Origin of the sequence: Chryseobacterium tongliaonense (genome assembly GCF_041224435.1) — a bacterium.
In the GTDB taxonomy this organism is placed as follows: domain Bacteria; phylum Bacteroidota; class Bacteroidia; order Flavobacteriales; family Weeksellaceae; genus Chryseobacterium; species Chryseobacterium tongliaoense.
In genome coordinates this window covers 461,370-508,825 of the sequence record NZ_JBGFFD010000003.1, presented here as the reverse complement: position 1 = coordinate 508,825, position 47,456 = coordinate 461,370, and the positions used below count along the sequence as shown (strand labels likewise).

General features: G+C 36.6%; 45 protein-coding genes and 1 tRNA gene. 19 read left to right on the top strand and 27 right to left on the bottom strand.

All coding sequences use genetic code 11. The features are described 5' to 3' along the window. Positions 1–126 precede the first annotated feature (126 nt). The 5 genes from AB8P06_RS09905 to folK all read right to left on the bottom strand — a co-directional run bounded on the left by AB8P06_RS09905 (position 127) and on the right by folK (position 6,929). Positions 127–2,043 (bottom strand): RecQ family ATP-dependent DNA helicase, encoded by a 1,917-nt coding sequence (locus tag AB8P06_RS09905; protein ID WP_369840959.1) that lies wholly within the window; start codon positions 2,041–2,043, stop codon positions 127–129. A gap of 77 nt (positions 2,044–2,120) precedes the next feature. Continuing rightward, the gene (locus AB8P06_RS09900; protein WP_369840957.1) at positions 2,121–3,569 is read right to left on the bottom strand and encodes an OmpA family protein; all 1,449 of its coding nucleotides are present in this window, start codon (positions 3,567–3,569) and stop codon (positions 2,121–2,123) included. Positions 3,570–3,758: 189 nt separating this feature from the next. Next, positions 3,759–5,303, bottom strand: coding sequence for an OmpA family protein (locus tag AB8P06_RS09895; protein ID WP_369840955.1), 1,545 nt, complete (start codon positions 5,301–5,303; stop codon positions 3,759–3,761). 83 nt (positions 5,304–5,386) lie between these two features. Beyond that, positions 5,387–6,493 carry an OmpA family protein gene (locus tag AB8P06_RS09890; protein ID WP_369840953.1) on the bottom strand — a complete coding sequence of 369 codons (1,107 nt, stop codon included), beginning with the start codon at positions 6,491–6,493 and terminating at the stop codon, positions 5,387–5,389. Positions 6,494–6,503: 10 nt separating this feature from the next. Continuing rightward, positions 6,504–6,929, bottom strand: coding sequence for a 2-amino-4-hydroxy-6-hydroxymethyldihydropteridine diphosphokinase (folK, locus tag AB8P06_RS09885; protein WP_369840951.1), 426 nt, complete (start codon positions 6,927–6,929; stop codon positions 6,504–6,506). 20 nt (positions 6,930–6,949) lie between these two features. Here folK and sppA point away from each other — a divergent pair, with 20 nt between their 5' ends. Continuing rightward, positions 6,950–8,704 carry a signal peptide peptidase SppA gene (sppA, locus tag AB8P06_RS09880; protein WP_369840949.1) on the top strand — a complete coding sequence of 585 codons (1,755 nt, stop codon included), beginning with the start codon at positions 6,950–6,952 and terminating at the stop codon, positions 8,702–8,704. A 72-nt stretch (positions 8,705–8,776) separates the two neighbouring features. Here sppA and AB8P06_RS09875 read toward each other — a convergent pair whose 3' ends face one another. The 7 genes from AB8P06_RS09875 to lnt all read right to left on the bottom strand — a co-directional run bounded on the left by AB8P06_RS09875 (position 8,777) and on the right by lnt (position 13,274). Next, positions 8,777–9,031, bottom strand: coding sequence for a GlsB/YeaQ/YmgE family stress response membrane protein (locus tag AB8P06_RS09875; RefSeq protein WP_369840947.1), 255 nt, complete (start codon positions 9,029–9,031; stop codon positions 8,777–8,779). A gap of 69 nt (positions 9,032–9,100) precedes the next feature. Further along, positions 9,101–10,054 carry a signal recognition particle-docking protein FtsY gene (gene ftsY, locus AB8P06_RS09870; RefSeq protein ID WP_369840945.1) on the bottom strand — a complete coding sequence of 318 codons (954 nt, stop codon included), beginning with the start codon at positions 10,052–10,054 and terminating at the stop codon, positions 9,101–9,103. Positions 10,055–10,069: 15 nt separating this feature from the next. Continuing rightward, positions 10,070–10,537 (bottom strand): RidA family protein, encoded by a 468-nt coding sequence (locus AB8P06_RS09865; protein WP_369840943.1) that lies wholly within the window; start codon positions 10,535–10,537, stop codon positions 10,070–10,072. Positions 10,538–10,626: 89 nt separating this feature from the next. Beyond that, on the bottom strand, positions 10,627–10,779 hold the full coding sequence (locus AB8P06_RS09860) for a DUF4295 domain-containing protein (RefSeq protein WP_002976755.1): 153 nt from the start codon (positions 10,777–10,779) through the stop codon (positions 10,627–10,629). A 20-nt stretch (positions 10,780–10,799) separates the two neighbouring features. After that, complete coding sequence (gene rpmG, locus AB8P06_RS09855) at positions 10,800–10,982, bottom strand: 50S ribosomal protein L33 (protein WP_007841812.1); 183 nt, start codon at positions 10,980–10,982, stop codon at positions 10,800–10,802. A gap of 7 nt (positions 10,983–10,989) precedes the next feature. Next, a complete protein-coding gene (rpmB, locus tag AB8P06_RS09850; RefSeq protein ID WP_007841810.1) occupies positions 10,990–11,229 on the bottom strand; it encodes a 50S ribosomal protein L28 in 240 nt (79 codons plus the stop codon). A gap of 404 nt (positions 11,230–11,633) precedes the next feature. After that, a complete protein-coding gene (gene lnt, locus AB8P06_RS09845; protein ID WP_369840938.1) occupies positions 11,634–13,274 on the bottom strand; it encodes an apolipoprotein N-acyltransferase in 1,641 nt (546 codons plus the stop codon). Between the two features lie 55 nt (positions 13,275–13,329). On the opposite strand from lnt, the gene AB8P06_RS09840 reads away from it, so the two are divergent. Next, positions 13,330–13,533 carry a VanZ family protein gene (locus AB8P06_RS09840; RefSeq protein WP_369840936.1) on the top strand — a complete coding sequence of 68 codons (204 nt, stop codon included), beginning with the start codon at positions 13,330–13,332 and terminating at the stop codon, positions 13,531–13,533. A gap of 56 nt (positions 13,534–13,589) precedes the next feature. Continuing rightward, complete coding sequence (locus AB8P06_RS09835; RefSeq protein ID WP_369840934.1) at positions 13,590–13,697, top strand: VanZ family protein; 108 nt, start codon at positions 13,590–13,592, stop codon at positions 13,695–13,697. Here AB8P06_RS09835 and proC read toward each other — a convergent pair. The 5 genes from proC to AB8P06_RS09810 all read right to left on the bottom strand — a co-directional run bounded on the left by proC (position 13,678) and on the right by AB8P06_RS09810 (position 17,961). Beyond that, positions 13,678–14,481 carry a pyrroline-5-carboxylate reductase gene (gene proC / locus AB8P06_RS09830; RefSeq protein ID WP_369840932.1) on the bottom strand — a complete coding sequence of 268 codons (804 nt, stop codon included), beginning with the start codon at positions 14,479–14,481 and terminating at the stop codon, positions 13,678–13,680. The two genes, AB8P06_RS09835 and proC, sit on opposite strands and share 20 nt — an antisense overlap. Positions 14,482–14,503: 22 nt before the next feature. After that, positions 14,504–15,070: a hypothetical protein gene (locus AB8P06_RS09825; RefSeq protein ID WP_369840930.1), complete on the bottom strand. Its 567-nt coding sequence runs from the start codon at positions 15,068–15,070 to the stop codon at positions 14,504–14,506. Positions 15,071–15,244: 174 nt separating this feature from the next. Continuing rightward, positions 15,245–16,258 carry a UDP-N-acetylmuramate dehydrogenase gene (gene murB / locus AB8P06_RS09820; RefSeq protein WP_369840928.1) on the bottom strand — a complete coding sequence of 338 codons (1,014 nt, stop codon included), beginning with the start codon at positions 16,256–16,258 and terminating at the stop codon, positions 15,245–15,247. A gap of 5 nt (positions 16,259–16,263) precedes the next feature. Further along, positions 16,264–16,746, bottom strand: a complete 483-nt coding sequence (locus AB8P06_RS09815; protein ID WP_369840926.1) for a hypothetical protein — start codon at positions 16,744–16,746, stop codon at positions 16,264–16,266. A 9-nt stretch (positions 16,747–16,755) separates the two neighbouring features. After that, the gene (locus AB8P06_RS09810) at positions 16,756–17,961 is read right to left on the bottom strand and encodes a pyridoxal phosphate-dependent aminotransferase (RefSeq protein ID WP_369840924.1); all 1,206 of its coding nucleotides are present in this window, start codon (positions 17,959–17,961) and stop codon (positions 16,756–16,758) included. Positions 17,962–18,242: 281 nt separating this feature from the next. Between AB8P06_RS09810 and AB8P06_RS09805 the strand changes: the two genes are divergently transcribed. The 6 genes from AB8P06_RS09805 to AB8P06_RS09780 all read left to right on the top strand — a co-directional run bounded on the left by AB8P06_RS09805 (position 18,243) and on the right by AB8P06_RS09780 (position 25,138). Next, positions 18,243–20,741: a fibronectin type III domain-containing protein gene (locus AB8P06_RS09805; protein WP_369840922.1), complete on the top strand. Its 2,499-nt coding sequence runs from the start codon at positions 18,243–18,245 to the stop codon at positions 20,739–20,741. Positions 20,742–20,863: 122 nt separating this feature from the next. After that, entirely contained in the window at positions 20,864–21,319 is a 456-nt protein-coding gene (locus AB8P06_RS09800; RefSeq protein ID WP_369840920.1) for a DUF1801 domain-containing protein, read from the top strand. After that, on the top strand, positions 21,279–21,950 hold the full coding sequence (locus AB8P06_RS09795; protein ID WP_369840918.1) for a YiiX/YebB-like N1pC/P60 family cysteine hydrolase: 672 nt from the start codon (positions 21,279–21,281) through the stop codon (positions 21,948–21,950). The genes AB8P06_RS09800 and AB8P06_RS09795 overlap by 41 nt, the downstream gene beginning before the upstream one ends. Before the next feature lie 274 nt (positions 21,951–22,224). After that, positions 22,225–22,536 (top strand): NIL domain-containing protein, encoded by a 312-nt coding sequence (locus tag AB8P06_RS09790; protein ID WP_369840916.1) that lies wholly within the window; start codon positions 22,225–22,227, stop codon positions 22,534–22,536. Positions 22,537–22,651: 115 nt separating this feature from the next. Next, positions 22,652–23,206, top strand: a complete 555-nt coding sequence (locus AB8P06_RS09785; RefSeq protein ID WP_369840914.1) for a LemA family protein — start codon at positions 22,652–22,654, stop codon at positions 23,204–23,206. Positions 23,207–23,209: 3 nt separating this feature from the next. Further along, the gene (locus AB8P06_RS09780; RefSeq protein WP_369840912.1) at positions 23,210–25,138 is read left to right on the top strand and encodes a DUF2207 domain-containing protein; all 1,929 of its coding nucleotides are present in this window, start codon (positions 23,210–23,212) and stop codon (positions 25,136–25,138) included. 65 nt (positions 25,139–25,203) lie between these two features. Here the strand turns inward: AB8P06_RS09780 and murA are convergent, their stop codons facing one another. Then, a complete protein-coding gene (murA, locus tag AB8P06_RS09775) occupies positions 25,204–26,511 on the bottom strand; it encodes a UDP-N-acetylglucosamine 1-carboxyvinyltransferase (RefSeq protein ID WP_369840910.1) in 1,308 nt (435 codons plus the stop codon). Then, positions 26,511–27,173, bottom strand: a complete 663-nt coding sequence (locus AB8P06_RS09770) for a DUF4290 domain-containing protein (RefSeq protein WP_369840908.1) — start codon at positions 27,171–27,173, stop codon at positions 26,511–26,513. Before AB8P06_RS09770 ends, murA begins: the two co-directional genes overlap by 1 nt. Positions 27,174–27,362: 189 nt before the next feature. Here AB8P06_RS09770 and AB8P06_RS09765 point away from each other — a divergent pair, with 189 nt between their 5' ends. Then, positions 27,363–28,796: an alpha-amylase gene (locus AB8P06_RS09765; protein WP_369840906.1), complete on the top strand. Its 1,434-nt coding sequence runs from the start codon at positions 27,363–27,365 to the stop codon at positions 28,794–28,796. A gap of 48 nt (positions 28,797–28,844) precedes the next feature. Here AB8P06_RS09765 and AB8P06_RS09760 read toward each other — a convergent pair whose 3' ends face one another. Together AB8P06_RS09760 and AB8P06_RS09755 are read right to left on the bottom strand one after the other, a co-directional pair. After that, positions 28,845–29,261, bottom strand: a complete 417-nt coding sequence (locus tag AB8P06_RS09760) for a thiol-disulfide oxidoreductase DCC family protein (protein ID WP_369840904.1) — start codon at positions 29,259–29,261, stop codon at positions 28,845–28,847. An 8-nt stretch (positions 29,262–29,269) separates the two neighbouring features. Then, positions 29,270–29,731 (bottom strand): heme-binding domain-containing protein, encoded by a 462-nt coding sequence (locus AB8P06_RS09755; protein ID WP_369840902.1) that lies wholly within the window; start codon positions 29,729–29,731, stop codon positions 29,270–29,272. A gap of 284 nt (positions 29,732–30,015) precedes the next feature. Between AB8P06_RS09755 and katG the strand changes: the two genes are divergently transcribed. From katG to AB8P06_RS09735, 4 genes are all read left to right on the top strand, one after another. After that, the gene (gene katG, locus AB8P06_RS09750) at positions 30,016–32,292 is read left to right on the top strand and encodes a catalase/peroxidase HPI (RefSeq protein WP_369840900.1); all 2,277 of its coding nucleotides are present in this window, start codon (positions 30,016–30,018) and stop codon (positions 32,290–32,292) included. A 464-nt stretch (positions 32,293–32,756) separates the two neighbouring features. Further along, positions 32,757–33,041 (top strand): hypothetical protein, encoded by a 285-nt coding sequence (locus AB8P06_RS09745; RefSeq protein WP_369840898.1) that lies wholly within the window; start codon positions 32,757–32,759, stop codon positions 33,039–33,041. Between the two features lie 584 nt (positions 33,042–33,625). Continuing rightward, on the top strand, positions 33,626–35,230 hold the full coding sequence (locus tag AB8P06_RS09740; RefSeq protein ID WP_369840896.1) for a hypothetical protein: 1,605 nt from the start codon (positions 33,626–33,628) through the stop codon (positions 35,228–35,230). A gap of 568 nt (positions 35,231–35,798) precedes the next feature. Then, the gene (locus AB8P06_RS09735) at positions 35,799–36,374 is read left to right on the top strand and encodes a hypothetical protein (protein ID WP_369840894.1); all 576 of its coding nucleotides are present in this window, start codon (positions 35,799–35,801) and stop codon (positions 36,372–36,374) included. A 142-nt stretch (positions 36,375–36,516) separates the two neighbouring features. Here the strand turns inward: AB8P06_RS09735 and AB8P06_RS09730 are convergent. After that, positions 36,517–36,587 (bottom strand) — tRNA-Gln (locus tag AB8P06_RS09730). Positions 36,588–36,839: 252 nt separating this feature from the next. Here AB8P06_RS09730 and der point away from each other — a divergent pair. Together der and upp are read left to right on the top strand one after the other, a co-directional pair. After that, positions 36,840–38,150, top strand: coding sequence for a ribosome biogenesis GTPase Der (der, locus tag AB8P06_RS09725; RefSeq protein WP_369840892.1), 1,311 nt, complete (start codon positions 36,840–36,842; stop codon positions 38,148–38,150). Positions 38,151–38,253: 103 nt separating this feature from the next. Beyond that, complete coding sequence (gene upp / locus AB8P06_RS09720) at positions 38,254–38,904, top strand: uracil phosphoribosyltransferase (RefSeq protein WP_369840890.1); 651 nt, start codon at positions 38,254–38,256, stop codon at positions 38,902–38,904. Between the two features lie 3 nt (positions 38,905–38,907). On the opposite strand, the gene AB8P06_RS09715 is transcribed toward upp, so the two are convergent. The 3 genes from AB8P06_RS09715 to AB8P06_RS09705 form a co-directional block, all read right to left on the bottom strand. Beyond that, on the bottom strand, positions 38,908–39,597 hold the full coding sequence (locus AB8P06_RS09715) for an alpha/beta fold hydrolase (RefSeq protein ID WP_369840888.1): 690 nt from the start codon (positions 39,595–39,597) through the stop codon (positions 38,908–38,910). A gap of 97 nt (positions 39,598–39,694) precedes the next feature. Then, complete coding sequence (locus tag AB8P06_RS09710; protein WP_369840886.1) at positions 39,695–40,348, bottom strand: ComF family protein; 654 nt, start codon at positions 40,346–40,348, stop codon at positions 39,695–39,697. Positions 40,349–40,491: 143 nt separating this feature from the next. Next, on the bottom strand, positions 40,492–41,970 hold the full coding sequence (locus tag AB8P06_RS09705; RefSeq protein WP_369840884.1) for a helix-turn-helix domain-containing protein: 1,479 nt from the start codon (positions 41,968–41,970) through the stop codon (positions 40,492–40,494). Positions 41,971–42,095: 125 nt separating this feature from the next. Between AB8P06_RS09705 and aceB the strand changes: the two genes are divergently transcribed. The 3 genes from aceB (at position 42,096) to AB8P06_RS09690 (ending at position 45,536) form a co-directional block, all read left to right on the top strand. Then, positions 42,096–43,670, top strand: coding sequence for a malate synthase A (gene aceB / locus AB8P06_RS09700; RefSeq protein ID WP_369840882.1), 1,575 nt, complete (start codon positions 42,096–42,098; stop codon positions 43,668–43,670). 94 nt (positions 43,671–43,764) lie between these two features. Continuing rightward, positions 43,765–45,045 (top strand): isocitrate lyase, encoded by a 1,281-nt coding sequence (aceA, locus tag AB8P06_RS09695; RefSeq protein ID WP_369840880.1) that lies wholly within the window; start codon positions 43,765–43,767, stop codon positions 45,043–45,045. A gap of 101 nt (positions 45,046–45,146) precedes the next feature. After that, on the top strand, positions 45,147–45,536 hold the full coding sequence (locus AB8P06_RS09690) for an acyl-CoA thioesterase (protein ID WP_369840878.1): 390 nt from the start codon (positions 45,147–45,149) through the stop codon (positions 45,534–45,536). 474 nt (positions 45,537–46,010) lie between these two features. Here the strand turns inward: AB8P06_RS09690 and AB8P06_RS09685 are convergent, their stop codons facing one another. Next, complete coding sequence (locus tag AB8P06_RS09685; RefSeq protein WP_369840876.1) at positions 46,011–46,382, bottom strand: helix-turn-helix domain-containing protein; 372 nt, start codon at positions 46,380–46,382, stop codon at positions 46,011–46,013. Positions 46,383–46,705: 323 nt separating this feature from the next. Continuing rightward, positions 46,706–47,314 carry a DUF4142 domain-containing protein gene (locus AB8P06_RS09680; protein ID WP_369840874.1) on the bottom strand — a complete coding sequence of 203 codons (609 nt, stop codon included), beginning with the start codon at positions 47,312–47,314 and terminating at the stop codon, positions 46,706–46,708. Between the last annotated feature and the right edge of the window lie 142 nt (positions 47,315–47,456).

Here is a 47,456-nt window from a genome sequence, read left to right as displayed (position 1 = left end):
AGATTAAAAGATTAAAAGATTAAAAGATTAAAAGATTAAAAGATTAAAAGATTAAAAGATTAAAAGATTAAAAGATTTTCCCTAAACACCATTATCACTCCTCACTAATAATTCATAACTTATAACTTACAACTCATTCTCATCATTCAACGCGTAAGTCCTGAAATTCAGCATTTTTATTTTTCCCGAATCCAAAAGGAAAATAAGGTTTTCTAAAATGCTTTCTTTTGATTGATAGCTTAGCTGGATGGAAAGCTCTTCAATAGTAGCAGGCTTTTTCGTTAATAATTTAATGATCTGCCCTGAAACATTTTTCCCGAAGATTGATCGTTTATTTTTTTCACAGACAGAGCACTGACTACAGTTTTTTGAATTTTTTTCTCCAAAATAGGAGAGGATAAGTTTCATTTTACAGTAGTCATTATTTTCTACATAAAATTTCATTTCTTCCCATTTCTGAATTTTGGTTCTTTGAATATGCTCGAAAAGCTTCCAGTAAGAACTATTGATGATTCTTTCATCTCTGGGTTTTAAAAACTTCACGCTGGCTAAAGCACCGTCAACATATTCTACATAGTTTTTCTGCTGTAGTTCTTTAAGACGCTCTTTGATTAAATGAACACTTACTCCGATTTTATTACTGACGTTTTGTTCACTGAACATCACTTTATGAGTCGTAATACCTGAAACCGTACGGAGAAGAAGCTCTATAAAATAGCTGTCTTTATGAGGGAGCTGATCAATTTCATCAGCCTGCATCAATAATTGTAGAGATGATAAACTTTTATTATCATTATAATAGATGATTTCCTGATTGTGAAGAAAATTCAGGACATTTTTAATTTTTGCCTTTGAGAGTTTGGTGAAATTCTGAATTCCTGTCGTATTCAACTGAAAAACTTTTTCAGGCAGCTCGTTCTCTGCAACTTGGAAAATAGAGTAGAGGTAGGTGACAATTTTCAGAAATTCCGCTTTATTGGGAATCTGATTTTTTAAAATCTGGTCAAAGTTTAAAATTTCCTGTTGATTCCAGAGCAGGAACGCAAAACTTTTTTTTCCGTCTCTTCCCGCTCTTCCTATTTCTTGGTAATAATTTTCCAGGGAAGGAGAAGGGGAATAATGGATGACAAAACGTACATTGTCTTTATCGATTCCCATACCGAAAGCATTCGTTGAAATCAAAACATTGCTGTTGCTGTTATTCCAGATCTGCTGTTTGTTATTTTTTTCCTTTGTTGTCAATCCGGCGTGGAAAAAGTCAACATGTTTCAGTTGATTGTTCTGAAGAAATTCTGTAAGCAGTTCCGCTTCTTTTCTGGAACGTACATAGACAATTCCGGAATCCCGGGTATATTTTAAAATAGTATACACACGCTGGAATTTATCGGAAACTTCTTCTGTATAAATTTTAATGTTTTCCCTTTTAAAACTTTTCTGAAAAACTTCAGGTTTCCTGAGTTCGAGCTTAGATTTAATCTCTTCCAGAACTTTCGGTGTAGCGGTTGCCGTTAAAGCCAGACAGTGAATTTCAGGATTATTTCTTCTGAATTCTTTTATGTTCTGATAGCTCGGGCGGAAATCCTGTCCCCATTCGGAGATACAGTGTGCTTCGTCTACTGCTATAAAAGACATCTGAATTTCCTCAATATTTTGCAGGAACTGAGTATTGGTAAGCCTTTCCGGTGAAATGTAAAGCAATTTTGTTAAGCCATCCTTGCATCTGCTGTAAATCACTTCAGCATCAAACTCATCGAGCTCTGACGACAAATATTCTGCCTCAATGCCCCGGAATTTAAGCTGGTTTACCTGGTCTTTCATCAGGGCCAGTAATGGAGAAATGACAACACAAACTCCTTCTTTTAATAAGGCCGGAAGCTGATAGCATAAAGATTTTCCTGCACCTGTAGGGAGAAGAACGAGAGTATCTTTTTCGCTGAGCACGGAATTGATAATTTCTTCCTGTGAATCTCTGAACTGATCATAGCCCCAAAAATGTTTAAGGGTTCTGTATTTTAGCTGGTGAAAGTCTTGTGAGGAAATCATGGAGTAAAAATAAGGAAAGAAATATAACAAAAAAAGTCACGCATTGCGTGACTTTATATAAATAAATAATGAGTTTATTATTTTGCTTCAAAGTAAACTCTTCTGTTTGCTCTGTTTTTCCATTCAGGACATTTTGTAGCTGGCTCACACTCAGGATATTTAAGGTCTTTTTCACCTTTACCGATAGCGTTAAGTTTACCTGTCTGAACTCCGTTTTTGATCAAATAATCTTTAACGTTATTTGCTCTTCTTTCAGACAGCTTTTGGTTGTAAGCATCAGTTCCTCTTGTATCGGTAGCTCCTACTACATTGTAAGAACCTTCTGAAGAATTGATATAACCAACAGCGTTGTTAAGGATAGGTGTGTTTGAAGGTAAGATTCTGTCAGAATTTAAATCAAATTCAATTCCTTCCAATGTTCTTTCCGTTTCTTTTACAGGTCCTGTAGTCGTTGTAGGACAACCGTTATTTTCAACAGGTCCAGGAACCGTAACACACTTGTCGTAAAGGTCGATTACTCCATCAAGGTCAGTATCAAGAGCTACACCGGCACCATCCACTCTTGCTCCTGCAGGAGTATCAAGTTGTCTGTCCCAATCATCACAAACTCCGTCATTATCAGCATCTCCTTTTTTACAAACTTCGATGTCCTGGTTTTTGTTGGCTAAAACATCTAATTTGTAATAGATTTCCTGTAACGGGTCATGCCACATTAAGTGAGACTCGTGTTTTCCTAACTTTAATGAAACCCCTAAAGTTGCGTTGAAGAAGTTGTCTGAAGTGTTTTCTTCACGTTGGTTGATGGCACTGTATTGTGCTCCGCCACCATCGAATTCATCATCACCGGTGATTACATACATTACTCTTCCTTCAATGTCAATTCTGTTATTAACTTTGAATTTAAGACCTGTACCTACCTGACCGAATAATGAATTAAATTTGAAAGGCTTAACTTCAGTCATCAATGATTGACTATTGTTAACTCTCTTTTGGTAAGCTCTGTAAGCTAAGGTACCGATACCCGCATACCCATGAAGCGCCCATCTGTAAGGAGAGTGGTTATCTACTCTTCTTAAAAGGTTAGAGAAGTTAATATCCCCTAATAATGAGATCGCATCATATTGAGTTCTGGCAGCTACTTCATTAGCCGGAGTCCCTGAAGGTGCAGAATCTTTAGTGCTGAACCAACCTTGTCTTGTTTCTCCTCTGTCGTATTGTAATTTAAGGCCAAAAGCATGGGTAATGGCTTTATCAATACTTACATAAGCGGAATACCCGAAAAGGTTTTTTCCGTTACCGTTCTTTATAGATGTTAAATCGGCAGACTGCATAAGCGGTACACCGGCACCTATTGAAATTGCCCAATCATTAAATCTTTTGGATTGTTGGGTAAAAGGAGAAACATTGGCAGAACCCGAAGAAAAAGTGTTCGGATATTCTCCATTTGAAACTGCCGTTGAGTCTTGTGCAAAAGAAGCTGTTGGAACAGCTAATGCTAGTGCTACAATTGCTAAACTTAATTTCATAGTGTATTTTTTATTTAGTTAATTAAATGATTTATTTTGCAAAAATAAGTTTTCTATTCTTAAATACCAATAAAATACCTAACCTTCGTTCAGAAAATCATATAAATTTAGGAAAAAAAAATCATTCCTGAAAGATAAAAAATAAATAAGCCGGAAAGAATTTTTTCCGGCCCTTTAATTTATGAGAATTTATTTTCTTTTCTTTTTACCTGAAGCTTTTTTTATTGGCTTTTTTACGGGAGCTTCTTCATAATCTTTTTTCTTGATTGCTTCCCATTCTGAAGCGTTTTCAATAAAACGTACGGTAACTTTTCTGTCTGTTAATCTTTCTGCATCACTGGCCGTTGCCGGAAATTGAGCTTCTGCAGAACCAACTCCTCTGGATTTAAGTGAGTTTGAAGAAACTCCTCTGCTTTCCAAAGCGGCTACTACTGCTGCTGCTCTTTCCTGAGAAAGTTTTAAATTATAAGCAGCGCTTCCTTTAATATCTGTATGACCTGTCAGTAAATAATTACCGTCATTTTCTTTGATAATTTTTGCAGCCTGGTCCAGTTTATCATTAGATTCAGGTCTGATGGTTGCTTTATTGAAGTTAAAATAAACATCCTTAAGTTCCTGCTCTACTGCTGTTGCCACTTGATGATTGTCTTTTTTTACTACGATTGGACAGCCATTGTTTTCAACAGGCCCTGGAACCGTAACACACTTATCGTAAAGATCGATTACACCATCTAAATCTGCATCAAGAGCTACACCGGAGCCATCCACTCTTGCTCCTGCAGGAGTATCAAGTTGTCTGTCCCAATCATCACAAATGGCATCTTGGTCAAGATCTCCTCTTTTACATAAATCAACGTCCTGCTTTTTGTTAGCTAAAACATCTAATTTGTAATAGATTTCCTGTAATGGATCATTCCACATTAAGTGAGATTCATGTTTTCCTAATTTCAACGAAACCCCTAAAGTTGCGTTGAAGAAGTTGTCTGAAGTGTTTTCTTCACGTTCGTTGATCGCACTGTATTGAGCTCCGCCACCATCGAATTCATCATCACCGGTGATCACATACATTACTCTTCCTTCAAGATCAATTCTGTTATTGACTTTGAATTTAAGACCTGTACCTACCTGCCCGAATAATGAATTGAATTTGAAAGGTTTGACCTCAGTCATCAATGCCTGCTTGTTGTTAGCTCCTTTTTGGTAAGCCCTGTAAGCTAAGGTACCGATACCTGCATATCCATGAAGCGCCCATCTGTAAGGAGAGTGGTTATCTACTCTTCTTAAAAGATTAGAGAAGTTAATGTCTCCCAATAATGAGATTGCATCATATTGGGTCCTTGCAGCTACCTCCTGATAAGGCATTCCTGAAGGTGCAGAATCTTTAGTATTGAACCAACCTTGTCTTGTTTCTCCTCTGTCATATTGTAGTTTAATACCAAAAGCATGAGTAATGGCTTTATCAATACTTACATAGGCAGAATATCCGAAAAGATTTTTCCCATTTCCGTTCTTTATAGATGTTAAATCTGCAGACTGTAAAAGAGGCACACCTGCACCTATTGAAACAGACCAGTCATTAAATCTCTTAGATTGTTGGGTAAAAGGGGAAACTTCGGCAGATCCTGATGAGAATGTATTGGGATATTCGCCATTAGAGACAGCAAGGGAATCCTGGGCATGAAAAGCTGTTGGGACAGCTAATGCTAATGCCACAATTGCAAAATTTAATTTCATAATGTTGTGTTTGAATAGAAGCTATAGGGTCAGTTATTTAACCAACCCGATAGCTTAATTTTGTATAATATGTGATTGTTTTATTATTTAGGACAGCCGTTGTTATCTGCTGGTCCGGGAACTGTAACGCATTTGTCGTATAGGTCGATAACCCCGTCAAGGTCCATATCCAATGCAACACCGGCACCATCTACTCTTGCACCTGCAGGAGTATTTAGTTCTCTATCCCAGTCATCACATACCCCATCATTATCGTTATCTCCTTTTTCGCAAACAACGAAGTCTGTTGTTGCATTTTCAAGTACACTTGTTCTGTAGTAAGCTTCCTGTAAAGGATCATGCCAAGCCAAGTGAGAAAGGTGTTTTCCAAGTTTGAATGATACCCCTAAGTTCACAGTCCACATATTATCAGATCTGTGCTTATTGATCATGTTGTATTTGGAAACTTTTGATGCAGGATCGTAATCTGCTGGTCCGGCCCATCCGCCACCATCAAACTCGTCATCACCGCTCAGGATATACATTGTTCTTGCTTCAACATCAATAAGTTTTGAAACTTTATACTTCAAACCAACACCAAATTGGTAGAAGATTGAGTTAATGTCAAGATCCTGCTTAATGAAAAGTGGTACTCTGTTTGGAGTAGTGCTCCATCTGAATTCATTGTTGTCATGTAAGGAGGTATTATACCCCTGAACTCCGATACCCGCATACCCATGCAATGCCCATCTGTAAGGAGAGTGATTATCAACTCTTCTTAAAAGGTTTGAGAAATTCACATCTCCCATCAAAGCAATCTGGTTATACTTTGTCTTTGCAACACCTACCCCTGCAGCTTGTCCTGCTGCACCGTCAAGCTGAGCTTTTTGTTCTGTCTCGCCTCTCTGATAGATAAGGCTTAATCCGAAGGTATGAGAGATTTGTTTGTCTATGCTGACGTAAGCATTATATCCCAAATTCACTTTACCATCATAAAAAGAGGTAAGATCAGAATGAGTCATGAATGCTGCGCCACCTCCGACTGAAATAGACCAGTCGTTAAATCTTCTCGCCTTGTTATCAAAAGGCTGAACATTAGCTGAACCCGAAGAGAATGTATTAGGGTATTTGCCCGAAGAATCTACTGAAATACTATCCTGTGCATAAGTAGCAATAGGAAGTGCGGCCAATAATAATAAACCTAATTTCATACAATATGTTTTATGTTTTATAGATAAAATCTTTTAATAATACTCTGGAAAATTCCCTTTCAAAAAGATGTTTTTTATGAGGGATTTCCAACCTTTCTGATACAAAATTTACATTGTCATAACTAACGATATCAATATCTATGATCCTGTCACTATAACTTCCGGATACTTTAGAATCGTTAATTCTTCCCATCTCACTTTCAATACTTTTAACAAAATCAAGCAGTTGAATAGGTGAAAGATGTGTGCGTATTATTGATGCAATATTACAAAAAATATTGGAACTGACAAATTCTACAGGTTCGGATGTTAAAAATTCACTAATTTTTAATATCTCATTATCCTTTGATTTAAGTTTTTCCAAAGCCTGTTCTAAATTTTTTTTTCTGTCTCCGAGATTACTTCCGAGTAACAAAACCACCACATGTTGCGACATATTCGAAAATGATTGATTTTATGAAAAGTTTTTTAAAAAATGTTTTAGCAAATATAGTGGCAATTGTCATACTATGTGTTGTATTTTTCTTCTTTTTTATTATGATGCTGGTGTTTAGTTCTATGAGTAGTGATAAATCTGTAACTGTGAAAAAGAACTCAGTTTTAACGATTAATTTAAAAACAATGATCATTGACAGTCCTACTGAAGAGCAAAAAGGACTGTTCGAAATAAACAATCATAATAAAAGTATCCTGTTGTATGAAGCATTGGAAGCTATCAATAAGGCGAAAACGGATGATAATATCAAAGGGATCAGTATTGAGGCAGATGATCTGAATGCAGGGCTTACCCAGGTTGATGATTTAAGAAATGCCATTGAAGATTTCAAAAAAAGTGGAAAATTTGTGTATGCCTACGGGAATGCCGCTTCACAGATGTCTTATTATTTAGGGTCTGTGGCGGACAAATATTTTTTAAACCCGTCCGGTATGATTGAACTGAAAGGTTTAGCCACTGAAGTTGCATTCTTTAAAGATTTTGCAGAGAAATACGGAATCGGGATCGAAGTGATCCGTCATGGAAAATTCAAATCTGCAGTAGAGCCCTTCTTAAGAAATGATATTTCTCCGGAAAATAAAGAGCAGTTAAGTACTCTTTTAAATGACTTATGGAAAAATACATCGACAAGAATTGCAGCTTCAAGAAAAATTGATAGTGCTCAATTTAAGACAATTGTTGACAGCTTATACGGAATGATACCGGAACAGAGCCTGAAATACAAACTTGCCGATCAATTGATCCAGAAAACGGAATATGACAATCTTATCAAATCCAAATTGAATCTTAAAGATGAAGATAAATTAAATAAAGTTTCATTAGGAAAGTATATTAATTCTTATTCTGACGATGCCAAATCAGGAGATAAAGTTGCTGTATTATACGCGTCAGGTTCTATCAATAACGGGGATGAGTATAATGAGATTTATTCTGAAAAATATATTAAATACATTAAAGATCTTCAGGAAGATGATAAGGTAAAAGCTGTGGTATTCAGAATTAATTCTCCCGGAGGAAGTGCCAATGCTTCTGACGAAATTTTGTTTGAGCTTCAGCAGTTGAAAAAGAAAAAACCGCTTATTGTTTCTTTTGGTGACTATGCAGCATCAGGAGGATATTATATTGCGATGGCAGCAGATAAGATTTATTCCGAACCGAATACGCTTACCGGATCTATCGGAGTTTTCGGGGTGATTCCTTATTTTAAAGATCTGGCCAATAAAAACGGAATACGCTCAGATATTGTGGCTACCAATGCAAATTCACAATACTATTCTTCTTTAAACGGTGTAAGCCCTTATGGAGTAACGATGATTACAAGAAGTGTGGAGGGTACTTATAAGAGATTTGTACATTTCGTTACCCAAAACAGAAAACAGACTTTTGAGCAGATCGATAATATAGGCGGAGGCAGAGTATGGAGTGGTACCAGAGCTAAACAGATAGGTTTGGTAGATGATCTTGGAACTTTAAATGATGCGGTGAAGTACGCTGCCCAGAAAGCAGGTTTGAAATCTTATCATGTGGCTTCTTATCCTAAGCAGATGTCTGCTTTTGAACAAATCTTTAAAGATTTCAATGAAGATGATATTTCAGCAAGAGTGATTAAAAATAAAATAGGGAAGGCCAATTATGAAATCCTGCAGCAGATTACCAGCGAAAAGCTGAATTCTGAAATAAAAATGGAAATGCCTTATCAGATAAAAACTAACTAAATTTTATATTGTATTTTACAAAAACGCCGGATCTGAATTTCAGATCCGGCGTTTGTTTTTTTTAATATTTTATCAGCTTCTCTTCGAGGCCATTCCGAATATCCAGAGTACAACCAACGCACCTCCAACGGCGAGTAGCATACTTCTGAAATCAAAGCTGTCAACGGTTCCCCATCCTAAAAGGCTTCCAACAAATCCGCCTACAAAAGCTCCGACGATTCCTAAAATAATGGTCATCAGCCATCCGCCTCCCTGAGTGCCCGGCATAATCATTTTTGCAATTGCTCCTGCGATAAGACCAAATATGATCCAAGTTAAAATTCCCATAGTCGTAAATTTTTTAATTGTTAATATTAATAAAAAGTGTTTTACTTATTTGGGAAAACATGATAAAAATCATCTTTTCTTGAAGAATGAGTCAACAAATTCCGTACCATTAAACAATTGCAAATCCTGCATTTTCTCGCCAACGCCTATATATTTTACCGGAATCTGGAACTGATCGGAGATGCCGATTACGACTCCGCCTTTAGCTGTACCGTCTAATTTTGTAACGGCAAGAGCGTTCACTTCAGTTGCGGCTGTAAACTGCTTAGCCTGTTCAAAAGCATTCTGTCCCGTAGAGCCGTCAAGAACCAGTAGAATCTCATGGGGAGCATCAGGAATAACCTTTTGCATCACTCTTTTGATTTTTGAGAGCTCATTCATCAAATTGATTTTATTATGAAGCCTTCCTGCCGTATCAATAATAACTACGTCTGCGCCCTGGGCAACGGCACTTTGTACCGTATCAAATGCAACAGAAGCCGGGTCGGAACCCATATCCTGCTTTACGATCGGAACACCCACTCTCTGACTCCAGATGGTTAATTGATCAACAGCAGCAGCTCTGAACGTATCGGCAGCTCCAAGAACTACTTTCTTGCCTTCAGATTTAAACTGATGCGCCAGTTTTCCGATAGTCGTGGTTTTACCCACGCCGTTTACGCCTACAACCATAATGACATAAGGCTTTTTGGAGCTGTCTATATTTCCTGTGCCTGCGTGTGGATTTTCCAGCAGTAGTCCTGAAATTTCTTCACGGAGGATTTTATCAAGTTCATTTACATTAACGTACTTATCTCTGGAAACACGCTCTTCAATTCTTTCTATGATTTTAATGGTAGTGGATGCCCCTACGTCGGATGCAATAAGTACTTCTTCCAGGTCATCAAGTACTTCATCATCTACTGTGCTTTTGCCGACTACGGCTTTTGTTATTTTTTCAAAGAATCCCTGACTGGATTTTTCCAATCCTTTGTCTAAAGTTTCTTTCTCTTCTTTTTTGAAAATATTTTTAAACCAACTCATAGTTTTAGTTTATTCTTATTTGTTTTTAATAACTGCAGTGGCTTCTACTTCTATAAGCACATCTTTTCTGAAAAGGCTGCTCACTTCCACAAGGCTGCTTACGGGCGGATTCTGAAGATTGATATATAAATCCCTTACTTTTCTGAAGTCCGGTGTCCGGTTGATATCTGTAATAAATATTCCCAGTTTTATAATATCTTTTCCTGTACCGCCATATTCTTTCAGAATGTTTTCGATATTTTTGAAAACCTGAAGAGTCTGTTCTTCTACATTATTTCCCACAAGGTTACCATCCGGGTCCAGAGGAACCTGCCCAGATAATAAAATCATTTTAGAACTCCCACAGTCAATGCTTACTGATTGTGATAATCCTTTAATATTGAAAACTTTTGGAGAACTTTTATATTCTACAGGGTTCATTGTTTTCTGACTGAATGAAAATAGAAAAATTACTGTGCAGACCAGAACAAGAATCTTTTTCATATTTTACGGATTAATAATCTGGTGAACAAAGATAACAAAAAAACTACCCAAAATATGAGTAGTTTTTTATATTGTAAATAAAGTACAGATTATTTTTTTAAATAACCGTCAACTTCGTCTGCATTCATTACTTTTTCTTCGAAAACGTAAGCACCTGATTTAGATGACTTAACCATTTTCACAACTTTAGTCATTTTTTTTGACTGTCCGCTTTGTAGGGTTGCTACTACTTTCTTTGCCATGGTAAATTATATTTTATAAATTACTTGATTTCTTTGTGAACTGTAACTTTCTTAAGAACCGGATTGTACTTTTTAAGCTCTAATCTCTCTGTAGTGTTCTTTTTATTTTTAGTAGAAATGTATCTGGACATTCCCGCCATACCGCTTTCTTTGTGCTCTGTACATTCAAGGATTACTTGAACTCTGTTTCCTTTTTTTGCCATGATTTAATTACTTTTTAATCAATCCGTTTCTTACAGCTCTTTCAAGAGCCTCTTCGATTCCAATCTTGTTAATCACTCTCAATCCATGAGCTGATACTTTCAGCGTAACGTGCTTATCTTGCTCCGGAAGGTAAAACTTCTTCTCCAATAAGTTAATTTCAAAACGACGCTTCGTTTTGTTATTAGCGTGAGAAACGTTGTTACCAACCATTGCACGCTTTCCTGTTATTTGGCAAATTCTTGACATATCTCGATGTTCTTATTTGTATAATATTTGAGAGTGCAAAATAACGAAGAATTTTTTAGATAGACAAATCTTTTGCAAAATATTTGCAAATAACCTGTTGATTAATAATATTGAAAGTTGGGCAATCTCAGGTCATAGAAGAATACAGCGTTGATGCCGATTAATTTCATATAAATTTTAAAGAGCAAGGAAATTAACCGTCATAAAAACTCATCATTAAGTAATTCAACATTCAACTAATAAACAAAACCGATCGAAAGACCGGTTTTGTTTTTATTTTCAGACGAATTTATATTAAACATTAAACGTATTTAAGCCGTTAAGTTGAGTTAAGAAAATTATTCTGCTTTTAAATCAATAATCTTAATGCTCTTCATTACTTAATCAAAGCTTAATAGTTCATTTTAAGCTTTCTTGTTCTGGAATTTATTTTGAAACCTTTTAATTAAAAAATAGAAAAGCAGGAATCCTAACGCAAAAATTGAAATTCTTGTCAGCAGGTCTCCGGTTCTTGTATAAAATGTCTGTTGGTCGTAAAGATTTATTTTTGCAAATAAAGCCGTCTGGTCGCCATAAAAAGTATCGGCAACTACGTCACCTTTCGCATCAATATGGGCAGAGATGCCGCTGTTGGCTGCACGGGCAATTTCCCTTCTGGTTTCTATCGCTCTTAATTTGGCGTAAGATAACAGCTGTTTATGGCCCTCAGTCACACCCCACCACGAGTCGTTGGTCATGATCGCTAAGAAATTGGCACCCTTCTTTACATAATCGGTTACAAATTCACCATAAATGCTTTCATAGCAAATGATCGGAGCAATTTTTCCCTTGTTGTAAGGATTGGAGAAAGCAACTCTGTCTTTATCCGTTCCCAATGAAGCCACAGTTCCGCCCAGATTAAGCATGGCATCTCCTAAGATAGGTTTTAAAACATTCATATAAGGGAAGATTTCCACTCCGGGAACAAGCTTTCCTTTGTGATACACTTCAACTTTCTGGTTGGGAACAATTTGTACAGCCGAATTATAGCTTTCCACCCAAAGTCCAGGATTGATCTGGTAAGCTTCTTTAGGTAAATTTTCAGTCTTTGTATAAAAACGGTGCGAAGAAATTCCTGTTGAGAATACAGAACCCGGATGTTTTGAGAGGAACCCTTTGATATTGTTTAATAATATACTTTTTTCAAATGCAGTCTCGGAGATGGAGCCTCTTCCCGGGATTGCCGTTTCGGGAGCGATATAATAATCTATTCTTCCTTTTGAATTTTTTTCGGCAAGGTTTAATAAATCATTTTCTATGGTCAGGCTGTCTTTAGAATATTTTTCTGCATAAGGGTCAAGATCCGGCTGAAGAAGCAAAATATTGACCTGTCCAATTGGTTTTTCGTCAAAATTATTGTACCTGACTAATGAAATAATCATCGGGAGAAAAATGACAAGAACAAGGATAGAAACATTTCTGATCAGGTCTTTTCTTTTTCTTCCGGCTTCCCAGGTTCTCAGGGTATAAAAAATGAAAACATTAATCAATAAAATCCAGAAACTTCCGCCGGTAGCTCCCAGCGTATCATACCATTGAACCAATTTAGGGTATTCTGAAAATACATTTCCAAGGTTGAGCCATGGCCATGTTAATTCCCATGACATGTGGAATTTTTCAAAACTCATCCAGATGGCTACTAAAAAAGCCAGTCCCCAATAGGTTCCCTGGGCATTTTTATACCAGTGATAAAACTGGAAAACCAATGAATATAAAAAGGAATTAACTAAAACCGGAAATACAACAGCCATCAGAGAATGACTTCCATCCGGGTTTTTTGAGCCGTACAGCCAGCCTGTGGTCACGATATTCCAGATTACAAAGCACAGATAGGACAATCCGAAAACCATCCAGCTTTTTCTTTTATAATCTGAAAATTTGGAAATTCCGTGTTCCATCATCAAAAGAGGAACAAGGGCAAAAAATATGAAGAAAGGAATTCCGTAAGTGGGCCAGGATATTGATAACAACATCGCTGAAATGAGCGTAAGAAGTACGTATTTCATTATATTTAATTAACATACAAATTTAATGTTTTTGAAATGAATAAATTTGCAATCGATGTTAAAGAAATTTTACAAACTCATTATTTTTCCCTATACAAACCTCTTAAGGATAGAACCTGCTTTATCAACTCTGGAATTTATCAGAAATACGATCCGGTGGTGGGATATCATCAGGATTGTGATCGGAAATATTGTTATGTTTATCCCTTTCGGGTTTCTTGGTTGGGCCTTCCCAAAACTAATGGATCTTAAAACCTGATACTGGCCTTTGTTTCAGCAATCGTAATTGCCGAAGGGCTGCAGTATTTTTCGAGAATGGGTATTTTTGAAACAGATGATATTATCCTTAATACACTGGGCGTTTATCTGGGCTGGCTGATATGCCGGCTGATGGAAAATAAAATTAGCCGTTTAATTCTTTAGCCCGTTTTTCAGCATTTAAAATTCCCTTTTTCAAAATTTCTTTAAAGCTGTTATCTTCAAAAGTTTTTAAAGCAGCTTCTGTAGTTCCGCCTTTGGATGCAACATCACTTATTAATTCTTCAAGGTTTCTGTCAGAATTGTTAATCAGATGATAAGCGCCAAGCATCGTTTGCTTCACAAAAAGCTTAGAAAGGTTTTCTTCAATCCCCATTTCGATTCCGGCTTTGATCATGGCATCTATGATATAATAAAAATAGGCAGGTCCGCTACCGGAAAGTGCTGTAACGCCATCCAGCAAATTTTCATCTTCCAGATAAACCGATCTTCCGGTACTGTTTAGTAATCTTTCAATATTAATGATCTGGCTGAAGGAGATTCCGTCTGCAGATGTATAGCCGGTAATTCCCATTCCCAAAAGAGTAGGAGAGTTGGGCATTGCTCTTACAACAAGCGGGTGATTTAACAGTTTCTGGATTTTCTGAATTTTAATTCCGGCCATGATCGATAAAACCATCTGATTTTCCTTTAATGGAAATGAGATATTTTCTGCAACATTCTGAAAATCCTGAGGTTTTACGGCAATGATGATCAGGTCTGCATCCAACTCTTTGACTTCCTCAAAAGTTGAAATTTTTGATCCCGGGAATTCTTCAGATAATTTAGAAATTTTAGACGGGTTTCTGATGATAAGATGCAGGTCCTGACGTTTGATCAGCTCATATTTCAAAAATGATTTCGAAAACGATAATCCCATGTTTCCGGCTCCCAGAATAGCTATTTTCATAAATGTGTCTTGTTATTTAAACTTAATCTTTTAAGTATTTTTTGAAGGTGACAGAGTAATTGTCATTAAAAGTAATAAATTCTAAATTTTTAAAAGAAATTTTATGCGGTTTTTTATATAATTTACCGGTTGCATCATAATTTTTAATGGTAACCGATTGCTCATTGATATCTGAGATTTCACCGATTGAAAACAGGTCTTTTTTCTTTTTCCAGCTTTCGACAATACAATGAAAATTCTGTTTCTTTATAGATTTAAAAAGGGATTCCGGGTTCTTTAAAGAAGTATTGTCGATAATTCTTTGATTGAATTTGATCAGTCCTTCTTCATAGAAAATCTCTTTCGTTTTTTTATCAAACCTGTTGTTCCGGATGCTTGCAATTCTTTTGTAAGGAATGATTTTAAAGCCTGACAGGTTGAATTCATGGGTTTCCTGGATCATCAGAAAATCATCAGACATTTTAAGGATAAATCCGAAAGTATATCCGTCCGGACTTTTTTCCGAAAAATAAATTTTCACGTAATTATTCTTATCAATATGCTTTTGGATAAGCTTTCTGAATTCTTTTTCCGTTAATTCTTTTTCCATGATTGTTGTATTAAAAATGGTTTTAAATAATTGAAGGGTTGAAATTTAATGAAAGTAAATGTTTTATAAATATTAAATTTTATTCAACAGGATTTCATGCTAAAAAAAACAACTGCAATTGCAGTTGTTTGGAAGATTATTTTTTAGAAGCTTAGTCTCTTTATAAAGCTCAGATTAAATAATATTCACCTCTCTTTCAAGTTCAATTCCGAATTTTTCCTTTACCGAATCAATGATCATTGTTGAAAAATCAAAAATTTCTTTACCGGTTGCCTTGCCTGTAGCATTCACGATAACCAGGGATTGTAATTGATGTGAAGCTACATTTCCGATTTGTTTTCCCTTCCAGCCGCATTGCTCGATCAGCCATCCGGCAGGCACCTTCACCTGATCTCCGTTCGGGTAACCCTGGATGTTTTCAAATTTCTGCTTTAATGCTTCAAACTGATCCAGAGGAATGGTCGGGTTCTTGAAAAAGCTTCCTGCATTTCCAATGATTTTCGGATCCGGTAATTTGCTTTGTCTGATATTAATCACCGCTTTAGAAATATCCTGTATCGTAGGGTTTTGAATACCCAGTTTTTCCAGTTCAGATTGAATCGCTCCGTATTCGGTTTTAATAATGTGGTCTTTTTTTGTCAGTTTAAACGTAACTTCAAGAATCACATATTTTCCTTTCCCTTCCTGTTTGAAAATAGAATCCCGGTATCCGAACCTGCACTTTTCCAGATCGAAGCTCTCAACTTCGAGAGTTTCCAGGTTCAGTACTTGACAGTTAACAAAAACATCTTTTATTTCTGTGCCGTAAGCACCAATATTCTGCATGGGGGAAGTCCCTACATTTCCCGGAATTAGGGAAAGGTTTTCCAGTCCGCCATAATTGTTTTTCAAACAATACATTACGAAGTCATGCCAGTTTTCTCCGGCTTTGGCTGTAATCAGAACTTCATTTTCTGTCAGGTTTTCCTCGGTTATTCCTTTTAAATTAAGCTTAACCGCAAGGCCGTCAAAATCCTGGGTCAGTAAAATATTGCTTCCCCCCCCAAGAAATAAAAGCGGGAGGGTTTGAGCGCCTGAGAAATTCAGTGCATTCTTCAATTCTTCAGTATTGCTGACTTCTGTGAAGTATTTTGCTTTGGCTTCTACACTGAAAGTATTGTATGGTTTTAGAGAAAAATTTTCGTGCATGGGATTTACTGGTATTCTTTCGGAAGAATTTTTTCTATTTGAATTTTTAATTTTTGAAACTGCTTATAATGAATGGTATCAATATAAGAATTTACGTAGACATGGGATTTTTTCGGAGTTCTGATTTGAAAGGTTTCATCAATTCCGTCAACAGGCTGCTTGCTTGGTGAGCTTTTTATTTTATCCAACGTCTCAGGATCAATAGTGGAAGCAATATTCTGCCAGGTTTCAGGAGTAATGGCAGAATCCCAACGATGATGGATCTTGCCGGCTGAACTGCCCTGTTCTGAATGGATGGAATCTTTTGTAATCCTGATAATCCTGTAGTTTCCTAAACTTCCACCAATATCAGATAAACTAATGAATGATATTTCGTCTGGATTTTTTACGGCGGTAGTTGTGTTTTCCTTCTTAAGGCAGGAAAAAAATGTCAGCAATAAAACGGTTGAAAAGAATATTTTCAAACTGAGTTTTTTTATTGCTGACATTTTTATAATTTATAGATTAAACTCTGATTTGTATTGCAGTAGTGCATCTTTTAAAATTTCGGCACTTCTTTTCAAATCCTGTTCTTTTAAAACATAGGCAATTCTCACCTGCTTTTTACCCAATTCAGGATTGCTGTAGAATCCGCCTGCAGGAGCTACCATGATGGTTTCGTTTTTGTTGGAATATTTTTCCAGCAGCCATTGAGCAAATTTTTCAGTATCATCCACCGGAAGCTCAGCTACACAATAGAATGCGCCTTTAGGTTTGGGGCAGATCACTCCGGGAATGGCATTTAATAAATCTACCAGGATATTTCTTCTGTGGGTATATTCTTCTCTTACTGCACGGATGTAGGCTCCGTCGTTCTGGTGAGCGGCAGTTGCTGCAATCTGTCCCAAAAGAACCGGGCTCAGTCTTGCCTGTGCAAAAAGCATGGCTGCATCATGAATTTTTTTGGAACGGGTAATCATACATCCGATTCTTACTCCGCACATAGAATAGCGTTTAGATTCTGAATCAATGATAATACAGTTTTCGCTTAATTCAGGGAAAGCCAACATTGAAATCTGCTGCTTGCCATCATAAACGTATTCTCTGTAAACTTCATCGGAAATGATGACAATATCATATTTTAAAGCAATTTCTGCCAGCTTCTGAAGCTCTTCGCGAGTGTAAAGATATCCCGTTGGGTTTCCGGGGTTACAGATAACAATTGCTCTGGTTTTTTCAGTGATTTTTTTCTCAAATTCTTCAATCGGAGGAAGGGCAAAGCCTGTATCGATTGTTGACGGAACCGCCACTACGTTTACATTGAATGTACTGGTGAATCCGTTATAGTTTGCATAATAAGGTTCCGGGATGATTATCTCGTCTCCGTCATCACAAAGGGTAGAGATGGCAAAGTTCAATGCTTCGGAACCACCGTTGGTTACAATGAAATTATCAGGCGTCAGATCTTTAAAATCCAAAGAATGGTAATAATCTGTAAGTGCTTTTCTATATTCTATATTTCCTTCGGAAAGAGCATATTCCAATACTTTTAAATCAATATTCTTTAAAGCATTTAAAGCCGTTTCAGGAGTCTCAATGTCCGGTTGCCCGATGTTGAGATGATATACTTTTATTCCTTTTTGTTTTGCTTTAAGGGCAAAAGGAACCAGTTTTCTTACCGGCGACGGCGGCATGTGTTGTGCTCTGTTTGAAATATTAGGCATTGTTCAAAAAATTTGTATGGCAAAAATAAGATTTAATTTTCCAATAATAAAATAATAGCTATAGCGGGGGAAATTAAAGGTATTTTGTTATTTGTATCATATTTTTCATTTTTGTGAATTTTACACTTCATTTTAGCTATTTTGATTGTTATATAGTATTTTAAATATTAATAAATGTTTGTTTTTTATTCATGTTATTTTGATATTTTAATAAAAAAATATTATGTAAATGTTTTTTATATTGTTTTTTTATTAAATTTACGATCGTAATATTGATTTATATGAAAATAAAACTATTTGTTGGAGTCTTAAATTTGATGGCTCTTTTTTCTGTCTCCGCTTTAACGGGGCAAAACTTTCAGACCATGCCGGTGCAATCCGGATATTCGGCTGATGTAATCGCTAACGGAATTGGTTCTTCCATGACCTCTACAACGGCAGATGTGGATGGAGTATCTTTTGCTTTTGTCGCACGGGATTTCCAGCTTACTTCATCGAGTACGCCTCTTACTTACGGAATCCCTGCAGACGGACTGATCAATTCTGTGGTTGCCGGAACTCCCGGTTTAAGCTTTAAACTTGGTGATCTGAGTGGGAATAATTCCTTGAGAATGGCAGGTTCTAATGATATCGGTACTTTGATTTTTACAACTCCGAAAGCAGCGTTTAAATTGTATATGCTGTCTACCAGTGGAAGTGGTACTTCTGCAGTGGATATCGTAGTGAATTTTACGGATAATACTACGCAGACATTTACAAACATCGGACTTTTAGATTGGTATGGCGGTGCGAATTTTGCCATCCAGGGGATTGGACGAATCAACAGAACCAACGATGTTCTTGAACCGAATTCTACCAACCCAAGGCTTTATCAGGCTGAGCTGGTTATCGATGCAGCCAATCAGGCAAAACCGATACAAAGTGTTACTATAACAAGAAATGCTTTAGGTAACGGAGTTTCCAATATTTTTGCTTTTTCTGCTGATGTATATTCCGACTGTGCAGCTCCGACTATACAACCGGTAGGTACACTTACATCCAGCTCAGCACAGGTATCATGGACTGTTCCTCCTACTACGCAGGCTTCAGGATATGATCTGTATTACAGTACAAGCTCTACTACGCCTACAAGTTCAACCACACCTAGTTTACCAGGGCTTACGGGAACTTCGACAACAATAGGCAGTTTAGCTGCGAATACAGTATATTATTATTGGGTAAGAACCAACTGCAGCACGGCAACAGGACAGAGTGTATGGTCTTTTGCCGGGACGTTTAAAACGTTATGTGGTCCTATGACTTCAATGTATGAGAATTTTGATTCTTATAATACGGGATCTATAGTTCCTGACTGTTGGGCAAGAATTATTACCAATGGAAGCCAGACTATTACATCTACAACTCCGGCTTCGGGGACGAGAAATATCTATCAGTATTGTTCAAGTTCACAAACCCCTAGTATTGTTGTTTTACCGGAATTCAGTAATGTTAATGCCGGAACTCACTGGCTGAGATTTAAGGCAAGAGTAACCTCGGCTACCGGAACATTGAATGTAGGTTATGTAACAGACGTTGCTGACGGAAGCACATTTGTTCCGATTCAGACCTTAAGTATTGCCAATACTACCTATACGACTGCAGCAGCAGAATATACGGTAATGGTTCCTGCTACTACACCGGCAAATGCAAGATTAGCGATAAAAAATACAGCAGACGGAAAATCTTATTATTGGGATGATGTATATTGGGAGCAGATGCCGACTTGTTTTGCACCAACAGCCTTAACAGCTTCAAATCCCGGATTAACAACAGTAGATTTGTCATGGACAGCTCCGTCTACGCCTCCTGCCAATGGATATGAATATTATTATTCCACCAGCGGTACTGCACCTACAAATGCAACAACTCCTTCCGGAACTACAGCTGCCGGAGTTACTTCAACAGGACTTTCCAACTTAAGTCCTAGTACCAACTATTATGTTTGGGTGCGTTCGGCTTGTAGTGCGACTGATAAAAGTACATGGACTTATGAAACTACCTTTAAAACATTATGCGGAAGTATCGCAACAATGTATGAAAATTTTGATTCTTACCCTACGGGATCTATCGTTCCGGATTGCTGGGCAAGAATAGCAGGCACGGGTTCACAAACTATCACAACTACTTCTCCTGCTTCGGGAACGAGAAACATCTATCAGTATACGAGTTCATCGGCAACACCTAGTATTGCTGTACTTCCTACATTCACCAACGTTAATGCAGGAACGAATCGATTGAGATTTAAAGCCAGAGTAACAAGCGGAACAGGAACCCTTAATGTAGGATATGTTACCGATATAGCTGATGCGGCTTCATTTGTTCTGATACAGGCTGTAACCATCAGCAGTAATTCTTATTCAGATTCCAATTCAGAGTATATTGTTTCGGTACCTACATCTGTACCTGCAAATGCAAGACTGGCTATTCATAGCGTGAATGACGGAAAATCTTATTATTGGGATGATGTATACTGGGAAGCTTTACAATTAAGCACTTCTGATGTAAACGTTAAAAAAGAAACGGTGAAAATTCACCCGAATCCTTTCAAAGACGTAGTATACATTTCTGAAACGAAAGAGATCAAATCTGTAATGATCGGTGATTTATCAGGAAGAGTAGTGCAGACTATTGAAAATCCGGGTAAAGAAATTAACTTAAGCATGTTGAATTCCGGATTGTATTTAATTACCATCCAGTTCAAAGACGGTTCAAGATCTACAGTGAAAGCAATTAAAAAATAATTTTTAAATTGATATTGAAGAGGCGGCTATAAATTTTTTATAGCTGTCTTTTTTGTTTATAAATTTAAAGGAAACTTATCTATAAATTTCGTTATTTTGAAAACCTTAAAAATAAAACTGAAATGCAAATTCCTGCCATATCCATAGAAGATTATATCTCAAAAATTCCTGAAGAAAGACAGGAAATATTTAAAAAGCTGTTCGATACGGTTAATGACAACCTGCCCAAAGGTTTTAAAGAAAATATCAGCTACGGGATGGTAGGCTGGGGAGTTCCTTTGGAAACTTATCCGGCAGGATACCATTGTACACCCGGTTCGTCTTTGCCTTTCATAGGGTTGGCTTCACAGAAAAATTTTATTGCTTTATACCATATGGGTATCTATGCAAAGCCCGACCTGTTGGATTGGTTTGTTGCAGAATTTCCAAAACATTCCAAAAGAAAACTGGATATGGGAAAATCTTGCATAAGATTCAAAAATATTGATGATATCCCTTTCGGGTTAATCGCTGAGCTAAGCAAAAAAATGACAGTTGATGGCTGGATTGAATGTTATGAGAGTAATTTTAAAAAGTAAGCTTTTACTTAAGCTGAGTGTTACTGCTTGTATTTTACTACTGGTTATCAGTTGTAAAACCAATCCGGTTTCAGGCCTGAAAAACGGCGATCTGCTCTTTGTTACAGCGAAAGAATCGGGTCTTTCAGGAGCGATTAACAACGTAACGCAAAAACAGAAGAGTGCTTCATTCGATCATATCGGTATTCTGGAAAAAGAAAATGGTAAATATTTTGTTCTGCATGCTGCCCCAAAAGGAGGTTCTCAAAAGCAGGCGCTAAAAGATTTTGTTAAAGATCAGAGAGAAGATCAGCAGCATATTGTCGTATATCGTTTAAAACCGGAATTTCAGTATACCATTCCTTCAGCGATTGAGAAAGCTCATAGCATGTTGGGGAAGCCCTATAATTTCAACTATATCCTCGATGAAAACTCTTATTACTGCTCGGATTTTATTGAAAGGGCATTCAGGGAAGACCATATTTTTAAATTGGAACCCATGACTTTCATTGATCCGAAAACAGGAAAAACCAATGCTTTCTGGGAAGAATTTTATCAGAAGAAAAATGTAAAGGTCCCTGAAGGTGAACCAGGCTGTAATCCTAATGGTTTGGCAGGTTCAGAGAAATTGGAACGGATAAAGGAATTATAAATCTCTAAAGTTTTATAAACGGAAACTAAAACTTTAACCGGATACAGATTTTTACAATAAATTATAATTTGCCAAATCCGCTTAATCCACTGGAAAATTAATTAAGATAATAGAAACGGGTTCAGTTAAACTTACATCCCAAATATAAAAATGTTAAAATTTAAAATTATTAGTCGACTAATTTGGTAGACTAATAATTTTTTATATTTTTGTCAAAGATTTAATGCATTAAGGCAAACAAATCAAACATTGTCTAATCCCAAAATGTTTAATTATGATTACACCCAATCCGAACCTGCAGGTTTTACAGAATACACTAAACCTGTCTAAAAAAGAATTGATATTGGAAATAGAATTAAATGGTAAAATGAAATTTGAGCAATTGCTTAATATCATCTATAGTCAGTTCGGAATTTGTCACCGGGTGTTGTCAGCTAATGTAGAATATGTGCAGGGGCGAAGCTTTGGGTCTGTTCAGTTATATATCAATGCCAATTCAGAAGATTACCGGGAGCTCGAGCTTTATCTGAATAAAAATAAACTTTTGAATACAACAGTAGAGTATATCTGCAGAAAGTATTCTTAAGGGAGATTCATATAGTTTTAATTACAAAAGTGTTCAGTTTTACTGGACGCTTTTTTTATTTCCGGGCGTTAACTAAAAAAACGTTATTTTTAAAGTAAATAAAAACAAATAATATATGATCACAATTATTGTTATCGTTGCTGTAATCGTTCTGTTTCTTCTTTACGGAGTTTCTGTTTACAACCAGCTGGTAAAATTGAGAAACCTGGTTCAGGAAGCGTGGAGCAGTATTGATGTAATGCTTAAAAAACGTCATGACCTTATTCCCAATCTTGTGGAGACGGTAAAAGGATATGCTACCCACGAAAGAGAAACATTGGATAGTGTTACAAGAGCGAGAATCCAGGCTGTAGGAGCTAATTCTGTAGAAGCTAAAGAAGCTGCGGAGAAAAACCTGAATCAGGCAATGATGAATCTGTTCGCCGTTGCAGAGCAATATCCGGATCTGAAAGCGAATGCCAATTTCCAGCAGTTGCAGTCTGAGCTTACATCCATAGAAAACGATATCGAAAAATCAAGAAGATATTATAACGGAACAGTAAGAGAAAACAATACGATGGTAGAATCTTTCCCAAGCAATATCATCGCCAATATGTACAAATTTGAAAAGTCGCCGTTCTTTGAACTGCAGAATATTGCCGAGAGAGAAGTTCCAACTGTCAATTTCTAACTCATGAAAAAGTTTTTATTACTTTTTTATATTCTGCTATACACAGCTGTCTTTTCCCAGGACGAGCCCAGACGTTCCGATCAGATGTCAATTGTAGAAGGAGTTGAAAGAATAACTTCCTTTCATACCGATATTGATGTTGATAAAAATTCCGGGCTTACGGTTATGGAAAACATCAGTGTTCACAGCCTGGGAGAAAATATTAAAAGAGGAATTTACCGTGCACTGCCTTTATCCAGAAATCTGAATAACAGGACACAGAAGGTAAAATATGATATTATTTCCGTTAAAAAGAACGGTTCGGAAGAAGATTATCACGAAAAAATAGAAGATGGCTTTCTGAAAATCTATGTCGGGAATAAAGATGTTATCTTAAATCCCGGAGATTATCAGTACGAAATAAAATACAAAACGGAAAAGCAAATCGGGTTCTTTAATACCTATGATGAGCTGTACTGGAATGTAAACGGAACCTATTGGGATTTTGAAATCGATAGCATTTCAGCGAAAATAAATCTTCCCGAAGGCGCCGGAATTATTCAGAACTCTTGTTATACCGGAAGATACGGAAGCAATTCTCAGAACTGTACTTCAAAAATTTTATCCGATCATTCAATAGAATGGAGCGCAACAGGGCTTCAGGCTAACGAAGGGCTTACCATTGCTGTCGGCTTTAAAAAAGGAGTAATCATCCCACCACCGCCACCGACTTTTCTTGAAAAATTTGGAATTCTGATTGGCGGGTTTATCGTGTTTTTAGGATTATTGTTTTATTATTTTTCCACATGGAGAAAGTATGGCGTTGATCCGGAAAGTCCTGTGGTCTATCCCCAGTTTAATGTTCCTGAAAACCTTTCGCCGGCTTCTTTAGGATATATAAAAAGTGAGAATTTTAAAAATAAATACCTCACGGCAGCAATTGTCAGCCTTGCTGTGAAAGGATATGTAAAAATAATTGAGGGTGAAGATTCAGGTATTCTGGGACTTTTCAATACAAAAACATTTACCATTCAGAAATTAAAAGAACCTGATGAGGTTTTGCCCAAAGAAGAAATTAATTTAATGAATACTCTTTTTACAGGGCAAAATGATACTGTGAAATTTGATGGGAAATATGATGCCAGGATTGAAAAAGTAGTCAACAATTTCAGGGAAACCTTAAAATTCCAGCATGATAAATTTTTAAATGAAGGTAATAACGCGGGTAAAATTGTATTGCCGGTTTTAATTATTACCATTGTTTATGCGCTGGGTCTATTTTTAAGCTATAAGATATATCCTGAAGACGAAAAAATAGTTATCGGCGGATTTCTGTATGGTGTCCTTTTCATTGTGTTGTGTTTAACGATGATTCTGTTTAAAAATGTTTCCTGGAAATATTTAATCCCCATTCCGGTTCTGATTTTTCTGGTCATCGGAGGCTTGATTGTCAAAGGGCATGGTGCGGTGGAAAGTAATAATTTTAATATCTGCTACATTTTTATTGCACTGGCGTTTACCTCACTCATCATTTATCAGAATCTGATTAAAAGGCCATCTGAAGAAAAGCTAAAGAAAAAATCGCTGATTGAAGGTTTTAAAATGTATATGGGTGCTGCTGAAAACGAACAGCTTAAATTTCACAATCCACCTCAGATGACACCTCAGGTTTTTGAAAACCTCCTGCCTTTTGCAATGGTTTTGGGTGTTGACGAAATCTGGGGTAAAAAGTTTGATGAAATGCTGAAAAAGATGGCCAGCGGATCAGACTACGTTCATACTTGGTATGTAGGAAGCTCAATCAACCATTACAGCTTTGGAAATACCCTGAACTCAAGCCTTACCCATTCCATACAATCTGCAGCAACGCAGCCGTCCAGTTCCGGAAGCGGTTCCGGTGGCGGTGGATTCTCCGGCGGAGGTGGCGGAGGTGGCGGAGGCGGAGGCTGGTAGACCGTTATAAAAGCAAAAGCGTTCAATATTTTGAACGCTTTTTTATTTTGTAAAAAGATTTTTTATTAGATTCTTTCAATGTCAGCACCAATAGCTCTCAGCCTGCCGTCGATATTTTCATATCCTCTGTCGATCTGCTCGATATTATGGATAATTGATTTTCCTTCCGCAGACAGAGCGGCAATAAGAAGGGCATTTCCTGCTCTGATATCCGGGGAAACCATGGTCGTTCCTCTAAGCGGGGTTTCCTGGTTTAATCCGATTACAGTAGCTCTGTGCGGATCACATAAAATAATCTGTGCTCCCATATCGATAAGACGGTCAACGAAAAATAATCTTGATTCAAACATTTTCTGATGAACCAGGATGCTTCCTTTTGCCTGAGTGGCTACCACTAAAATAATCGATAACAGATCCGGTGTGAATCCCGGCCACGGAGCATCGGAAATCGTAAGGATAGATCCGTCGATAAATTTCTGGATTTTATAATTTTCCTGAGCCGGAATATAAATATCGTCATTACTCTGCTCAAGCTGAATTCCCAGTTTTCTGAAAGTATTCGGAATAACCCCGAGTTGGTTCCAGTTTACATTTTTGATGGTGATTTCAGATTTGGTCATTGCCGCAAGGCCGATCCATGATCCTATTTCTACCATATCAGGAAGCATGGTGTGCTCGGTTCCGCGAAGATATTCAACCCCTTCAATCGTTAAAAGGTTGGAACCTATTCCTGAAATATTGGCACCCATCCTGTTCAGCATTTTACAAAGCTGTTGCAGGTAAGGTTCGCATGCTGCATTATAAATTCTTGTTTTTCCTTTGGCTAAGGCTGCAGCCATTACTATATTAGCCGTTCCTGTTACAGAAGCTTCTTCCAGTAAAATGAATTTTCCATTAAGCTCTTTTGCCTTTAATGAATAGAAATATTCCTCCTCATCATAATGGAATTCAGCACCTAGTTCCACCAATCCCTGGAAATGAGTGTCTAATCTTCTTCTTCCGATTTTGTCACCACCCGGAGTCGGCATATAAGCTTCCCCGTATCTTGCTAACATCGGCCCCATAAGCATAATCGAACCGCGCAGTTTTGCCCCATCCTTTTTAAACTCACTGGATTTTATATAATCAAAATTAACCTGATCAGCCTTGAACGTAAAATCTCCCTGACCGTTTTTAGTAACTTTTACCCCAAAATCTCCCAGGATCTCAATCAGCCTGTTTACATCATGAATGTCCGGAATATTTTTAATTCTTACCTCTTCATCAGTCAACAAAACCGCACATAAAATCTGTAAAGCCTCATTTTTTGCTCCCTGTGGAGTTATTTCACCTTGCAGTCTTTTTCCTCCTCTTATTTGAAATGTTCCACTCATTATTTTCTGTTTTTATGGTTGTTGTTATGCCTTCTTTTGTTGGTTTGGTTTTGATTTTTGTTGTTATTATTATTGTTGTTGTTATTTTTATTATTGTTACGATTGTTGGTCGTATAATAAATTTTACTTTTCTCCAGAGATTCTATCCCTGTAAGATCCAGCCTGTTTTCAGATAATTCTTTAAGGTGACGGAAAATCACATCATCTGTAACGTGCTCTTTGTTGTACACATTGTAAGACTTCTTCATATTGTTGGCGATTACCTCGATCAGCGCTTCTTTTTCGTCTCCGCTTTCAAGTTCTATAGCTTTTTCTATCAACTGAAGAATGCTTTTTCCGTAAAACTTAAAATCGCCCTGAAGTTTAGGGTATTCCATTTTCTTTGGCTTTTCAGCCAGCTGTTCTTTCGTCGGGAACGGATATGGTGAATCTACATCAAGATCATAATTGGCCAGAATAAAAAGATGATCCCAAAGTTTGTGCTTATAATTTTCTTCATCACGAAGCTGAGGGTTTCTCTGACCCATAAAATCGATGATTGCCATTGCCATTTCGTTTTTCTCCTCCTTTGAAGAAAGCTCTTTGCAACGCTCAACCAACTGTTGTATAATTCTGCCGTATTCCGGCATATGAAGCTGGGTTTTTTGGGTGTTATATTCCATAGTATGCAAATATATGCATTAAAAGAAAAATTGTCTTGAAAATATTAAAAGTTTATGATTTTTTAATGAAAAATTAAATAATATTTCTGCGATATTCATGGTTAAAAGATGAAATTATTTGCCATGAATTGAAATTTGTTTTAATAAAAGTGTAATTTAGTTAATAGTTTAATAATTAAAACATTCTCTATGAAAAAAACACATTTCTTACTTTCTGTCCTGGCTTTAGCGTTATTGAGCTCATGTCAGACGAACGATGAAACGGTAAATGAAACTCCCCAACAATTAGAAGTTCATGATAAAATTGTAAACGTTACCAATCATGATGGTCGGCCTTTCAGTACAGGAAGTTCTTCGGTTAATGGAAAATTTGTTGCAGGTCCCGGAGGCGGTGTCCTGATGCAGGGCTTTTACTGGGATGTTCCCGATGGTGGAAACTGGTGGAATACGGTTAAAGATAAGCTCACGGGTTGGTCCGATTCAGGAATTAACGCAGTATGGCTTCCGCCGGCATCAAAAGCACAGAATGGAGCCTATTCAATGGGATATGACCCTACAGATTACTATGATTTCGGAAATTATAACCAAAACGGAAGTACCGAAACACGGTTCGGCTCAAGAACTGAACTGGAAGCATTGATTACAAAAGCACACGCTGAAAACATGCAGGTGTACGCCGATATCGTGATCAATCATAACAGTGGCGGGCAGTCTGAAGCAAACCCTTATACGGGAACCAATACCTGGACAAATTTTTCAGGGGTGGCTTCAGGAAAATTCACAAGAAACTATAATGACTTCTATAAAAATGCTTATGGAAATAATGACGAAGGTGCTTTCGGTGGATTTCCCGATCTGTGTCATGCCAACCCATATGTTCAGGACTGGCTTTGGGGAAGAGATGATTCCGTTGGAAAATATTATAAAAATGTAATGAAGTTTGACGGCTGGCGGTTTGATTATGTGAAAGGTTTCGGAGCCTGGGTAGTCAATAACTGGAATTCAAATGTAGGTGGGTTTTCTGTCGGTGAATTGTGGGATTCAAACGTAAATACCCTGGAATCATGGGCCAATAATGCCAACAGTTCCGTATTCGATTTTGCTGCTTATTATAAAATGGATGAAGCTTTTGATAACGGAAATTTAAATGTTTTAAACGATGATATGATGTGGAAAAGAAACCCGTATAAAGCAGTGACTTTCGTGGCCAATCATGACACGGATATTATCTACAATAAAATGCCGGCCTATGCTTATATTCTTACCCATGAAGGATATCCGACAATATTTTACAGGGATTATGAAGAATGGCTGGATAAAGCCAGTTTAAATAACCTGATCTGGATTCATAATAATAAAGCAACGGGAACTACCTCGATCCTGTATACCGATAACGATGAATATATTGCAAGACGTAACGGCTATAATGGTAATCCCGGACTTGTAGTTTATATCAACACTTCTTCAAGCTGGCAGGAAAGATGGATTGATACCAACTGGACCAGCCAGCAGATTAAAGATTTTACGGGCCATTCAACATGGTATCCTACTACTGCAGGAGATAAACGTGTTAAAATTCAATGTCCGCCGAATAGCTATTCAGTCTGGTCATTAAACCAATAACAAAAAAGCTGTTTCAGATTCCTGAAGCAGCTTTTATTTTTAGTAAAATTAAATGTCTATAAATTTCTTTCTCTGGTGCTGGTCCGGCAGAAAACATTTTTGATTTGCTAATTTCATCCTGTTCCTTGAAACCAGATCATATACCTTATCACTCACAGCAGGAAACATCAATTTTCCCAACAGGCTTAACACTTTGTAAGTTCCTCCTAAAATATCAGCGATTTTTAAAACTGCACGGGATTTTTCCAGGTAATACCGGCCGGGTTTCCAGAGATATAAAGTATTGAACTGCTTATTTTCCAGACCTCTTTCAGATAAAAAATTCTGACCAAAACCGGATTGTAAAGAAGCAAACATAAACTTGTCTTTTTTATCCCGCTCCAAAATCCACTGTACCCAGAAATTGCAGACTCCGCAATCTCCGTCAAAAAAGACGACATATTTATCTTCCCAGCTTTGTTGCATAACTTTGTTTAAAATGACATTGATCTCTCAGTGTCCTGTTTTGCCGTTTTAAAATATTGAATTAATTTCTGCCGTTGCACTGAAGTTAATTTAGCATCCTGATGACCTATATAATAAGAAGGTAATGGCATTTCCTCTTTTTCAGTCATCTCAATACATTCCTGCAATAAATGCACCTGTTTTTTCGGCTCATAGACCGCAAAAGTAGAAAAATTTAAATGTTTTCTTCCCTCATCAATATGATTTTTCAAAAACCAGGAGAAGGGAGAAAAATTAGAATACCATGGATATTTTGTTTCATTAGAATGACAATCATAACAGGAAGTAGTAATGATCTGGGCAATTTCGGGTTGTGTTTTTTTAATCTTTAAAAAATCCATTCCGGGTGTAGGTGGCGGATTTGTTTTGTCAATAGGAAAAAACTGTATGATAATAAAAGCTACCAGAATAACGATTAATACTTTTTTCATAAGGCTGAATTAAGGTCTTGTAGCATAAAAGTAGTCAATTTTTAACAGATTCTGGCTAGAATTATTCTAAATAATAGTGATTTTATCATCTATGATTCAGAAGGATATGAAATTTTATTAACTTAATAGCAGTGATAATGAAGCAGGAAGATGTTTCAATTATTTATAGTTTTTAACTATTATAGAAATAATTTCAATAGATTGTATTTATTAATTAACTGTTGTAAGTTTGTTTTGCTCATATGAAAGCAAACTACATTAATCAATATAAAATTTAAACTACAATGGAAAAAGATTCAAATGACATCAGTAAATGCCCGTTTCATAACGGCTCCATGAAACAGAATGTTGCAGGTGGCGGAACGCAGAACCAGGATTGGTGGCCCAATCATTTAAGAGTGGATATCCTTCGTCAGCATTCCTCGTTGTCAGACCCGATGGATAAGGATTTTGATTATGCCGAAGCTTTTAAAAGCCTGGATCTTGAAGCGGTAAAAAAAGATTTACATGCTTTAATGACAGACTCACAGGATTGGTGGCCGGCTGATTTCGGACATTACGGTCCGTTCTTTATCCGTATGGCATGGCACAGCGCAGGAACTTACCGTGTAGGTGACGGAAGAGGAGGTGCAGGTGCGGGACAGCAGCGTTTTGCACCGTTAAACAGCTGGCCGGATAACGTAAGCCTTGATAAGGCCAGAAGACTGGTTTGGCCAATTAAGCAGAAATACGGAAATAAAATATCATGGGCAGACCTTCTGATTTTAACAGGTAATGTCGCCCTTGAATCGATGGGCTTTAAAACCTTTGGATTTGCCGGTGGCCGTGAAGATGTATGGGAACCGGACCAGGATGTATACTGGGGTGCTGAGAAAACATGGTTAGGAGGCGACCTGCGATATGCGCACGGTTCGGAAGGTGTAGATAAAACAGGAGGAGTGCTTCCTTCTGACGACGATGCAGACGGTGATTTACATTCAAGAAATCTTGAAAAACCTTTGGCAGCAGTACAAATGGGGCTTATTTATGTGAACCCAGAAGGTCCTGACGGAAACCCGGACCCGATTGCAGCAGCTAAAGATATCCGCGATACTTTCGGACGTATGGCGATGAATGATGAAGAAACCGTAGCACTAATTGCCGGTGGGCATACTTTCGGAAAAACACACGGTGCCGGACCGGCGGATCACGTAGGTAAAGAACCTGAAGGAGCAGGAATTGAATCTCAGGGTTTAGGATGGAACAGCAGCTACAAATCAGGAAAAGGCGCCGATGCCATCTCAAGCGGATTGGAAGTTACCTGGACTGAAACACCAACGGAATGGAGCAATTACTTCTTTAAAAACCTTTTTGAAAACGAATGGGAACTTACCAAAAGCCCTGCAGGAGCTCATCAATGGATTGCTAAAAATGGAGAAGAGATCATTCCCGATGCTTTTGATTCCTCTAAAAAACACAGGCCAACAATGCTTACGACTGACCTTTCGCTGAGGTTGGATCCGGTTTACGAAAAAATATCAAGACGTTTTTATGAAAACCCTGATGCTTTTGCAGATGCTTTTGCCAGAGCCTGGTTTAAGCTTACCCACAGGGATATGGGACCGCGTGTCCGTTATTTAGGACCTGATGTTCCTGCAGAAAAATTAATCTGGCAGGATCCTATTCCTGAAGTAGATCATGCTTTAATAGATAACAATGATATTGATGCTTTGAAAGTAAAAATAATCAGTTCGGGATTAAGTATTTCCGAGTTGGTGTCTACAGCATGGGCTTCTGCCTCTACATTCAGAGGAAGCGATAAGCGTGGTGGTGCCAACGGAGCGAGAATCCGTCTTGAGCCTCAGAAATTCTGGGCGGTAAATAATCCTGCGCAGCTTCAGAAGGTTCTGAATGGACTTGAAAATATACAGAAAGAATTTAACGATGCCCAAACCGGCGGAAAAAAAATATCATTGGCTGACCTTATTGTATTAGCAGGAACTGCAGCCGTTGAAAAAGCGGCAAAAGATGCCGGACATGAAATTACAGTTTCCTTTGCTCCAGGCCGAATGGATGCTTCACAGGAAGATACCGATGTAGAATCAATGGGATATCTGGAGCCTGTAGCTGACGGTTTCCGCAATTACCTGAAAAGAAAATATTCGGTATCCACAGAAGCGTTATTGATAGACAAAGCACAATTGCTGACACTTACAGCTCCTGAATTAACGGTGCTGATCGGAGGAATGCGTGCACTTGATACCAATTTTGACGGTTCAAAACATGGTATATTTACACAACGTCCCGGACTTCTGACCAATGATTTCTTTGTTAATCTTTTAGATATGAATACCCAATGGAAAGCAATGTCTGATGATCAGGAGTTATATGTAGGAACTAGTCGCAGTACCGGTGATGTAAAATGGACCGCAACGAGAGCGGATCTGGTTTTCGGATCCAATTCTGAGCTGAGGGCAGTAGCTGAAGTATATGGAAGTTCCGACGGAGAAGCGAAATTTGTGAAAGATTTTGCTGCAGCATGGACGAAAGTGATGAATCTGGACAGATTTGATCTGCATTAATTCATCCTTTAACAAATATTGTAAGATCAAACCATCCTGTAAAGGGTGGTTTTTTTATTGTAATGAGTGATAAAGTAAAAATCAGGTTTATTGAATATAGTTTAAGCTTTTAAATTGGTTTAATATATAAATTCATTAGAAATACGGATTGCCATAAACATCAATAATTTCTTCTTATTACATTTGTGAGTTAAGCTACGAAAGGAGCTTGATTAAAGCTCAAATACTTTTCATTCATTCTGCTTAAGGATTGGAGTGTTTAAGCTTTTGAAATTACTAAGTCACCCGCATAGATCATTAAATGGACTTAGTCCGTGGTTATATGCTAAAGAATCTTTGTCCAATTAGAGAGTATTTTATATTTATTAACTGTTTGAAAAAGGGAAAGGCTTCAGACCAATATATTACAGAATTCACTTTATAAAGAAAATTATTATATTTAAAGAATATTAAATTTATAGTACATGACAGAATATGATAAAGCATATAGTGAACTATTAGATTTTGAAGATAATTATGCAGCATTTAAAAAACTTGATTTATCAGAATCCGACACTCGTAGCAAAATTTTAGATAAAATTTTAATCTCTATTTTAGGCTGGTCAGAGTTTGACATTGAAAGAGAAGGATGGGTGCGTATAGGGTTTTTTGATTATGAATTGAAAACGTCTTCATTTCAATTTGTAATTGAAGCTAAGAAGAATTTTGTGGAATTTAAACTTCCTAAAAAGGAAATGAGGTTAAGATAAAATCTATATACCAGGGAAATAAAGAAGTAATTGACCAAATTAGGCAATATGTATTTGAGAGAAGTCTTTCGTATGGTGTTATAACAAATGGTACGCAGTTTATTATTGCTCAATTATCAAATTCCATTGGAAAAGATTGGAAAGAACAAAAATGTTATTTCTTCAAAGATTTAGATGATATTAAAATAAATTTTGATAGATTTTATGATTTATTATCTCGAGAATCAGTTTCAAAATATGGTCAGCTAAAAATTAGTCAAACGCAAAATGTTGCAAAAACAATTGTAAAAGATCATAATTTAAAAAGAAAAAATTATGAGTTAGTAAGAAATCAAATTAGTCAACATTTAATTCCAATAATCAATAAAGTTTTTGAAGAAATTTATAACACTGAAACATTAGAAGGTAAAAAGATTTTAGAAAATTGCTACGTTCAAAATAAAGATGTTAAAAAATATAATTCTGAATTAGGTTTCATTTTTGCTGATACACCGCCAACTTTTGATAGCAGAATAATTCCTGTACAAAACACGGAAAGAACTCAAGAACAACTAGAAGAACAGATATTTACAGATATAGGTATTTTGCCTGATCCTATAATTTTAATAGGAACTGCTGGAGCTGGTAAAACTACTTTTATCAAATATTTTTCAGATGTTTTACTTAAGCAAAAAGTAAAGAAAAACAGACCATTAGTATATCTTGATTTTAGACTTTATACAAGTCAAACAATCAGAGATACTAAATTTATTTACAGTACTATAATTAAACAATTAGAAGATAATTACCCTGAATTAAATTTGACGAAATTCAATATTCTTAAAACGATATATAAAAATGATATTGATAAAAAAAGAGAAGGCACTTGGTCATATTTTAACGATAACGAAGAAAAATTAAATGAAAGCATAGCTTTATTAATAGAACAAAAACAGAATGACCCGCTTAATCATTTAAAATCAATAACTGACTATTTATTATTTAAGTGTAGTAAAAGAATGTGTGTTCTTTTTGATAATGCTGACCAATTAAATGAATCAGACCAAAAAGAAGTTTTCTTATTAGGTAATGGAATAAATCGTAATCTAAAATCTATAGCAATAATCTCTTTGAGGGAAGGTTATTTTTATAAATGGAAAAATAAACCACCATTTAATGCTTATCAGTCAATTGTTTATCATATTACAGCTCCCCCATATCGTAGCGTAATTGAAAAAAGAATTAATTTCGTTATGAAACGATTTAAGTTCGAAGAAGTAGTTCTAAACGCAGAAAATAAACAAGTAACATTTCAAAAAGGAAGTTTAGAGCATTTGTTCAAAAATCTTTATCTCACATTATTTAATTCTTCTAATACGGAAGTTATGGAATTTTTAGAAGAAACATCATATCCAAATACAAGGCAAGGTTTAGAAAATTTTAAAAGCTTTTTACTTTCTGGACATTCCAAAATATCAGAGTATATGTCCTTCGAGTATGGGACTGGTAGTGGCATTCCTATTTGGGAATTTTTTAAATCTATAGCGTTGGATTCAAACTATTATTATGATACATCAAAAAGTAGAATAGTAAATATATTTTATCCAAGTAGAAATAATAATAATCATTTTACTAAAATTAGACTTTTAAATTATCTATTTTCAAAACTAAATAAATCATCTAAAAAAGTGGATTATTTTTCTGTTGCAGAAATTTCAGCTGAATTTTTAAAAGCAGGCTATTCAATTGATATTGTAGAAGAAGAAATTCAAGAATTATTTGACTATAAATTAGTTTCAACTTCCGAATACTCTGAAGACATAGAAGAAGATTATAAAATTGATTCAAACTCATTAATTTCAATAACATCTGTTGGTGTCTATTATTTAAAATCTTTAATTAACAAATTCCATTATATTGACTTGATTTTGGAAGACACTCCTATTTATGATGAAACTGAATTCGAAAAACTATGCGGATCATTTCCTGATAGTGATGAATACGGTAATAGAAATTTAGAACATAGAAAAATTACAGTAAGTAATTTCATAGAATATCTTGCAAAAGAAGAAAATAAAGATAAGAAATTCATTCCAAATTTTGAAAATAAAATTATAATGTTTGATGTAAATGAATACTTGGTTTCAAACATGGCAAAAGATGTTGAAAGAATTGAAAAAGTCATAAAACGAACGCATTCAACAAATTAAAAAATATTGACCTATAATTACTCGTCTATTGCAGATTTGTGGAGAGTTTTATACTTAAAGGTCTAAATTATTGATCAGAGGTTGTTAGCAAGCCAAATAAATATGAACAAGCAAATGAAGGTATTATTCTAACAGCAAGCTATTAAAAATAGCTTATAAATTGTAAAGAGATGAAAATTATAATTTAAACTCAAAATTCTTTACAAGAAAAAAACAGAAATTTCGTTAAAATTTTAATGAGGCTTTTCTAAAAAAAATAATACGACGAGTTTTGTCATCTGTACAGAATACCTTTGTGAAGCAATAAGTTAAATTAATCATTAAAATATAGCCTATGAGTAAAAATAGTTATAGAATAATAAGCTCAATCACGTGCTAAATGTAGAACATTAGTATTTTACCAATGATCAAAGGGAGGTAAAGAAGGGTAATATTATCCTTCTTTATTTTTCTTAAGAATTTAGATTTTATTTTGTATTGTACTATTTCCCTAAAAAACATGAACGAATAAAAAGTATAGATTTTAGCAATAAATATAAGTAAAGTATCAAAAAAACTATTGGTAATTATGAAAAAGATAATTATATTATTTATATCTATGTTTTTGACTGTGAACTGCTTAGGACAGAGCAAAAAAAACATACCTTGGTTTACTTGTTATTTACCAAATGGATTAAAATGTTCGAATGTATTGCCTTCAGATAATACAATTGAAAAAGTAAGTTTTCATTTTGAGCCTAAAGCAAGAACTTGGACAGCTTCTACAGATTTGGATGAATCAATCATTGTAGTTTTTAAATCTTTTACTACAGACCCACTTTTCGTTTTAGCTATTAATAAAAAACCGTACTCTTCAGATAAAATAAAAGAATTTATACTAAGTATTAACGAAGACAATAGCAGTTATAATTACTATTTCGGGACACATAAGTATGGTCATCACTGGGGACTTAAAGGAAATATAGAAAGATTTATTAAAGAAAAAATATTAGATGAAAGTTTTTTATTATCTACATTAGGTAATCCTGCCGAAATAAAAGATTCACTATTTGACGGAAAACCAGCAAAATGTTTTGTATATCTTATACAAGGTGTCCGAATTTATTTTGTAGATGGTACTGCCATAGGAATGGATGAATTATAAACAATACCAAAGATCTAAAATTGATTGATAAAGAAGCACATAAATAATAATTATCAGTCCAGAGATAAACTTGTAATCTCATATCTTTGGATTATACAACAAATAAAAACGGGAGAATGATTATCATTCTCCCGTTTATCAGCAGACTCACAGGGATTCGAACCCCAGATGACTGAACCAAAATCAGTAGTGTTACCGCTACACCATGAGTCTCTGTTTTAGTGGCGCAAATTTATAAAATTATCCCATTCAAGAAAAATATTTTTTTAGATAATTGTTGAAATTGATAAAAAAATGATTGAAATGAAGCATTATGACTTGATAAACAGTTATTTAACTAAGAGTGAAAATTTTTTTCATATTCCGGATTTTTAATTACTAAATAATAAAACCTTATCTTTGCAAAAAAATTGGGCTCCAAGAGTTGGAGAAACCCATTAATAATCAATTTATTAAACATTTTTTATGTCGAATATTGTCGCAATCGTTGGACGTCCCAACGTAGGAAAATCCACACTTTTTAACCGTTTACTTGAAAGAAGAGAGGCTATCGTAGATTCTACAGCCGGTGTTACCAGAGACCGTCATTACGGAAAATCTGACTGGAACGGAGTAGACTTCACTGTGATTGATACAGGAGGTTATGATGTAGGCACGGATGATATTTTTGAAGAAGAAATCCGTAAACAGGTACAATTGGCAGTAGATGAAGCTACTTCCATCATCTTTATGATGAATGTAGAAGAAGGGCTTACCGATACCGATTATGAAATTCATGAGCTTTTAAGAAGATCTAACAAACCGGTATACATTGTTATCAACAAGGTTGATTCTGCAAAAGAAGAGCTTCCGGCAACGGAATTCTATCAGTTGGGTATCGAAAAATATTACACACTTTCTTCAGCTACGGGTTCCGGAACAGGAGATTTATTAGATGATATTGTAAGAGATTTCCCTACCACAGAATATAAAGATCCGTTTGAAGGGTTACCTAAAATTACCATTGCAGGTCGTCCGAATGTAGGAAAATCTACTTTAACGAATGCATTGCTGGATGTTGAAAGAAACATCGTTACCGATATTGCAGGAACAACAAGAGACAGTATTCAGACCCTTTATAATAAATTCGGACACGAGTTTGTATTGGTAGATACTGCAGGAATGCGTCGTAAGGCAAAAGTTTCCGAAGATCTTGAATTTTATTCCGTTATGAGATCCATCCGTTCCATCGAATATTCCGATGTGGTGATTATCATGGTAGATGCTACTCAGGGATGGGAATCTCAGGATATGAATATCTTCGGACTGGCTCAGAAAAACAGAAAGGGAATTGTGATCCTGGTCAATAAATGGGATTTAATTGAAGATAAGAAAACCAATACCATCCGTGATTTCGAAAAACACATCAAGGATAAGATCGGACAGTTTCAGGATATTCCGATTCTATTCGTCTCTGCTTTAACGAAACAAAGAATTCTGAAAGCGGTAGAAGTTGCGATGGAAGTATATGAAGACCGTAAAAAGAAAATCAAGACTTCAAAATTAAATGAAGTGATGCTTCCGATTTTCGAGCAGACTCCACCGCCGGCAATTAAAGGGAAATACATTAAAATCAAATATTGTGTACAGCTTCCGACGCCGTCACCACAGTTTGTATTCTTCTGTAACCTGCCGCAATATGTAAAAGAACCGTACAAAAGATTTACTGAAAACCAGTTGAGAAAAGAATTCGGGTTTACCGGAGTTCCGATTGAAGTGTATTTCAGACAAAAATAAATCCGGTTTGAAGATGAGTTAATGATGTGATTGAAAATTATCGTATTGATTTTCTTAAACCATCTACCATTTTCAAACGCTCAAATTACCTCATTAAATAGCTATGACAATAGAACTTTCAAAACAATTTTCTTTAATAAACTCATGGATCAATGAGCTTAGGAATGTTGAAATTCAGCATGACAGGATGAGATTCCGTAGAAATATGGAGCGCATCGGAGAGATTGCAGCTTTTGAAATCAGTAAAGGTTTAGAACAGAAAGAAATTGAAATTCAGACTCCTTTAGATACGATCAAAGCTCAGGAAATTGCAGTTCAACCTGTGATTACTACTATTTTGAGAGCAGGAGTTCCTTTATTCCAGGGAATTTTAAATTACTTTGACAGGGCCGACTGCGGTTTTGTGGCTGCCTACAGAAAGCACGATGCCAATGATTATTTTTCCATTAAACAGGATTATTTAACGTGTCCGAGTATTGAAGGAAGACCTTTAATTGTTGCAGATCCGATGCTGGCGACAGGAGCTTCTTTAATTGAAGCGATCAAAGATCTGTTAACGAACGGAAAACCGACCCAGCTGCACATTGTAGTAGCTATTGCTTCACGACAAGGTATTGAAACAATAGAAAACGCTTATCCCGATGCTAAAATCTGGGTAGGAGCTATTGATGAGCAGCTTACTTCCAAAGGATATATTACTCCCGGACTGGGAGATGCGGGAGATTTAAGCTACGGAGAAAAACTTCAGAGATAATTTTTAAGAGAGATTCCAGAAATCTTTCATAAGATCCAATAATAATGTTGGTCGTACTTTATCCATAGGATGCTTTGTATCGGGGAGTACGGCCAATTTTGCATTTGGAATGGCCCTGTAAACTCCTGCACTTTCTTCCAGGCTTACCATATTGTCTTTATCACCGATCATGATCTGAACGGGAATGGATATTGTAGACAAATAATCATTTTTCAGTGGCGGATTTTTACCCAGAGCAATCATCATATCTGCAATGGCAGGAAGAAGCTGTTTCCATTGAGAACCATGCTGGGCTTCCAGTTGTTCCGCATATTTTGGAATTTTTGAAAGGATGGTTTCAGGATCAAGCATTTTACTTTCTTTTACAGCCTGCTCTTCGGTCCAGTCAAATTTTGTGCCCAGTGTCATGATGGAATTTACATTTTCAGGATGTTTTAAAGCATAACAAAGGGCAACATAACCGCCCATGCTGTGCCCGAAAATATGCACTTCATTTAAATTTTCCTGTTTACAGTATTCTGCCAGTTCCCCAGTATATTTTTCAATAGTAAGACCATCTTCAGGTAAATCCATATCCCCGTGTCCGGAAAATAAGGGCGTATGAACGTTAAAGTAACCTGAAAGCTTTTGAAGATAAGGGATAAATATTTCACTGTGGCCTAAAGCCCCATGTAATAAAAGTAAATTTTTCATGATGATTAGTTAGGCCTGAAAATTACGAAAACATTTCAATCCTTAAAAAAATATCTGCTCTCAATTATCTATTACAGATCACTTATAACTCAAAACTCTATTCATCCATCGCCATCACCAGAACACTCACTCTATTACCTTCTGTTTTTAAAATTTCCCAGGCAATCGTTGCTAATGTATTCCCGGTAGTAAAAACATCATCAATTAAAAGAATATGTTTTCCGGAAATATTTTTTGTAAGTGAAAAATTATTTTTAGCTTCCATACGGTGCTTCTTATCTTTCAAAGCCTGTGCTTTGGAATAATGGTTTCTTTGAATCAGACTATGATCAAATGGAATGGAGTAAAACTTCGATAATGTTTCCGTAAACAGATGCAGTTGATTATATCCTCTTTCCTTTTGTTTTTTAGGATGGAGCGGAACGCTTACGAACAGATCCGGTTTTTCTTCTTTAAAATCCAGATATTCTGTAATCCATTCTGCAATTATTTTTCCTGCTTTTTCCCGGTTTCGGTATTTCAGGTCATGAATAATTTTTCTGCTCAGGTTTTCTTTTTCAAACCGCATCAGCGCATGAGCATATTCAACGGGAAAGAGCAGCTTACATTTTTCTTTCAATCCGTTTTCTCCAAAATAATTAAAATGGGTAAAATGAATCTGGTCAAAACAAAGATTACAGACCAGTAAATCGGCATCGATGATCCGGTTGCAGCTGAGGCAACGGTTTGGGAAAAGTACGTCTAAAATCATTTGTGTGTTTTTAAAAGTTATAAGTTTTGAATTATGAGTTATGAGTTATGAGTTATGAGTTATGAGTTTTGAGTTGTGGATTTATTTTTTCTAAATACTTTCAGACGTTCAAAAACTGAAAACTTTGATATTCGAATCTGAAATTAAACACCAATGTTTTTTCGCATTTTTTCGATTGCGTTCTTCATGCTGAGGTTAAAATGCTCTTTTTCCAGTCGTACCGGCGGTGCCTGTCTTACCTCACAGTCGGGAATACTGCAGGATTCACAGGTGACTCCCACATTGACGGTCTTTAAAGTCGGCGATTTGATGAAATTGATTTTCTTAATCGTTTGAGAATTTAATAAAATTCCCAGACAATAACTCCGGTTGCTTCCATCGGAAAAAGGGTTTTTCTGAGAGGTGGAAATAACAAGATAACTGATTCCCTGATCTTTGTAGTGAGAGATCTGAGCATCGGTCAACGTCTCATTTTCTTTTAAATGATGCAGGTTTTTAACGGCAATCCATCTTCTGCAGTAGTGTTCATTAGTTGCATTGGCATGTGGCGCCTGCTGATGATTAAGGTGCAGCTCTTTTAAAATATGTATTTTATCGCTTCCTTTCTTTTTAACAAGACATAAATAAAACAAATCCTTAATACCTAATTCAGATGAAAGAACGTTGGTAAGACGGTAATAAAATGTTTCCGGAGAACGGGTGAAACTTTCGATGAGGTTTTCGAAGCTTTTAGGTTCCCAGTTATTTTGTAAGAAAAATCCGGAGGCTTTTTCAATGATCTGTTCTTTTGAAATGAGCAGTGCACCGGCAAAATAAGAAGCATGAAAATTATTCAGGATTTCTTCAAAACTTCCGAAGTCAAGCCATGAATAAGTATTTGGGCGGTTTTTGAATTCCAGCACATTGAATCCGATTTCTTTGGCCATGATAAAAGTTTTCTGATCCCTTTCGAGCTTGTTATTGAGAAGCAACAGTTTTTTCTCAGGAATAAACAATGAGCGGAGATTGTCTAAAGCTCCGTATTTTTCAAAATCTTCAGACTGAATGGTGTAATTGAATTTTCCGGTAAGGATATTCTCTAAAACTTCAGATTTTAAATTTTTACTGAATGTTAATTCATTCTCAAGGGCAAATTCAATTACCTTTTCTTCAATTTCAGGGAAATAATTATCATATAACTCCTGGAAAGCCCGTAAAACGGCGAAATAAAAACGCTCTTTGCCTAAATTATAATTTTGTGAAATTTCAATTAAGGCATTGATAAAAGCCGTCACTTTTTTAGGGGCATCGCTGATGATGCTGATCAGGTTGTTTTTGTTGATTCCGAACAGGTCCAAAGGGATTTCTTTGAAAAAATCCGATTGCAGGATTTCATTAAAAGGAGCTAAACTTTTATCAAGCTTGGTGGAGACCAGATCATCAAAAGTACAGCTCAGAGATTCGGAAAGCTGGATGATTTTATCATGCTTGGGATATTTTTTCCCGTTTTCAATTTCATTCAGGTAAGATTTTGATAAACCTGTCTTTACGGCAAGATCCTGCAGAGACCAGTTTTTCTTTTGTCTCAGCTGTTTCAGTTTAAGCCCGAAAATCGTTTTGATAAAGTCACTTTCAGAATTCATTATTCAAATATAGATAATGCTTGTGATTATTCGCAAAAAAAATTTTAAAAAAAATTAGCGAACGTTCGCTGTTTGTGAAAATTTTTATTTATGTTTGTGACATCAAATCACAAAATCAATATGTTATGGAAACACAGACCCAAATGAAAATAAAGACTGACAACCGGTTTGAAGAAGTTTTTACTCAGGAATTAACCGATTTTCTGATTGAGCTTCATCAGAACTTTAACGCAGACAGACTTGATCTTTTAGAGAAAAGAAAAAAAACTCAGGTAGAATTTGATAAAGGAAATCTTCCCGGATTTTTATCAAAAACGGAAAAAATAAGAACCGAAGACTGGGTTTGCGCTCCACTTCCCGAAGACCTGTTGGATCGCAGAGTAGAAATTACAGGACCGGTAGACCGGAAAATGATTATCAATGCCTTGAATTCCGGAGCATCGACTTTTATGGCAGATTTTGAAGACAGCAATTCACCGACATGGAATAACTGCATTCAGGGACAGATCAATCTTTCCGATGCAATCAACCGGACTATAGATTTTACCACCGAGCAGGGGAAATCTTATCAGCTGAATGAAGAAACCGCCGTACTTCTGATTCGTCCGAGAGGCCTTCATCTTTCTGAAAAGAATATTGAGATCAATGGGGAAGAAGCTTCAGGCTCACTGATTGATTTTGGTATTTATTTCTTCAGAAATGCAGAACAGCTTCTGAAAAACGGGAACGGACCTTATTTTTATCTCCCGAAACTGGAACATTACAAAGAAGCCCGATGGTGGAATGATGTTTTTATTTTTTCTCAGAATTATCTTGGAATTCCGCAGGGAACCATTAAAGCAACCGTTTTGATTGAAACGATTACTGCTTCATTTCAGCTGGATGAGATTTTATATGAATTGAAGGAACATAGCTCAGGCCTGAATTGCGGGCGATGGGATTATATTTTTTCTTTTATCAAAAAATTCAGAAACCTTCCGGAATTTATTGTTCCCGACAGGGATCAGGTGACCATGGCTTCGCCTTTTATGACGGCTTATTCTAAGAGAGTGATTGAGGTATGTCATAAAAGAAACGTTCATGCGATTGGTGGAATGGCAGCACAGATTCCAATAAAAGATAATTATGAAGCCAACAGCATTGCGTTTGAAAAGGTACGCAACGATAAGAAACGTGAGGTGAAAAACGGTCATGACGGAACTTGGGTGGCCCATCCTTCGCTGGTTTCGGTAGCGAAAAATATCTTTGACCGGTACATGCCTTCAAAAAACCAGATCGATAAAAAGTTTGATTATCAAATTACAGAAGATGATCTTCTTGAAATTCCAAAGGGAGAAATTACAGAAAAAGGAGTCAGAAAAAACATCAATGTAGGTATTCTTTATATTGAAAGTTGGCTGATGGGGACGGGAGCCGCAGCTATTTATCACCTGATGGAAGATGCTGCAACGGCAGAAATTTCAAGAACCCAGGTTTGGCAGTGGCTGAAAAATGAGGCGGTTTTAATTGATGACAGAACACTGACCCGGGAAATGATCCTTCAGTGGGAGTTTGAAGAAATGGAGAAGATTGAAAAATATGTAGGAAAGGAACGCTTTAAAAACGGGAAATTCAATCTGGCCAAAGAACTGTTCAATGAGTTGATCTTTTCTGAAAACTTTGAAGAATTCTTAACGCTGAAAGCTTATCCGTTTATTTAGTTGAGAGAGTTTGACAGTACTCATGTTGAAAACTTCATCTGAACTGACGGGAATATATATTATACTAATCATTAACATAACAAATCAAAATATTATGAAAACAAGACAAGAACAAATCCAGGAAATAGAAAAAGACTGGCTGACCAATCCAAGATGGAATGGCGTAAAAAGAACCTATACTGCTGAAGATGTATTGAAACTTCGCGGTTCTTACACCATTGATTATACTATAGCGACCGAAATGTCTAAAAAATTCTGGGAAAAATTAAATAACCAGGATTTTGTTGCCGGGCTGGGTGCTTTAACCGGAAACCAGGCGGTTCAGGAAGTGGATGCCGGTCTGGAAGCTATTTATCTTTCAGGATGGCAGGTAGCGGCAGATGCCAATTTATCAGGTGAAATGTATCCTGACCAGTCTTTGTATCCTGCGAATTCAGTGCCTTCTGTGGTGAAGAAAATCAATAATGCCTTATTGCGTGCAGACCAGATTCAGTCTGTAAACGGTGGTGGTGATAAAGAATATCTTGTTCCGATTATTGCAGATGCGGAAGCAGGTTTTGGGGGAAACCTGAATGCTTTTGAGCTGATGAAACAAATGATCGAGGCGGGAGCTGCAGGAGTGCATTTTGAAGATCAGTTGTCTTCAGCCAAAAAATGCGGTCACCTGGGTGGTAAGGTGTTGGTTCCTACTCAGGAAGCGATTAATAAACTTGTGGCGGCACGTCTGGCATCGGATGTTACGGGAGTTCCTTCTGTGATCATTGCAAGAACAGATGCGGATGCAGCAGATCTTCTGACTTCGGATATTGACGACCGTGATAAAAAATTTGTAACGGGAGAAAGAACTTCGGAAGGGTTTTATGTAGTGAAAAATGGAGTAGAACAGGGGATTGACCGTGGTTTATCCTATGCACCTTATGCAGACCTGATCTGGATGGAAACCTCAAATCCGGACCTGGATTATGCGAGAAAATTTGCGGAAGGGATTCATGCCCAGTTCCCGGGAAAAATGCTGGCTTACAATTGCTCTCCTTCTTTCAACTGGGCAGCAAAGCTGAGTGTTGAAGAAATGACCACTTTCCGTGAAGAGCTGGCGAAAATGGGCTATAAATTCCAGTTTATTACCCTGGCCGGTTTCCATGCCCTGAATACGGCAATGTTTGAATTAGCCCTGGCTTATAAAGAAAGAGGAATGGCCGGGTATTCTGAATTGCAGGAGCGTGAGTTTGCCCTTCAGTCAAAAGGATTCAGAGCGGTAAAGCACCAGTCTTTTGTAGGAACGGGCTACTTTGACCAGGTGCAGAATATTGTGACGAATGGTGAATCGGCTACCGTAGCGATGAAAGACTCAACGGAAATCGCTCAGTTTCATTAAATCATTTCCAATTCAATAAACTTTTTTTGATGTTAAACCTTCTCAGTTTTGGGAAGGTTTTATTTTTTTATGTCCTATTTTTGAATAAATATTTGAAGAAGATGAGTTTGATTTTTGAAAAACAAATACAGGTAACGGAACAGCATATTGACGGGAACAACCATGTAAACAACGTTCAATACGTACATTGGGTGGAAGAAATTGCCGGTGAGCACTGGGATTTTGTAAAGCATAAAACCGAATTTGCAGAGTTTTCGTGGATGCTTCTCGATCATCATATTCAATATAAAAAGCAGGTCTATTTAAATGATATTATAACGGTAAAAACCTATCCTAAGGCTCCGGAAGGGATTAAGCAGCCCCGGAAAGTTGAGTTTTACTGCAATGATCAGTTGGTGGTAGATTCCAGCACGCTTTGGGTCCTGATTGATATGAAAACCCAGAAAATTAAGCGATTGGGAAGTGATTGGCTGGATAAGATCCGGTCCTGATACCTCTGCAGGTGGGTAGAATTATTTATTTACCGGTTACAGCCATTCGGATAACAGGCTACAGGTGGTGAATAAAGTGGCTGCAGGCGATCTTTAATTGCCCCGGGACACTATATAAGTACCTACAGGCAGCGATGCAAGTGGTTACGGGCACTTCAGAACCGGGTATACCCCCTTGCCTAAGGGGGTGCAGGTATCTTGATAACTATCCTCGGAGACTTCGGAACTGCCCATGGATACTTGGTATACTGGTTACAGATATTACAAAACGGGCTGAGAGGGCTTTATAGCTCTTTTTTTGTAGATATGGGTCGGGCTTTTACGCAAAGAATTATAATGTGCCGGGTAATGGAAAGAATGCAGAGGGGGAATCAATCTCATTGATTCTTATGAAGCGGATGTTGGCTATCGTGCATAAAAAATACCGCCTGGTGAGGGGGCAGTATTTTTGTTTTATAGATGTTTTTCTGAATATTATTTTTCAGATTTTAATTTTTCAACTTCCTGTTTAAGAGATTCTACCTGCTCTTTTAGTATTTTAATGTAATCCTGTAAGTTATCCATCACTTGATTCGGGACGTTGTAATATTGATTGTAATTACCAGATTGAGTATTGGAACTGCTATCATTAAATGTTAGATTTTGTATAACATTTGTCGCTCTTTCTTCTTTAATTTCTTCTACCGGAACGTCTAATGCAGCAGCCAGCTTTTCCCATTCATCATCAAATATTTTTACATCTCCGCTTTCTTTCCGGGAATAGTTGGAAACATCTGTGGATAAGATTTTAGACATATATTCCTGAGTGTATCCTCTCTGTTTTCTTACAGTTCTTAGCTTTTCCATAGTGATCTTGTATGTGCTTTGCACAAATATATACAAAAATAGTTGTTTTTTGGATTGGGTTTATATTATTGCAATGACTTTATTTTATGAGCACCGGATGAGATGTTGGTGGCAACCGGGGATTGCTTATTTAAACATGGGCAGGATTTTTTTTAACGCATAGAATTATAATATGTTGTGTAATAGGAAGAAGGCAGGGAGAAGGAATCAGTGAGATTGATTCTTACGAAGCGGATTTTGGCAATCACTCATAAAAAATACCGCCTGGTGAGAGGCGGTATCCGGTCAATAAACAGGAAGTATCTAAAATATTTTCCTGTTTATTATTTTACTGCGGCTTTTGCTTTTTCAGACTCCATTAAATGGTGCTCCAGAGTAGGAAGCGTCTTGCTTGCAAAAGATTTTAATGAAGCTTCTGTGCCTTTCGATGCCTCTTCTTTAAATTCTTCTATATCTTTTTTATGGTCACTCACCATAAGGTCTGTATACTTACGGTCAAATTCGGCTCCTTTTTTTGCCTTCAGATCATCGTATTCTTTTTGTTCCTCAGCATCTAGAGTCGTGGGTAAAGTATGTCCTATTGCTGATGCCCATTTTTTGAGTTCATCGTTTGCTTTGCTGTGGTCTTTGACCATCATGTCTCCCAATGTTTTTACAGTCTGGTTACTGGCATTCGTGGCGGCAAGCTGCCCCATCATTACTTCCATCATTCCTCCTTTGGCTGCTGCATCTGCAAATTTTTTGTCCTGATCGCTAAGGGAGTTTGCGGATGCATTCTCTGATACGGTTGCAGTATCGCCGGCCTTCATCCCGGAATCGACAGGGGCAGACATTGCAGAACTATCGGTAGATTGATCAACTGCTGAGGTTTCATTTTTTTTACATGCCACCATAGCAGCAACTGCTAAAAGGGCTAAAACTGAATTTTTCATAATATAATTTTAAGTGGTTAATGGTGAATGGCAATATGGTATTGTTTCTCTTAGGTGTAACAATTTATTTGCCAAAATGTTATTGGATTAATTGCCGGGTCAGTGTGAGTGAAGCCGGCAGTAAAATTTGAAATGAAAGTTT

Coding starts and splice junctions, on each gene's coding strand:
- AB8P06_RS09900 (WP_369840957.1), bottom strand. CDS start 3,569: ATGAAATTAAGTTTAGCAATTGTAGCACTAGCATTAGCTGTTCCAACA.
- AB8P06_RS09765 (WP_369840906.1), top strand. CDS start 27,363: ATGAAAAAAACACATTTCTTACTTTCTGTCCTGGCTTTAGCGTTATTG.
- AB8P06_RS09895 (WP_369840955.1), bottom strand. CDS start 5,303: ATGAAATTAAATTTTGCAATTGTGGCATTAGCATTAGCTGTCCCAACA.
- AB8P06_RS09705 (WP_369840884.1), bottom strand. CDS start 41,970: ATGAATTCTGAAAGTGACTTTATCAAAACGATTTTCGGGCTTAAACTG.
- AB8P06_RS09800 (WP_369840920.1), top strand. CDS start 20,864: ATGCAAATTCCTGCCATATCCATAGAAGATTATATCTCAAAAATTCCT.
- AB8P06_RS09760 (WP_369840904.1), bottom strand. CDS start 29,261: ATGCAACAAAGCTGGGAAGATAAATATGTCGTCTTTTTTGACGGAGAT.
- AB8P06_RS09790 (WP_369840916.1), top strand. CDS start 22,225: ATGATTACACCCAATCCGAACCTGCAGGTTTTACAGAATACACTAAAC.
- AB8P06_RS09680 (WP_369840874.1), bottom strand. CDS start 47,314: ATGAAAAATTCAGTTTTAGCCCTTTTAGCAGTTGCTGCTATGGTGGCA.
- AB8P06_RS09815 (WP_369840926.1), bottom strand. CDS start 16,746: ATGTCAGCAATAAAAAAACTCAGTTTGAAAATATTCTTTTCAACCGTT.
- AB8P06_RS09905 (WP_369840959.1), bottom strand. CDS start 2,043: ATGATTTCCTCACAAGACTTTCACCAGCTAAAATACAGAACCCTTAAA.
- AB8P06_RS09735 (WP_369840894.1), top strand. CDS start 35,799: ATGAAAAAGATAATTATATTATTTATATCTATGTTTTTGACTGTGAAC.
- aceA (WP_369840880.1), top strand. CDS start 43,765: ATGAAAACAAGACAAGAACAAATCCAGGAAATAGAAAAAGACTGGCTG.
- AB8P06_RS09805 (WP_369840922.1), top strand. CDS start 18,243: ATGAAAATAAAACTATTTGTTGGAGTCTTAAATTTGATGGCTCTTTTT.
- AB8P06_RS09860 (WP_002976755.1), bottom strand. CDS start 10,779: ATGGCAAAGAAAGTAGTAGCAACCCTACAAAGCGGACAGTCAAAAAAA.
- AB8P06_RS09785 (WP_369840914.1), top strand. CDS start 22,652: ATGATCACAATTATTGTTATCGTTGCTGTAATCGTTCTGTTTCTTCTT.
- AB8P06_RS09875 (WP_369840947.1), bottom strand. CDS start 9,031: ATGGGAATTTTAACTTGGATCATATTTGGTCTTATCGCAGGAGCAATT.
- AB8P06_RS09710 (WP_369840886.1), bottom strand. CDS start 40,348: ATGATTTTAGACGTACTTTTCCCAAACCGTTGCCTCAGCTGCAACCGG.
- aceB (WP_369840882.1), top strand. CDS start 42,096: ATGGAAACACAGACCCAAATGAAAATAAAGACTGACAACCGGTTTGAA.
- AB8P06_RS09835 (WP_369840934.1), top strand. CDS start 13,590: ATGGGTATTTTTGAAACAGATGATATTATCCTTAATACACTGGGCGTT.
- AB8P06_RS09780 (WP_369840912.1), top strand. CDS start 23,210: ATGAAAAAGTTTTTATTACTTTTTTATATTCTGCTATACACAGCTGTC.
- AB8P06_RS09840 (WP_369840936.1), top strand. CDS start 13,330: ATGTTAAAGAAATTTTACAAACTCATTATTTTTCCCTATACAAACCTC.
- AB8P06_RS09825 (WP_369840930.1), bottom strand. CDS start 15,070: ATGGAAAAAGAATTAACGGAAAAAGAATTCAGAAAGCTTATCCAAAAG.
- ftsY (WP_369840945.1), bottom strand. CDS start 10,054: ATGAGTTGGTTTAAAAATATTTTCAAAAAAGAAGAGAAAGAAACTTTA.
- katG (WP_369840900.1), top strand. CDS start 30,016: ATGGAAAAAGATTCAAATGACATCAGTAAATGCCCGTTTCATAACGGC.
- folK (WP_369840951.1), bottom strand. CDS start 6,929: ATGTCGCAACATGTGGTGGTTTTGTTACTCGGAAGTAATCTCGGAGAC.
- AB8P06_RS09795 (WP_369840918.1), top strand. CDS start 21,279: ATGGCTGGATTGAATGTTATGAGAGTAATTTTAAAAAGTAAGCTTTTA.
- AB8P06_RS09890 (WP_369840953.1), bottom strand. CDS start 6,493: ATGAAATTAGGTTTATTATTATTGGCCGCACTTCCTATTGCTACTTAT.
- AB8P06_RS09685 (WP_369840876.1), bottom strand. CDS start 46,382: ATGGAAAAGCTAAGAACTGTAAGAAAACAGAGAGGATACACTCAGGAA.
- der (WP_369840892.1), top strand. CDS start 36,840: ATGTCGAATATTGTCGCAATCGTTGGACGTCCCAACGTAGGAAAATCC.
- AB8P06_RS09770 (WP_369840908.1), bottom strand. CDS start 27,173: ATGGAATATAACACCCAAAAAACCCAGCTTCATATGCCGGAATACGGC.
- upp (WP_369840890.1), top strand. CDS start 38,254: ATGACAATAGAACTTTCAAAACAATTTTCTTTAATAAACTCATGGATC.
- AB8P06_RS09690 (WP_369840878.1), top strand. CDS start 45,147: ATGAGTTTGATTTTTGAAAAACAAATACAGGTAACGGAACAGCATATT.
- murB (WP_369840928.1), bottom strand. CDS start 16,258: ATGCACGAAAATTTTTCTCTAAAACCATACAATACTTTCAGTGTAGAA.
- AB8P06_RS09810 (WP_369840924.1), bottom strand. CDS start 17,961: ATGCCTAATATTTCAAACAGAGCACAACACATGCCGCCGTCGCCGGTA.
- AB8P06_RS09745 (WP_369840898.1), top strand. CDS start 32,757: ATGACAGAATATGATAAAGCATATAGTGAACTATTAGATTTTGAAGAT.
- AB8P06_RS09755 (WP_369840902.1), bottom strand. CDS start 29,731: ATGAAAAAAGTATTAATCGTTATTCTGGTAGCTTTTATTATCATACAG.
- sppA (WP_369840949.1), top strand. CDS start 6,950: ATGAAAAGTTTTTTAAAAAATGTTTTAGCAAATATAGTGGCAATTGTC.
- rpmB (WP_007841810.1), bottom strand. CDS start 11,229: ATGTCAAGAATTTGCCAAATAACAGGAAAGCGTGCAATGGTTGGTAAC.
- AB8P06_RS09865 (WP_369840943.1), bottom strand. CDS start 10,537: ATGAAAAAGATTCTTGTTCTGGTCTGCACAGTAATTTTTCTATTTTCA.
- AB8P06_RS09715 (WP_369840888.1), bottom strand. CDS start 39,597: ATGAAAAATTTACTTTTATTACATGGGGCTTTAGGCCACAGTGAAATA.
- murA (WP_369840910.1), bottom strand. CDS start 26,511: ATGAGTGGAACATTTCAAATAAGAGGAGGAAAAAGACTGCAAGGTGAA.
- rpmG (WP_007841812.1), bottom strand. CDS start 10,982: ATGGCAAAAAAAGGAAACAGAGTTCAAGTAATCCTTGAATGTACAGAG.
- proC (WP_369840932.1), bottom strand. CDS start 14,481: ATGAAAATAGCTATTCTGGGAGCCGGAAACATGGGATTATCGTTTTCG.
- lnt (WP_369840938.1), bottom strand. CDS start 13,274: ATGAAATACGTACTTCTTACGCTCATTTCAGCGATGTTGTTATCAATA.